The organism is Haemophilus sp. SZY H8, from assembly GCF_018829755.1.
Taxonomy (GTDB): Bacteria; Pseudomonadota; Gammaproteobacteria; order Enterobacterales; family Pasteurellaceae; genus Haemophilus; species Haemophilus haemolyticus_K.
Genome location: NZ_JAHKJY010000006.1, coordinates 1 through 57,671, shown reverse-complemented (window position 1 = coordinate 57,671; position 57,671 = coordinate 1). Strand labels below are relative to the sequence as shown.

Annotated in this window: 54 protein-coding genes, 2 tRNA genes and 2 rRNA genes (1 of these 58 running past the window's edge); 29 read left to right on the top strand and 29 right to left on the bottom strand. The window is 39.1% G+C overall.

Annotation, left to right across the window (positions count from 1 at the left end):
- The 9 genes from KKW16_RS08430 to ilvA all read left to right on the top strand — a co-directional run.
- Positions 1-294, top strand: the final stretch of a protein-coding gene (locus KKW16_RS08430) for a methionine ABC transporter permease (RefSeq protein WP_005629721.1). Its footprint begins 396 nt before the window's first position; 294 of the gene's 690 nt are visible here — the last part of the coding sequence; its start codon lies beyond the left edge, outside the window; its stop codon occupies positions 292-294.
- Between the two features lie 38 nt (positions 295-332).
- On the top strand, positions 333-1,154 hold the full coding sequence (locus tag KKW16_RS08425) for a MetQ/NlpA family lipoprotein (RefSeq protein ID WP_048953077.1): 822 nt from the start codon (positions 333-335) through the stop codon (positions 1,152-1,154).
- Positions 1,155-1,230: 76 nt separating this feature from the next.
- The gene (locus KKW16_RS08420; protein WP_048953078.1) at positions 1,231-1,686 is read left to right on the top strand and encodes a DUF3290 family protein; all 456 of its coding nucleotides are present in this window, start codon (positions 1,231-1,233) and stop codon (positions 1,684-1,686) included.
- Positions 1,686-2,321: a DUF421 domain-containing protein gene (locus KKW16_RS08415; RefSeq protein WP_140523532.1), complete on the top strand. Its 636-nt coding sequence runs from the start codon at positions 1,686-1,688 to the stop codon at positions 2,319-2,321. Before KKW16_RS08420 ends, KKW16_RS08415 begins: the two co-directional genes overlap by 1 nt.
- A gap of 161 nt (positions 2,322-2,482) precedes the next feature.
- Complete coding sequence (ilvG, locus tag KKW16_RS08410) at positions 2,483-4,141, top strand: acetolactate synthase 2 catalytic subunit (protein ID WP_215768187.1); 1,659 nt, start codon at positions 2,483-2,485, stop codon at positions 4,139-4,141.
- Complete coding sequence (gene ilvM / locus KKW16_RS08405) at positions 4,141-4,359, top strand: acetolactate synthase 2 small subunit (protein WP_215768186.1); 219 nt, start codon at positions 4,141-4,143, stop codon at positions 4,357-4,359. Before ilvG ends, ilvM begins: the two co-directional genes overlap by 1 nt.
- A complete protein-coding gene (locus tag KKW16_RS08400) occupies positions 4,359-4,994 on the top strand; it encodes a hypothetical protein (protein ID WP_046943106.1) in 636 nt (211 codons plus the stop codon). The genes ilvM and KKW16_RS08400 overlap by 1 nt, the downstream gene beginning before the upstream one ends.
- Positions 4,995-5,029: 35 nt before the next feature.
- Positions 5,030-6,868, top strand: a complete 1,839-nt coding sequence (gene ilvD, locus KKW16_RS08395; protein ID WP_215768185.1) for a dihydroxy-acid dehydratase — start codon at positions 5,030-5,032, stop codon at positions 6,866-6,868.
- A gap of 80 nt (positions 6,869-6,948) precedes the next feature.
- On the top strand, positions 6,949-8,490 hold the full coding sequence (gene ilvA, locus KKW16_RS08390; RefSeq protein WP_215768184.1) for a threonine ammonia-lyase, biosynthetic: 1,542 nt from the start codon (positions 6,949-6,951) through the stop codon (positions 8,488-8,490).
- Between the two features lie 38 nt (positions 8,491-8,528).
- On the opposite strand, the gene dnaE is transcribed toward ilvA, so the two are convergent.
- Positions 8,529-12,008 carry a DNA polymerase III subunit alpha gene (dnaE, locus tag KKW16_RS08385; RefSeq protein ID WP_215768183.1) on the bottom strand — a complete coding sequence of 1,160 codons (3,480 nt, stop codon included), beginning with the start codon at positions 12,006-12,008 and terminating at the stop codon, positions 8,529-8,531.
- 235 nt (positions 12,009-12,243) lie between these two features.
- Between dnaE and KKW16_RS08380 the strand changes: the two genes are divergently transcribed.
- A complete protein-coding gene (locus tag KKW16_RS08380; protein ID WP_215768182.1) occupies positions 12,244-13,896 on the top strand; it encodes a phospho-sugar mutase in 1,653 nt (550 codons plus the stop codon).
- Positions 13,897-14,497: 601 nt separating this feature from the next.
- Here KKW16_RS08380 and ispF read toward each other — a convergent pair.
- Genes ispF through ftsB form a run of 3 tightly spaced genes read right to left on the bottom strand, consistent with a single transcriptional unit; the run spans position 14,498 to position 15,923 of the window.
- A complete protein-coding gene (ispF, locus tag KKW16_RS08375) occupies positions 14,498-14,971 on the bottom strand; it encodes a 2-C-methyl-D-erythritol 2,4-cyclodiphosphate synthase (RefSeq protein ID WP_140450077.1) in 474 nt (157 codons plus the stop codon).
- Complete coding sequence (gene ispD, locus KKW16_RS08370; RefSeq protein WP_140450076.1) at positions 14,968-15,645, bottom strand: 2-C-methyl-D-erythritol 4-phosphate cytidylyltransferase; 678 nt, start codon at positions 15,643-15,645, stop codon at positions 14,968-14,970. Before ispD ends, ispF begins: the two co-directional genes overlap by 4 nt.
- A complete protein-coding gene (gene ftsB, locus KKW16_RS08365; protein ID WP_048953088.1) occupies positions 15,645-15,923 on the bottom strand; it encodes a cell division protein FtsB in 279 nt (92 codons plus the stop codon). Before ftsB ends, ispD begins: the two co-directional genes overlap by 1 nt.
- A gap of 223 nt (positions 15,924-16,146) precedes the next feature.
- On the opposite strand from ftsB, the gene KKW16_RS08360 reads away from it, so the two are divergent.
- Positions 16,147-16,971, top strand: coding sequence for a 5'-nucleotidase, lipoprotein e(P4) family (locus tag KKW16_RS08360; RefSeq protein ID WP_215768181.1), 825 nt, complete (start codon positions 16,147-16,149; stop codon positions 16,969-16,971).
- A gap of 64 nt (positions 16,972-17,035) precedes the next feature.
- On the opposite strand, the gene KKW16_RS08355 is transcribed toward KKW16_RS08360, so the two are convergent.
- The 6 genes from KKW16_RS08355 to glpA form a co-directional block, all read right to left on the bottom strand.
- Complete coding sequence (locus KKW16_RS08355) at positions 17,036-17,851, bottom strand: shikimate 5-dehydrogenase (RefSeq protein ID WP_215768180.1); 816 nt, start codon at positions 17,849-17,851, stop codon at positions 17,036-17,038.
- A 9-nt stretch (positions 17,852-17,860) separates the two neighbouring features.
- Entirely contained in the window at positions 17,861-18,664 is an 804-nt protein-coding gene (gene cysE / locus KKW16_RS08350; RefSeq protein ID WP_048953091.1) for a serine O-acetyltransferase, read from the bottom strand.
- An 84-nt stretch (positions 18,665-18,748) separates the two neighbouring features.
- Positions 18,749-21,277 carry a class I adenylate cyclase gene (locus tag KKW16_RS08345; protein WP_215768179.1) on the bottom strand — a complete coding sequence of 843 codons (2,529 nt, stop codon included), beginning with the start codon at positions 21,275-21,277 and terminating at the stop codon, positions 18,749-18,751.
- Positions 21,278-21,437: 160 nt separating this feature from the next.
- Complete coding sequence (gene glpC / locus KKW16_RS08340; RefSeq protein ID WP_005632254.1) at positions 21,438-22,718, bottom strand: anaerobic glycerol-3-phosphate dehydrogenase subunit GlpC; 1,281 nt, start codon at positions 22,716-22,718, stop codon at positions 21,438-21,440.
- 10 nt (positions 22,719-22,728) lie between these two features.
- Positions 22,729-24,027: a glycerol-3-phosphate dehydrogenase subunit GlpB gene (glpB, locus tag KKW16_RS08335; RefSeq protein ID WP_106013831.1), complete on the bottom strand. Its 1,299-nt coding sequence runs from the start codon at positions 24,025-24,027 to the stop codon at positions 22,729-22,731.
- Entirely contained in the window at positions 24,017-25,708 is a 1,692-nt protein-coding gene (gene glpA, locus KKW16_RS08330; protein ID WP_133498102.1) for an anaerobic glycerol-3-phosphate dehydrogenase subunit A, read from the bottom strand. Before glpA ends, glpB begins: the two co-directional genes overlap by 11 nt.
- A 293-nt stretch (positions 25,709-26,001) precedes the next feature.
- On the opposite strand from glpA, the gene glpT reads away from it, so the two are divergent.
- The 6 genes from glpT (at position 26,002) to KKW16_RS08300 (ending at position 32,698) form a co-directional block, all read left to right on the top strand.
- Positions 26,002-27,444: a glycerol-3-phosphate transporter gene (gene glpT / locus KKW16_RS08325; protein WP_046939923.1), complete on the top strand. Its 1,443-nt coding sequence runs from the start codon at positions 26,002-26,004 to the stop codon at positions 27,442-27,444.
- 103 nt (positions 27,445-27,547) lie between these two features.
- On the top strand, positions 27,548-28,642 hold the full coding sequence (glpQ, locus tag KKW16_RS08320; RefSeq protein ID WP_118777512.1) for a glycerophosphodiester phosphodiesterase: 1,095 nt from the start codon (positions 27,548-27,550) through the stop codon (positions 28,640-28,642).
- Between the two features lie 231 nt (positions 28,643-28,873).
- Positions 28,874-29,668 (top strand): MIP/aquaporin family protein, encoded by a 795-nt coding sequence (locus KKW16_RS08315; protein WP_048953098.1) that lies wholly within the window; start codon positions 28,874-28,876, stop codon positions 29,666-29,668.
- 20 nt (positions 29,669-29,688) lie between these two features.
- A complete protein-coding gene (gene glpK, locus KKW16_RS08310; RefSeq protein ID WP_005635293.1) occupies positions 29,689-31,200 on the top strand; it encodes a glycerol kinase GlpK in 1,512 nt (503 codons plus the stop codon).
- Between the two features lie 124 nt (positions 31,201-31,324).
- Positions 31,325-32,002 (top strand): ribulose-phosphate 3-epimerase, encoded by a 678-nt coding sequence (gene rpe / locus KKW16_RS08305; RefSeq protein WP_048953099.1) that lies wholly within the window; start codon positions 31,325-31,327, stop codon positions 32,000-32,002.
- A gap of 21 nt (positions 32,003-32,023) precedes the next feature.
- Positions 32,024-32,698, top strand: coding sequence for a phosphoglycolate phosphatase (locus tag KKW16_RS08300; protein ID WP_048953100.1), 675 nt, complete (start codon positions 32,024-32,026; stop codon positions 32,696-32,698).
- 43 nt (positions 32,699-32,741) lie between these two features.
- On the opposite strand, the gene KKW16_RS08295 is transcribed toward KKW16_RS08300, so the two are convergent.
- Complete coding sequence (locus tag KKW16_RS08295; protein WP_048953123.1) at positions 32,742-34,664, bottom strand: ABC transporter ATP-binding protein; 1,923 nt, start codon at positions 34,662-34,664, stop codon at positions 32,742-32,744.
- A gap of 172 nt (positions 34,665-34,836) precedes the next feature.
- On the opposite strand from KKW16_RS08295, the gene KKW16_RS08290 reads away from it, so the two are divergent.
- The 3 genes from KKW16_RS08290 to htpX all read left to right on the top strand — a co-directional run bounded on the left by KKW16_RS08290 (position 34,837) and on the right by htpX (position 37,022).
- The gene (locus tag KKW16_RS08290; RefSeq protein WP_048953101.1) at positions 34,837-35,580 is read left to right on the top strand and encodes an MlaA family lipoprotein; all 744 of its coding nucleotides are present in this window, start codon (positions 34,837-34,839) and stop codon (positions 35,578-35,580) included.
- Between the two features lie 50 nt (positions 35,581-35,630).
- On the top strand, positions 35,631-36,020 hold the full coding sequence (locus tag KKW16_RS08285) for a RidA family protein (protein WP_048953102.1): 390 nt from the start codon (positions 35,631-35,633) through the stop codon (positions 36,018-36,020).
- 147 nt (positions 36,021-36,167) lie between these two features.
- Complete coding sequence (htpX, locus tag KKW16_RS08280) at positions 36,168-37,022, top strand: protease HtpX (RefSeq protein WP_164994248.1); 855 nt, start codon at positions 36,168-36,170, stop codon at positions 37,020-37,022.
- Positions 37,023-37,067: 45 nt separating this feature from the next.
- Here the strand turns inward: htpX and tusA are convergent, their stop codons facing one another.
- The 6 genes from tusA to truD all read right to left on the bottom strand — a co-directional run bounded on the left by tusA (position 37,068) and on the right by truD (position 41,283).
- On the bottom strand, positions 37,068-37,307 hold the full coding sequence (gene tusA, locus KKW16_RS08275) for a sulfurtransferase TusA (protein ID WP_048953104.1): 240 nt from the start codon (positions 37,305-37,307) through the stop codon (positions 37,068-37,070).
- 67 nt (positions 37,308-37,374) lie between these two features.
- Positions 37,375-38,688 (bottom strand): murein hydrolase activator NlpD, encoded by a 1,314-nt coding sequence (gene nlpD / locus KKW16_RS08270; RefSeq protein ID WP_048953105.1) that lies wholly within the window; start codon positions 38,686-38,688, stop codon positions 37,375-37,377.
- 23 nt (positions 38,689-38,711) lie between these two features.
- Positions 38,712-38,897 (bottom strand): hypothetical protein, encoded by a 186-nt coding sequence (locus KKW16_RS08265; protein WP_048953106.1) that lies wholly within the window; start codon positions 38,895-38,897, stop codon positions 38,712-38,714.
- A gap of 8 nt (positions 38,898-38,905) precedes the next feature.
- Positions 38,906-39,484, bottom strand: a complete 579-nt coding sequence (locus KKW16_RS08260; RefSeq protein WP_048953107.1) for a YqaA family protein — start codon at positions 39,482-39,484, stop codon at positions 38,906-38,908.
- A gap of 29 nt (positions 39,485-39,513) precedes the next feature.
- Positions 39,514-40,254 carry a 5'/3'-nucleotidase SurE gene (surE, locus tag KKW16_RS08255; RefSeq protein WP_048953108.1) on the bottom strand — a complete coding sequence of 247 codons (741 nt, stop codon included), beginning with the start codon at positions 40,252-40,254 and terminating at the stop codon, positions 39,514-39,516.
- Between the two features lie 9 nt (positions 40,255-40,263).
- Positions 40,264-41,283, bottom strand: a complete 1,020-nt coding sequence (gene truD / locus KKW16_RS08250) for a tRNA pseudouridine(13) synthase TruD (protein WP_048953109.1) — start codon at positions 41,281-41,283, stop codon at positions 40,264-40,266.
- 107 nt (positions 41,284-41,390) lie between these two features.
- On the opposite strand from truD, the gene rraB reads away from it, so the two are divergent.
- Genes rraB through slyD form a run of 3 tightly spaced genes read left to right on the top strand, consistent with a single transcriptional unit; the run spans position 41,391 to position 43,265 of the window.
- Positions 41,391-41,813 (top strand): ribonuclease E inhibitor RraB, encoded by a 423-nt coding sequence (rraB, locus tag KKW16_RS08245; RefSeq protein ID WP_005638439.1) that lies wholly within the window; start codon positions 41,391-41,393, stop codon positions 41,811-41,813.
- A 54-nt stretch (positions 41,814-41,867) separates the two neighbouring features.
- Entirely contained in the window at positions 41,868-42,590 is a 723-nt protein-coding gene (locus tag KKW16_RS08240) for an SIMPL domain-containing protein (RefSeq protein ID WP_048953110.1), read from the top strand.
- A 54-nt stretch (positions 42,591-42,644) separates the two neighbouring features.
- On the top strand, positions 42,645-43,265 hold the full coding sequence (gene slyD / locus KKW16_RS08235) for a peptidylprolyl isomerase (RefSeq protein ID WP_215768178.1): 621 nt from the start codon (positions 42,645-42,647) through the stop codon (positions 43,263-43,265).
- Between the two features lie 117 nt (positions 43,266-43,382).
- On the opposite strand, the gene asnA is transcribed toward slyD, so the two are convergent.
- The gene (gene asnA / locus KKW16_RS08230) at positions 43,383-44,375 is read right to left on the bottom strand and encodes an aspartate--ammonia ligase (RefSeq protein WP_048953111.1); all 993 of its coding nucleotides are present in this window, start codon (positions 44,373-44,375) and stop codon (positions 43,383-43,385) included.
- A 153-nt stretch (positions 44,376-44,528) separates the two neighbouring features.
- Between asnA and asnC the strand changes: the two genes are divergently transcribed.
- Positions 44,529-44,981, top strand: coding sequence for a transcriptional regulator AsnC (gene asnC, locus KKW16_RS08225; RefSeq protein ID WP_065265182.1), 453 nt, complete (start codon positions 44,529-44,531; stop codon positions 44,979-44,981).
- A 47-nt stretch (positions 44,982-45,028) separates the two neighbouring features.
- On the opposite strand, the gene proS is transcribed toward asnC, so the two are convergent.
- From proS to cyaY, 3 genes are all read right to left on the bottom strand, one after another.
- Positions 45,029-46,744 (bottom strand): proline--tRNA ligase, encoded by a 1,716-nt coding sequence (gene proS / locus KKW16_RS08220; protein WP_215768177.1) that lies wholly within the window; start codon positions 46,742-46,744, stop codon positions 45,029-45,031.
- A gap of 84 nt (positions 46,745-46,828) precedes the next feature.
- The gene (recQ, locus tag KKW16_RS08215; protein WP_215768176.1) at positions 46,829-48,688 is read right to left on the bottom strand and encodes a DNA helicase RecQ; all 1,860 of its coding nucleotides are present in this window, start codon (positions 48,686-48,688) and stop codon (positions 46,829-46,831) included.
- A gap of 1 nt (position 48,689) precedes the next feature.
- On the bottom strand, positions 48,690-48,995 hold the full coding sequence (gene cyaY, locus KKW16_RS08210) for an iron donor protein CyaY (RefSeq protein WP_140450067.1): 306 nt from the start codon (positions 48,993-48,995) through the stop codon (positions 48,690-48,692).
- A 97-nt stretch (positions 48,996-49,092) separates the two neighbouring features.
- Here cyaY and lptM point away from each other — a divergent pair, with 97 nt between their 5' ends.
- From lptM to KKW16_RS08200, 3 genes are all read left to right on the top strand, one after another.
- Positions 49,093-49,209 (top strand): LPS translocon maturation chaperone LptM, encoded by a 117-nt coding sequence (lptM, locus tag KKW16_RS09020; protein ID WP_005639040.1) that lies wholly within the window; start codon positions 49,093-49,095, stop codon positions 49,207-49,209.
- A 45-nt stretch (positions 49,210-49,254) separates the two neighbouring features.
- Positions 49,255-50,502, top strand: coding sequence for a diaminopimelate decarboxylase (lysA, locus tag KKW16_RS08205; protein WP_140523516.1), 1,248 nt, complete (start codon positions 49,255-49,257; stop codon positions 50,500-50,502).
- 164 nt (positions 50,503-50,666) lie between these two features.
- A complete protein-coding gene (locus KKW16_RS08200; RefSeq protein WP_048953116.1) occupies positions 50,667-51,296 on the top strand; it encodes a response regulator in 630 nt (209 codons plus the stop codon).
- Positions 51,297-51,337: 41 nt separating this feature from the next.
- On the opposite strand, the gene KKW16_RS08195 is transcribed toward KKW16_RS08200, so the two are convergent.
- Together KKW16_RS08195 and KKW16_RS08190 are read right to left on the bottom strand one after the other, a co-directional pair.
- Positions 51,338-51,934, bottom strand: a complete 597-nt coding sequence (locus tag KKW16_RS08195) for a hypothetical protein (protein WP_140450065.1) — start codon at positions 51,932-51,934, stop codon at positions 51,338-51,340.
- 77 nt (positions 51,935-52,011) lie between these two features.
- Positions 52,012-52,695: a 2,3-diphosphoglycerate-dependent phosphoglycerate mutase gene (locus KKW16_RS08190; protein ID WP_005625827.1), complete on the bottom strand. Its 684-nt coding sequence runs from the start codon at positions 52,693-52,695 to the stop codon at positions 52,012-52,014.
- Positions 52,696-52,870: 175 nt separating this feature from the next.
- On the opposite strand from KKW16_RS08190, the gene envC reads away from it, so the two are divergent.
- Positions 52,871-54,103, top strand: coding sequence for a murein hydrolase activator EnvC (gene envC, locus KKW16_RS08185; protein ID WP_140524265.1), 1,233 nt, complete (start codon positions 52,871-52,873; stop codon positions 54,101-54,103).
- Complete coding sequence (locus KKW16_RS08180; RefSeq protein WP_048953120.1) at positions 54,103-54,945, top strand: divergent polysaccharide deacetylase family protein; 843 nt, start codon at positions 54,103-54,105, stop codon at positions 54,943-54,945. Before envC ends, KKW16_RS08180 begins: the two co-directional genes overlap by 1 nt.
- Positions 54,946-54,974: 29 nt before the next feature.
- On the opposite strand, the gene murQ is transcribed toward KKW16_RS08180, so the two are convergent.
- The 6 genes from murQ to rrf (KKW16_RS08150) all read right to left on the bottom strand — a co-directional run bounded on the left by murQ (position 54,975) and on the right by rrf (KKW16_RS08150) (position 57,629).
- Entirely contained in the window at positions 54,975-55,886 is a 912-nt protein-coding gene (murQ, locus tag KKW16_RS08175) for an N-acetylmuramic acid 6-phosphate etherase (RefSeq protein WP_048953121.1), read from the bottom strand.
- Positions 55,887-55,895: 9 nt separating this feature from the next.
- Positions 55,896-57,035 carry an anhydro-N-acetylmuramic acid kinase gene (locus KKW16_RS08170; RefSeq protein WP_048953122.1) on the bottom strand — a complete coding sequence of 380 codons (1,140 nt, stop codon included), beginning with the start codon at positions 57,033-57,035 and terminating at the stop codon, positions 55,896-55,898.
- A gap of 134 nt (positions 57,036-57,169) precedes the next feature.
- Positions 57,170-57,245 (bottom strand) — tRNA-Trp (locus KKW16_RS08165).
- Between the two features lie 16 nt (positions 57,246-57,261).
- Positions 57,262-57,338 (bottom strand) — tRNA-Asp (locus KKW16_RS08160).
- A 12-nt stretch (positions 57,339-57,350) separates the two neighbouring features.
- Positions 57,351-57,466 (bottom strand): 5S ribosomal RNA (gene rrf / locus KKW16_RS08155).
- Between the two features lie 47 nt (positions 57,467-57,513).
- A 5S ribosomal RNA gene (gene rrf, locus KKW16_RS08150) occupies positions 57,514-57,629 on the bottom strand.
- Between the last annotated feature and the right edge of the window lie 42 nt (positions 57,630-57,671).

Below are 57,671 nucleotides of genomic sequence, written 5' to 3'. Positions count from 1 at the left end.
GAAGCCGCTCAAGCAATGGGCGCGACTAAATGGCAAATTGTACGTAAATTCTATTTGCCAGAAGCACTACCGACACTAATTAATGGCATCACGCTCACGCTAGTCACTTTAGTTGGTTATTCTGCAATGGCGGGGACGCAAGGCGGCGGTGGTTTAGGTAGCCTCGCTATCAACTACGGCGTATATCGCAATATGCCTTATGTCACCTGGGTGGCCACCATTATTATTGTGCTATTCGTTATGATTAGCCAAAAACTCGGCGATACACTGGCTAAAAAAGTGGATCATCGTTAATTAAACACAACTCTTAACTTAAACAGGAAGGAAATCCTATGAAATTAAAACAACTTTTTGCAATCACTGCAATCGCATCAGCTCTCGTTTTAACAGGCTGTAAAGAAGATAAAAAACCTGAAGCTGCAGCTGAACCACTTAAAATCAAAGTCGGCGTGATGTCTGGCCCTGAGCACCAAGTTGCAGAAATTGCCGCAAAAGTCGCTAAAGAAAAATATGGTTTAGACGTTCAATTCGTTGAATTCAATGACTACGCATTACCAAATGAAGCGGTATCTAAAGGTGATTTAGATGCAAACGCAATGCAACATAAACCTTATTTAGATGAAGATGCAAAAGCGAAAAATTTAAATAACTTAGTCATCGTGGGTAATACTTTCGTCTATCCATTAGCGGGTTATTCTAAAAAAATCAAAAATGTGAATGAATTACAAGAAGGTGCTAAAGTTGTTGTTCCTAACGATCCAACAAACCGTGGCCGTGCATTAATTCTTCTTGAAAAACAAGGTTTAATCAAATTAAAAGATGCAAATAACCTTCTTTCAACTGTATTAGATATTGTTGAAAATCCGAAAAAATTAAACATCACTGAAGTAGATACTTCCGTTGCGGCACGCGCATTAGACGATGTTGATTTAGCTGTAGTAAACAATACTTATGCGGGTCAAGTAGGCTTAAATGCTCAAGATAACGGTGTATTTGTAGAAGATAAAGATTCTCCATATGTGAACATTATCGTTTCTCGTACCGATAACAAAGACAGCAAAGCTGTTCAAGACTTCGTAAAATCTTACCAAACAGAAGAAGTTTACCAAGAAGCTAAAAAACACTTTAAAGATGGTGTTGTAAAAGGTTGGTAATTTCTACCGCACTTTAACGCATTACTAAATCCCTTGCTCTGCAAGGGATTTTCTTATCTAAGCTTGGGATATTTTTATGTCTTTTTTTACTTATTTCTATTTAGAAAACCGTATGTATTTTCAAGATTATTTTAAATACATCGCAATTTTTACTTCACTTGGTGCGCTTCTGTTAGTAACAAGTTTATATCTTCGCCATCGTTTAGAAACCAAATACCGAGATCTCAGTATTATTTTTCTGCTCTTAATTATTCTCTTACTTGGTATTCAATATAATCAATATGAACAAAATCAAGTATATGCAAATGATACTTCTCGCATTGTTACATTTTTGAACTCAGTAAAAACATCACAAAATTTACAATTTGAGGATCTACGAGTAAATAACCAGAAAATTACAAATGGTATGATCTTAAATATTAAGGATAAATACTATCAGGTAAATTTTAATAATGATTTTACTGCTTATACACTCTCTGAAATCAATTTAGTCAACCCGAATATCAATATTATTGATAAGGAAAATAAATAATGGAAAGTTATTCATTTCTTGCTATAAAACTTACAATGGGCATTATTGGTCTTGTTTTACAGATTAATTTAATGGGTAAGGGAAACCTTGCTCCAACATCAGCCATGGATCAAGTACAAAATTATGTACTGGGCGGCATTATTGGCGCTGTCATTTATAATGACAATATTGGCATACTACAATTTTCCCTTGTTCTCATTTTATGGACATTATTAATTTTTACACTACGTTTTATCAAAAATCATAACCGATTTGTGAAAAATATTATCGATGGGAGCCCAGTTTGGGTAATTTTAGATGGCAAAGTACAAACTAGTGAATGTATGAAAAATGGTATCTCAGCCCATGATTTAATGTTTAAACTCCGTGCAGCAGGCATATATGAAATCTCTACTGTAAAGCGAGCTGTACTTGAACAAAATGGGCAACTCTCAATCATTCAATACGGAGATGAAGATTTACGCTATCCATTAATTATTGATGGCCAAATTGATTACGATATTCTTGATATTATCAACCGAGATGAAAATTGGGTTCATGCTGAATTAGATACTAATAAACTCACTGTAAATCAGGTATATATTGGTGAATATTTGAATGGTCAATTAATTACACACCTTTATGACCCAACCTAATCCACTGATGAAAGTCACGACCAATAATTTAAGTTATTGGTCTTTTTTTAAATTTCTGTCTCAATATTTGACTTTTTTTCAGGCTAGCCCTACCAATGCTATAAAATTTCGTTACAATGAAAGCTTAGACAAAAATAATAAAAGACCCGGAAACAAACACAATGACAGGTGCACAACTCATCATGGAGTGCCTGAAAGCACACCATGTCACGACTCTTTTTGGCTATCCAGGTGGCGCAATCATGCCAACCTACGATGCCCTTTATGATGCAGGCTTAGATCACTTACTTTGTCGTAATGAACAAGGAGCTGCCATCGCGGCGATCGGTTATGCTCGCTCCACAGGAAAAGTGGGCGTCTGTATTGCAACATCAGGCCCAGGCGCCACCAATTTAGTCACTGGATTAGGCGATGCCATGATGGACTCCATTCCAGTTGTAGCCATTACCGGTCAAGTTTCCTCTCCATTAATCGGCACGGATGCGTTCCAAGAAGCTGATGTTCTAGGACTATCCCTTGCTTGCACTAAACACAGTTTTATCGTGCAAAGTACGGATGAATTAGCCGATGTTTTTGCGGAAGCCTTTGAAATTGCCCAAAGCGGACGCCCCGGCCCAGTTCTTATTGATGTGCCTCGCGATATTCAAATTGGTGAAGTGCCTGAGAATGTAAAAGCCTATGTTAAAACACCAGAAAAACCAACCGCACTTTCAGTAGATAAACTCGCTGAAGCAAAAGAATTATTAAAAAATGCTAAAAAACCGGTGCTTTATGTGGGTGGCGGTGTTGGTATGGCGAAAGCTGTTCCTGCCTTACGCGAATTTTTAGCTCAAACCCAAATGCCATCAGTCTCCACTTTAAAAGGTTTAGGTGCAATTCATCCAAACAATGATGTGTATATGGGAATGATTGGTATGCATGGCACAAAAGCTGCTAATTTTGCCGTGCAAGAAAGTGATTTATTACTTGTATGCGGTGCTCGTTTTGACGATCGCGTAACTGGTAAACTCGATACTTTTGCGCCTCATGCCAAAGTGATTCATTGTGATATTGATGCGGCAGAAATCCATAAATTACGCCGTGCAGATGTTGCATTACAAGGGGATTTAATCCAAGCACTTAATGCACTCAAACAAGATCTTGATATTGAACCTTGGCGTGAACAAATCAGAAATTTCAAAGCAAAATTAGATTTCACTTATGTTAAAAATCAAGGCAACCGTCCGATTGATCCTTGGGCATTACTCAACACCCTATCTAATCGCAAACCAAATAATGCGGTAATTTGTACCGATGTAGGGCAGCATCAAATGTGGTCAGCGCAACACATGAAGCATTTTGCGCCAGAGAATTACATTACATCAGCAGGTTTCGGCACAATGGGATTTGGTCTGCCAGCCGCAGTGGGTGCAAAAAAAGCACGTCCGCAAGATGAAGTCATTTTGGTTACGGGTGATGGCTCACTCATGATGAATATCCAAGAATTGGGTTCTATCAAACGTGGCAATTTACCGGTAAAAATTTTGCTATTGGATAACCAACGCTTAGGTATGGTTCGTCAATGGCAGGATTTATTCTGGAATAAACGTCGCAGTGAAACTATTTTAGACGACAACCCAGATTTTGTGATGCTCGCTAATGCGTTCGGTATTCCTGCAGAACGTATTGAGTCAGCAGATGATGTGGATGCAGCACTCAACCGATTATTAAACAGCAAGACAGCCTACTTATTACAAGTATGTATTCCACCGGATGAATGTGTATGGCCACTTGTGCCACCAGGTGCATGTAACGCGGATATGGTAGAGGAGATGAACTAATGAATGAATATAAATTGGAACTCGTCGCTCGCCATCGTCCTGAAGTACTAGAACGCATTTTACGCGTAACACGCCACCGCGGGTTTACCGTTACAACGATGGAAATGACACTAATTGAAACCCAAGTGCGGTTAAAAATCACTGTAAAATCTGACCGCACTTTAGAGCTATTAGTGAATCAGTTGGCGAAATTGCCAGATGTGCTGGAGATAAAATAATGAAAAATATACGTTTGTTATTGGAGTTACTTATTACTTTCGTACTATTTGGATGCACTTCATTACAAGATAAAGAACTATCTTCTCAAAAAGAAGTAATACACTCTTTCTTTATAGCAGAAGACAACATTTATGCTATAGGGCAACTTAATAGTTATCACTTTGCCGGTTCAAAATATAGTGAAACTGGAGATTTAATTCGTATCTTACGATCACCTTATGTAAAAAACATATCATCTGTGAAAATTCATTCTATCGCTAAAGATGTTGAAAAAAACAAAGTGAAAGCTACATTAACACTATATTTTAATGATAAAGAGCTTACCCAAAAGCAATCTAATGAGCTCTATGGACAAAATTATTACAATATGCAGGAGCATAATATATTTTTTAGAATGGAAGATGGTGAAATTGTTGATATTAAAAATAAAAATGAGATTTTAAAAAAAGCCAAATTGATTAAACCTTTGGAAACTAAGTACTTAGAATATCGTCAAGAAAAAAGATTCAGTGCTGAAGCAACAGAGGATAACATTACAGTAGCTGGACGAGCATCAGCGGCAATGATTATTTTTGTACCATTAGCAATTATCTCATTACCTTTTTATGCAATTCAGTCTTTATCTGGAAAATAAAAACAAACCCTAAAATTTACTCGGAGAGATTATTTATGCCAAAACTACGTTCAGCGACTAGTACACAAGGTCGTAATATGGCAGGCGCACGTGCCTTATGGCGTGCAACAGGGATGAAAGAAAATGACTTTGGTAAACCGATTATTGCAGTGGTGAACTCTTTCACCCAATTTGTGCCAGGGCATGTGCATTTAAAAGATATGGGTCAGCTTGTTGCCGCAGAAATTGAAAAAGCAGGCGGCGTAGCAAAAGAATTTAATACCATTGCGGTGGATGATGGTATCGCGATGGGACACGGCGGGATGCTTTATTCTTTACCAAGCCGTGATTTAATCGCTGATAGCGTAGAATATATGGTCAATGCGCACTGTGCTGATGCGATGGTATGTATTTCCAACTGTGACAAAATCACCCCGGGAATGTTAATGGCAGCAATGCGTTTAAATATTCCAACTATCTTCGTTTCAGGCGGCCCAATGGAAGCGGGCAAAACTAAACTTTCTGATCAATTAATCCGCTTAGATTTGGTTGATGCGATGATTGAGGCAGCCGATCCGAATGTGTCAGATGAACGTATTGATGCCATCGAACGTAGCGCTTGCCCAACTTGTGGTTCTTGCTCAGGCATGTTTACCGCTAACTCTATGAACTGCTTAACTGAAGCCTTAGGTTTATCTTTACCAGGTAATGGTTCTATGTTGGCGACCCATGCTGACCGCAAAGAATTATTCTTAAAAGCAGGTCGTCAAATTGTCGAGCTTTGCAAACGTTATTACGAACAAGATGATGCAAGCGTATTACCTCGTTCAATTGGTACTTTTGATGCCTTTGAAAATGCAATGAGCCTCGATATCGCAATGGGTGGTTCAAGCAATACAGTTTTACACTTGTTAGCAGCAGCACAAGAAGCTGGCGTAGATTTTAAAATGGAAGATATTGACCGTTTATCGCGCAAAGTACCTTGTTTAAGCAAAATTGCGCCAAACACCAATAAATACCATATGGAAGACGTACACCGTGCAGGCGGTATTATGGGATTGTTAGGTGAATTAGATCGCGCTGGATTAATTCATAAAAATACACACACCGTGCTTGGAATGAGCATGGGAGAACAACTAGACCAATACGATATTATTCGCAATCAAGATGAAGAATTACATAAATTCTTCCGTGCAGGCCCTGCAGGCATCCGAACAACTCAAGCATTCTCACAAGATTGCCGTTGGGATACCGTCGATAATGATCGTGTAAACGGTTGTATTCGCAATAAAGAAAATGCGATCTCGCAAGAAGGTGGCTTAGCCGTATTATTCGGTAATCTCGCTGAAGACGGATGTATCGTTAAAACCGCGGGCGTAGATGAATCTATTTGGAAATTCACCGGTACTGCAATCGTATTTGAAAGCCAAGAAGATGCGGTTGCAGGCATTTTGGGTGGCAAAGTCAAAGAAGGTCATGTCGTTGTTATCCGTTACGAAGGGCCTAAAGGCGGACCTGGTATGCAAGAAATGTTATACCCAACCAGTTACTTAAAATCGATGGGCTTGGGCAAAAAATGTGCTTTATTAACGGATGGTCGTTTCTCTGGTGGTACATCAGGCTTGTCTATTGGACATGCTTCACCAGAAGCTGCTTCTGGCGGTGCAATTGGCTTAGTACGCGATGGCGATATTATCAATATTGATATTCCAAATCGTGCAATTAACTTAGAAATCAGTAATGAAGAACTCGCAGTACGTAGAGCCGAACAAGATCAAAAAGGTTGGCAGCCAGCTCACCGTGAACGTGAAGTATCTTTCGCATTGAAAGTATTCGGTCACTTCGCCACCTCTGCGGATAAAGGTGCGGTACGCGATAAAACATTATTAAAATAATTTAACGGTTCCCCCTCCTTCATAAGAGGGGGATAAAACAAAGGAAAAGCTAACCGCACTTCATCATCAAAACAAACAATATGAAAAACCTACTCACCAATTCTCAACCTTCTCAATCAGATTATATCAATGCCATTGTTAAACTTGGTTCGCGCGTATATGAGGCTGCGCAAGTGACCCCTTTACAAAAAATGGGAAAACTTTCTGAACGACTGAACAATAATATCTGGATTAAACGAGAAGACCGTCAGCCAGTAAATAGTTTTAAACTACGCGGTGCTTACGCAATGATTTCTAGCCTTTCAGCAGAACAAAAAGCAGCAGGTGTAATAGCGGCATCTGCGGGTAACCATGCGCAAGGCGTGGCATTATCAGCGAAACAATTAGGCTTAAAAGCATTGATCGTCATGCCACAAAATACCCCAAGCATTAAAGTGGATGCAGTGCGTGGATTTGGTGGCGAGGTGTTATTGCACGGTGCTAATTTCGATGAAGCCAAAGCAAAAGCGATTGAGCTTTCAAAAGAAAAAAATATGACATTTATTCCACCATTCGATCATCCATTAGTGATCGCAGGACAAGGCACGTTAGCGATGGAAATGTTACAACAAGTGGCTGATTTGGATTATGTGTTTGTACAAGTCGGTGGGGGGGGCTTAGCTGCTGGCGTGGCAATTTTGCTTAAGCAATTTATGCCAGAAATCAAAATCATCGGTGTAGAATCAAAGGATTCTGCATGCTTAAAAGCCGCTCTCGACAAAGGCGAACCCACAGATTTAACCCATGTTGGATTATTTGCGGATGGTGTTGCCGTAAAACGCATTGGTGACGAAACATTCCGTCTATGCCAACAATATCTTGATGATATGGTATTGGTCGATAGTGATGAAGTGTGCGCGGCAATGAAAGATTTGTTTGAGAACGTTCGTGCTGTTGCAGAACCATCAGGTGCGTTAGGTTTAGCCGGTTTGAAAAAATATGCCAAACAAAACCATATTGAAGGCAAAAATATGGCGGCAATTTTGTCTGGTGCAAACTTGAATTTCCACACCTTACGTTATGTATCTGAACGTTGTGAAATTGGTGAAAACCGAGAGGCTTTATTAGCCGTGACCATGCCTGAACAACCCGGTAGTTTCTTAAAATTTGCTTATGTATTAGGTAACCGAGCTGTAACCGAATTCAGTTACCGTTATGCAGATGATAAACGTGCTTGTGTGTTTGTTGGGGTAAGAACTACAAATGAGCAAGAAAAAGCAGATATTATTGCAGACCTCACAAAAAATGGTTTTGATGTTGAGGATATGTCTGATGACGATATTGCGAAAACGCATGTTCGCTATTTAATGGGTGGTCGTTCAGCCAATAATAATGAACGCTTATATACGTTCGAATTCCCAGAGCAAAAAGGTGCGTTATTGAAATTCTTGGAAACATTACAAAATCGTTGGAATATTTCATTATTCCACTATCGTGCCCACGGCGCGGACTATGGAAATATCCTTGCTGGTTTCCAAATTGAAGAACACGAACAAACAGAATTTGAACAGACTCTTGCCCAACTCAATTATGTTTTTGAAGATGTAACAGAAAGCAAATCTTATCGTTATTTCTTACGTTAACCTTATAAAAAAGGCGTGATATTTTTCACGCCTTTGTATTATTCAAACTCTAATTCCACCGCACTTTCGCCAAGTAAATTCACTAATTCCGTTAGAATTTCATCTGTTGGAATGATCGACCATTGCACGCCCAAACGTAACAACGCACGACCTTTCGGACTTTGGTAATACACGTTAATCGGCAACGTTCCACCACTCACCGGCTCAAGTAATACTTTAAGTTGTTTAATGAAACTTGGTGTAATTTGATGCTCAGAAAGGCTGATAGCTAAGGATTTGACATAACGGGAACGAGCCTCATCTAAGGTCATTAACTCTCGCACCGTCATTTTTAAGCCACCGGAGAAATCATCAACACTGACCTGTCCAGAAGCAATCACTACAGTATCTTTTTGTAACTTTTCACCAAATTGCTCTAAACTTTCACCAAATAAAGTTAAATCTAAACGACCAGAACGATCATCTAATGTTGCAATACCGAGTCGATTACCTTTTTTAGTCATTGCTATACGAGATGAAACTAACAATCCTGCGGCAGTACTTATTTGCCCACGACGATTTGGTGTCAAATCTTTTAAACGTATTGATGTGTAATGAGATAATTCTTTTAAATATCGGCTTACAGGATGACTACTTAAATAAAGCCCTAGTGTTTCACGCTCACCATCAAGAATTTGTTTTTCTGAGTAAGGAGGGGTATTAGCATAGGCATTCTCGACTTCTTCGTGGGTTTCAGTCAGTACCCCAAACATATCCGTTTGTCCCATAGCTTCATCTTTAGCATGTTGATCAGATGCTTTAAGGGCATCTTCTAAATTCTTAGAAAGTGCGGCGCGATGTGGACCTAATTTATCAAAGGCACCGGACATAATTAGGCTTTCAAAAGTCCGGCGGTTAATTTTCTTCAAATCTACTCGAGCACATAAATCAAATAAGTCTTTGAAAATTCCCCCTTCATTTCTAGCGGTCACAAGTGCCTCAATCGGGCCTTCCCCCACACCTTTAATTGCGCCAATACCATATACAATTTCACCTTGGTCATTAACACTAAAATGATGCTTACCCACGTTAATATCTGGTGGAGCAACCTTTAATCCCATACGTAAACATTCATCATATAAACCCACAATTTTATCCGTGTTATCCATTTCAGATGTCATCACCGCAGCCATAAACTCTGCAGGGAAATGGGTTTTGAGCCAAAGCGTTTGGTAAGACACCAAGGCATAAGCAGCGGAGTGAGATTTATTAAAACCATAGCCAGCAAATTTTTCCACCAAGTCGAAAATCTTCATGGAAAGCTCACCATCAACACCGTTTTTTACCGCCCCCTCTTTAAACACAGAACGCTGCTTTGCCATTTCCTCTGGCTTCTTTTTCCCCATCGCTCGACGCAATAAGTCTGCTCCACCCAACGTATAACCAGCCAACACTTGCGCAATCTGCATCACTTGCTCTTGATACAAAATAATACCGTAAGTTGGCTCAAGAATAGGCTTCAAGCTTTCATGTTGATATTCTGCATCAGGGTAGGATACTTCTTCTCGTCCATGTTTACGATCAATAAAATTATCCACCATTCCTGACTGCAAAGGACCAGGACGGAACAATGCTACCAACGCGATAATATCTTCAAAACAGTCAGGTTGAAGGCGTTTGATCAAATCTTTCATACCACGAGATTCTAGCTGGAATACAGCTGTAGTTTCAGAACGTTTAAGCAGTTCAAAAGATTCATGATCATCTAGAGGGATCGCTGCAATATCAACAAGTGGCTTACCTTCTCGAGCCATGCGAGCATTAATCATATCTAATGCCCACTTAATGATAGTCAGAGTACGTAATCCTAAGAAATCAAACTTCACAAGCCCTGCATATTCCACATCGCTTTTATCAAAATGGGTAACAGGGTGAAGCCCTTCATTATCGCAATAAAGCGGCGCAAAATCCGTAATTAAAGTTGGAGAAATTACTACGCCTCCCGCATGTTTACCCGCATTACGGGTTACACCTTCCAACTTACGCGCCATATCTATTAAGGCTTGCACCTCTTCATCACTGTCATACGCCACTTGCAATTGTGGCTCAACTTCAAACGCTTTTGCGAGCGTCATTCCTGGATCTGGAGGAATCAATTTCGAAATACGATCAACGAAACCATAAGGATGTCCCAATACGCGCCCTACATCGCGAATCACCGCTTTTGCCGCCATGGTACCAAAGGTGATAATTTGTGATACTGCACCGCGTCCGTAAGTTTCAGCAACATGCTCAATAACACGATCTCGACCATCCATACAAAAATCCACGTCAAAGTCAGGCATAGATACCCGTTCTGGATTTAAAAAACGCTCAAACAGCAAATCAAACTCAAGCGGATCTAAATCGGTAATTTTCAATGCATAGGCAACTAAAGAACCAGCCCCCGAACCTCGTCCTGGTCCCACTGGAATATCATTATCTTTTGACCACTGAATAAATTCCATCACAATCAAGAAATAACCAGGGAATCCCATTTGGTTGATAACACCTAATTCCACTTCTAAACGTTCATCATATTCTGCCCGTCTTTCGGCCCTAATTTTCTCATCCGGAAATAGAAATACTAAACGCTCCTCTAGTCCTTCTCTGGCTTTTTTTATTAAGAAATCCTCCGTGCTCAATTCACCCGTTGGAAATTTTGGTAAAAAATATTGACCAAGACGAAGCGTTACACTACAACGCTGAGCAATTAAAAGCGTATTTTCTAAAGCTGAGGGAATATCTGCAAATAACTCACACATTTCCTCTTCTGAACGGAAATATTGTTCGGAGGTATAACGTTTTGGGCGTTTAGGATCATCTAAAGTATAACCATCTCTAATCGCCACACGAATTTCGTGGGCTTCAAAATCATCTTGCTTGAGGAATACCACATCATTTGTAGCAACTAACGGTAAATGGTAACGTTCAGCTAATTTTAGTGCTGCGTGGATATAACTTTCTTCATCCGCTCTTCCTGTGCGGCTAAGAGCAAGATAAAAATGCTCGGGAAAAAATTCTTGATAAAATGCGACCGTACTTTCAATCTCATCAGCATTATCTTTTAATAATTTCTTTCCCACATCTCCCTGTATACCACCAGATAAGATAATCACCCCTTCTCGATAATCAATAAGCCAATCTTGATCAATATAAGGTAAGTCGTTATAACCTCGCTGGTAAGCTTTTGATAACAATAAAGTAATATTTTTATAGCCTTCATTATTTTTAGCCAACAAAGTCAGATCAAAGTATTCATCGCCACATAATGTACTTTTGACTTTTACATCTGCCCCGATAATTGGCTTCATCCCTAAAGAAAGCATCTCGCCATAAAAGCGCACCACACCGCAAAAATTTGTAAAATCCGTTAGTGCCATTGCAACCATTTCATTAGCAGCACAGGCTTTTACTAGCGGTTTCACTTTGACGATACTGTCAATCATCGAAAAATCTGTGTGCGTGCGAAGATGGACGAAACGAGGCTGGGATGACATTGAAAATCCTTAAAGTGCGGTTAAATTTTGCCGTAAATATTGAGGCGGTATTATAGCGAATTTTTCAAACAAATGCCTATGCAACAAACGGCTTTCCTAATTAGCTCGGATAACCGATTGCGTGAACAAAAAATGTTAAGTAGATCAAAATTTTGATAATTATCCGTTCCCATTTTGGGTGATTTCGGCTAGTCTAGCAGCGATTTATTTATTTCAAGAGAATAAGGATGATCCTATGACAACTCTTTTTCATGTAGCGCAAAATTGGTTAAACCAAGATCCTGACGCAGAAACTCATGCAGAATTAACCGCACTTTTAGATGCGGCAAAAGGCGGAGATAAAGCAGCAGAAGCAGAATTACATGCGCGTTTTGATGGTCGTTTACAATTTGGTACGGCAGGTTTACGTGGCTGTTTACAAGCTGGCTCAATGGGGATGAACCGAGTGTTAGTTTCTCAAGCTGCTGGCGGTTTAGCGGAATATTTAAAAGATTACGATAAAGAACCATCTATCGTAATTGGTTACGACGGCCGTAAAAACTCTGATGTTTTTGCCCGTGACACGGCTGAAATTATGGCGGGTGCAGGCGTAAAAGCTTATTTATTACCACGTAAATTACCTACGCCAGTATTGGCTTATGCTATCCAATATTTTGATACCACTGCAGGTGTAATGGTGACAGCAAGCCATAATCCACCGGAAGATAACGGTTATAAAGTGTATTTAGGTAAAGCAAATGGCGGCGGTCAAATCGTTTCACCAGCAGATAAAGACATCGCAGCATTAATTGATAAAGTTTCGGCAGGCAATATCCAAGATTTACCACGTAGTGATAATTATGTGGTGTTAAATGATGAAGTGGTAGATGCGTACATTGCAAAAACTGCATCATTAGCTAAAGAGCCAGCTTGCGACATTAACTATGTTTATACCGCTATGCACGGTGTTGGCTATGAAGTTTTAAGTAAGACGCTGGCAAAAGCAGGCTTACCACAACCACACGTAGTCGCAGATCAAGTTTGGCCAGATGGCACATTCCCAACCGTGAACTTTCCAAATCCAGAAGAAAAAGGCGCATTAGATTTAGCAATTAAAGTGGCAAAAGAAAAGAATGCTGAATTTATCATTGCTAATGACCCAGATGCAGACCGTTTAGCGGTTGCTGTGCCTGATGCACAAGGCAACTGGAAATCACTACACGGCAACGTGGTAGGCTGTTTCTTAGGTTGGTACTTAGCAAAACAATATCAAGGCAAACAAGGCACATTGGCTTGCTCACTTGTTTCTTCTCCTGCGCTCGCTGAAATTGCGAAAAAATACGGTTTCCAATCAGAAGAAACCTTAACTGGTTTCAAATATATCGGTAAAGTATCTGGCTTATTGTTTGGTTTTGAAGAAGCATTGGGTTATTTAGTTGACCCAGACAAGGTACGCGATAAAGACGGTATTTCTGCAGCAATCGTGTTCTTAGATCTTGTGCGTAACTTGAAAAAACAAGGCAAAACTTTAGCGGATTATGCTGATGAATTTACCAAAGAATTTGGTGCTTATGTGAGTGGACAAATCTCTATTCGAGTCAGTGATCTTTCAGAAATCGGAAAATTAATGACCGCACTTCGTAACAATCCACTAGCAGAAATCGCTGGCGTGAAAGTGGCACAATTTATCGACCATACTAAAACAGATCGTCAAAGCGATATCCTTGTATTCAACTTGGAAAATGGCGGACGCTTAATTGCTCGTCCTTCAGGTACTGAACCAAAAATTAAATTCTACTTGGATGCGCGCGGTAAAGATCCAAAAGATGCAGATCGCGTATTAGCAGAATTTGATGAAGGTGTTCGTCACATTCTTCGCCAAGATGCTTATGGCAAACAAGCCTGCTAATTAATCGTTTCTAAAAATAAAACGCACTTTGTAGAAAGTGCGTTTTTTTATATCTGAAACCCAATAAATATCAGCAGATAAAATTAGAATTACAAGGATGACTAATAGATTAATAAAAATTAGAATTTGAGATAGTTTGACTAATGGAATGGTTACATCATTACACCCCATATAAGCATTCCATTAGCCAACAACAACTAACAATATCGCACCTAACAACAAGGTTGGTGGACAAAGAAGCGGACTGAAGCCCTCCATTTGCCCCACATCCAGCTATGGATGTTGTCCTATCATCAATGGCCACTTCATAATAAAGGTGAGCGACTCACTCGTTATCATTTCACTGATTAGGATATCGTTCGGGAATGTCAGACAACAGTCCGCCAAACCCAATAGGCAAGATGCACAGCTCTATGCCAAATGGCACAAACGTCCATTCTTGCGCCTAAATCTTGATTTATAGCTTGCATCATTGACAACAAACTTACTGTGCAGATATATGGTATGACTTTTCACTTTTAGAAACTGTGATCTAGATCACAAAATTTGAAATACGATAAAATTCTTTTAGGCACGCTATCGCACTTACGATATATCACTATCAATATACTAACAATGCAACGGCCTCACAGGCGATGCCTTCACTTCGCCCTGTAAAACCTAATTTTTCCGTGGTTGTGGCCTTTACATTGACTTGCTCAATATCACATTGTAAATCCTCAGCAATTTTTACACGCATTGCATCAATATATGGGCGCATTTTGGGTGACTGAGCAATAATAGTTACATCAACATTCCCAATTTTATATCCCTTTTCTTGAACCTGACGAAAAGCTTCACGTAATAAACCACGACTATCTGCATTTTTATATTGCATATCTGTATCAGGGAAAAGTTTGCCAATATCACCTAGTGCTGCCGCGCCTAAAATTGCATCAGTCAAGGCATGTAAAGCCACATCGCCATCCGAATGTGCTACAAAACCAGTGTGATATGGTACTTCTACACCACCGATAATTAATGGGCGATTCTCTCCAAAAGCATGAACATCAAACCCGTGTCCAATTCTCATCATAATTTATTCCTTGTTAAATAAAATTCAGCTAATGCCAAATCCTCGGGACGCGTGACTTTCAAATTATCACTACGACCAGCTACCAAGTGCGGTCGAAAACCCGCATGCTCCATTGCAGAAGCCTCATCCGTAATTTGAAGCCCTTGCTGTAGGGCTGTAGAAAGTGCTTTTTTCAAGCATTCCACTTGAAAAAATTGTGGTGTTTGAGCCTGCCAAAGCTGACTACGATCTTCAGTCACAACTATACGTTGTTGATTGTCTGAACGCTTAATTGTGTCTGTTACGGGAATTGCTAAAATTGCCCCCTGTTCATCATCAATGGTTAATAATTTATCAATATCAGTATGCTGTAAACAAGGACGAGCCGCATCATGTACTAGTACCCAAGCATTTTTATCACAAATTGCATTCAAACCATTTAACACTGATTCAGCCCTTGTTTCACCACCTTCTACCAATTGAATTTTAGGTGAAAGTGATAAATTGGCTATATAAGGATCATCTTTACTCACGACTAATATAATCTTAGAAATCGCTGTATGAGTTAGCATGATATCAAGCGTATGTTCTAACAACGTTTTACCTAACAACGCTAGGTATTGTTTTGGTTTATCCGCTTGCATACGCGAGCCTACTCCAGCTGCAGGTAATACAACAACAATTGGACGCTCCATTATTTATTCTCTTTCACAATGTGATAAAACACTTCATTTTCTTTTACCATACCATGCTGCATCCTTGCTCGTTCTTCAATCGATTCAAACCCCTTTGTTAATCCTTGAATTTCCGCATTAATGCGTTGATTACGCTGGGAAAGTTTTTCATTTTCAGCATGATTTTCTACAATTTTTACCGCGGTTTCACGATAATCCCAAAATCCATTGCGTCCAAACCATAAATCATATTGAAACAGTGCCAATATGGCGAAAAGAATAAGAATCAAAAGTCGCATAATCTTTATGTTATACAAGAAAAATGCTGATAGTTTACCGTGAAAAAAGAGGAAAGGCGATAGCATAAAAAAATGCTGTACATATTCGTCACAAAATGAAAAGAAAAAATGTGATCAATGTCACAAACTAAAGAGATATTCAGAGAAGATGAGGTAAAAAACCAAAAGACTTGATATACTCCCCCACAGTATTCAACTGCCTTAATATGGAGAATAATTTAACATGAAAACAACCTTAAAAATGACCGCACTTGCTGCAATTTCTGCTTTTGTTCTCGCTGGATGTAGTACTCATTCAATGGATTCAAAGGAACATGCTAATGCACAATTGCAACAACAAGCTGTTCTTGGATTAAACTGGATGCAAGATTCGGGTGAATACCAAGCATTAGCTTATCAAGCATACAATGCAGCAAAAGTTGCCTTTGATCACGCAAAAGTTACTAAAGGAAAGAAAAAAGCGGTTGTTGTTGATTTAGATGAAACCATGTTAGATAACAGCCTTTATGCTGGTTGGCAAGTAAAAAACAATAAACCATTTGATGGAAAAGATTGGACGCGTTGGGTTGAAGCTCGCCAATCCCGAGCTATCCCTGGCGCAGTAGAATTTAATAATTATGTAAATTCACATAACGGTAAAATGTTTTACGTGACTAACCGTAAAGATAGCACAGAAAAAACCGGTACCATTGACGATATGAAACGTCTTGGCTTTAAAGGCTTAGATGATTCATCCTTTTACTTTAAAAAAGATAAATCTGCTAAAGCTGCGCGTTTTGCCGAGATTGAAAAACAAGGCTATGAGATTGTTCTTTACGCTGGCGATAACCTAGACGATTTCGGTGATACAGTCTACGGAAAAAGCAACAATGAACGTCGTTCATTTGTACAACAAAATCAGGCTAAATTTGGTAAAACCTTTATTGTATTACCAAATGCAAATTACGGTGGCTGGGAAGGTGGATTAGCTGACGGTTACTTTAAAAAAGATACCCAAGGCAAAATTAAAGCACGTCTAGATGCCGTACAAGCATGGGATGGTAAATAGTCTGCTATTATTAATAGTAGTTGATAGAAAATCTCCATTAAATGTTATTTAATGGAGATTTTATTTAACTTCTTGTTCTTGCAAATGCTGCCGCTTCTTCTATTAATTCATTACTTGGACGCTGATGCGTGTAAAGTTCGAATTGTTCAACCGCTTGTAAAACAATAACCTCAGCACCTGAAATAACCATTTTCCCTTTAGATTCCGCATAACGGATAAAGGGGGTTTCAGCCGGAATAGCAACAACATCAAAAGCGATATTTGCAGAATTAATCATAGATTGTGGAAAAGCCAACTCAGTTTCTTCTTTTCCACCTTTCATGCCTATCGGGGTGACATTTACCAAAATTTCTGCACACTGATTTACCAACGAATCAATATATTCATAACCATAAAGTGCGGCTAAATATCGCCCTGTTTTTACATTGCGAGCATAAATTTTAACCTTATCAAAGCCCCTATTTTTAAATGCAGCAACAACGGCCTTCGCCATCCCGCCACTGCCTTGTACAATCACGGAAGCATAATTATTCAGTTGATATTTCTCAATTAATTTTACAATAGCAATATAATCTGTGTTATAAGCACGTAAGAAACCATCATCATTCACAATAGTATTTACTGATTCTATCGCTTTTGCTGAAGAATGGATTTCATCTAAAAAAGGTATACAACTTTCTTTAAACGGCATAGAAACAGCACAACCACGAATACCTAATGCTCGTACACCTTTCACTGCATGTTCAATATCTTGTGTCGTAAAGGCTTTATAAATGAAATTTAATCCTAACTTTTTATATAAATAATTATGAAATGTGGTTCCAAAATTACCAGGTCGTCCTGACAACGACATACAGAGTTGAGTATCTTTATTTATCATTTTACTTTTCTAAATATTTAAATTCATACCATCATCAAGTCCAATAAAATATTGGTTCATATCAAATGCAGGTTTTGCAGCTTTATCTTGCCCAACAATTCGCGCAGGTACCCCAGCAGCTGTCGCGTATTCTGGTACAGGATGAAGCACAACTGAATTAGCTCCAATTTTGGCATATTTTCCTACTTCAATATTACCTAAAATTTTAGCTCCAGCACCAATCATCACGCCCTCGCGTACTTTTGGATGACGATCACCAGATTCTTTACCTGTTCCGCCAAGTGTTACGCCTTGCAAAATAGACACATCATTCTCAATTATAGAGGTTTCCCCTACGACAATTCCTGTGGCATGATCAAACATGATGCCATGGCCAATTTTAGCTGCAGGATGAATATCTACATCAAAGGCTACTGAAATCTGATTTTGCAGATAAAGCGCAAGCGCTTTTCGATTCTGATTCCACAAATAATGTGTAATCCGATAACTCTGAATAGCATGGAAACCTTTTAAATAAAGTAATGGCGTAGTCCACAATTCCACCGCTGGATCGCGCTGACGCACAGCTTTAATATCACTTGCTGCACAATCAATAATTGAAGGATTAGCTTGATAGGCTTCTTCAATGATTTCTCGTAAAGAGATCGCTGGCATAATAGGATTCGCTAATTTATTAGCAAGCAAATAACTCAATGCACTACCAAGATTTTGATGTTTCAAAATAGTAGAGTGAAAGAAACTTGCTAACATAGGCTCATGCTCTGCGAGCATTTTGGCCTCTTGACGGATGTACTGCCATACCTCTAATGTCATATTATATCCCCTTTCTCCGCCCATTTTATTGGCAAGCCTGGCCATATCTTAATTTATTCAACAAAAATTATAACGCAATATCAACTAAACATTAGCTAAACGAAATTGAAAAGGCACTATCACCCTTCCTTTTTCACCATTTTGTAATTGATAAAATTGCGGATAATTAAAATTACGCAAAATGATATTATAAGGATTATTATCTCCCTCATGCTTAGCATTTTGGTAAAGTTGATTAATCTCACGCACTTTATCATCCTTTTCACCATCACATCGGCGATAAATTTCAAGACGATTAGCTTCATCTAAAATATAAACATTGAAACTGTGATCTGGATTATCTTCAAAGAAAAACTGTAAGAAACCTTCTCGAGCAAACGCATCCATTTCTGCTGGATAACAACGGCTCTCTTGGCTCATTTCGCTATCCTTAATAGGATTTTGTAAAACTTCATCAAAATCTACCGCACTTTTTATATCATCAAGCGAAGAATCATTCTGGATTTCTTGTAAAGTGATACCACGCTCTTCAAAGAGGAATTGCCAATTTTTACCTGCAACACGTAAACGAGAAGAATGACTTAATGACGTCTCTCCAACCTGAATACTCACACAACGATTAACTAACCCGCTAACAAGCTGGCATAAATCTTGTCTATAACGTTTGCTATAACAATATACTTGAATCGAATCAGGTCGATTCACTCCACGATAAATTTTGTTAGAAAGCACTTTTAGAGCAAGCAAAATCGCATTTTGACCTTCAAAATGAAGGGTACGAATTTCATTCCAAATATTACGATAAGTAAAATCAATACTTCCTACAAGGCTTTGCTCCATTGCACCAAAACTAAATAAATCTCTTGATGAAATATCTGTTAATACTTCTTCTACATTAGCTGTTGGATCTACCGTTAGATTAATTGCAATAAACAAACTACGAATTTCACACTGATTTAATAAATCGCTATTACTTGGTTGAGGCGTGACAGTACTTGGAAATGCCACTCGAAGATTATTTACAAAACGATGTAATGTTGCTGAACTCACTTTTTTACTGAAAATAGATAAGTGCGTCTTCTCAGTTAAAAGACGATTAAAATATGCCCATGCGACGAGTTTATTTAAGCTCTCACCATATTCAATCACTCGCTCTTTAGAAAACATAATATGATTTGGCGACTGATTAATAAGATACCAGCCATCTTTAAAATGCTTATTTCCTCGTACTTCTAAGAAGGTAATATGATCTTCCGACAAATTATGGGAAATTTGCGTGTTGAGTAAAGTGACCTTACCCGGAATTGCTTCAAAGGCAGTATAAAGTTTACGTGAAAGAATATTAATATCTTGTGGTACAACACTTGAGTGAATTCGATGTTTTCGAGCAAACTCAACTAAGTTACGGTAACTCAACATCAAAAACTTCACCACATTATCATGATTTTCTTTTACTGCTTTGATTTTCCAGAGTGGGCGACAATTAAGGAATTGTACAGTTTCATCAGACCATCCCCATTCCCGTGCCAAAATTTCCATATAACGGATACGCCAATTATCTGCTTGGTAAAGCGCAAGATCCTTCGTTGCTTTCACATAAAAACAACGACGTACAAAATCAAGGCGCTTAAATTCAGAAAGTGCGGTTAAATATTGAGTAACTTTTGAAAGGATAGCAATATAAGGATCAAAATGGTGATCTGGATTAGCACAACCTGAAAGTAAATCGCGCTTAAAGGTGCGTGCAATTAAACAGGTATTAGGATACTCTTTAGAATAAGCTTCTAGTAGTAAAATTTTGAGTACTGATTTATAAGGAGAATCAATTCCTTTATAAAGCTGCCATAAGCTAGCCCCAAAATATTCACTCGCCGAGAATTGACCTAAACCGCCAAAATCAACCCAATCATTTGGATCGAGTTCCCCAGATTCAATCAGTCGTTCAACTTCCTTTTCATAATCCTTTTCGTTTTCAACCCATAAATGTAGCCATAACAAAGGTTTACCCGCTAAACGAACTGCTGACCGATAAAATTCATCCAACAGCAACATATACTGTGCGGATCCACTATTTTCAGCGGTGAGTGAATCAGCATAATGTTCATGGCGAAAGCGTTGCTGATCTACTAAATAGAAATTAATTTCTACATTAAACTGAGTCGCCCATTCAGAAATACGTTTAGCTTTTTTGGTGAGAAGCGCACATTCATCTGAACTAAGGCCATCACGGACACAAATCCAAGTATCTAAATCAGAAGATGAAGTTTGGCTAATAGAACCAAAACTCCCCATCACATACACACCTAAAATAGGAGGCAAAACAGCTCGAAAATTTACCGCACTTTGATGATTTATATATTTACAATCGGCATAATTAATACCGTATTCATTAACAAGCCATCGCTTTTGATAATCAGAAATATGGAAACCGGAAACCCCTGATGGAGCATGAATGACATAGCCAGGAAGCTGTGGGTGATTACTCTGTAAAAGTAAAGGAACTATTGATAACACATGTTGAAACGCATCGCCAGAACCCAGTAACGCTCGTTCAAAACGACGTTTATCTAAAGCCTTTACCCATTGTTTGGCTCGTTCAAGATTATATTCCAAGCGGCGTCCTTACCAGAACAGCAAAATTTACCAGGTAATTTACCACTTGAGGTGTAGGAAAGCAAAAGAATTAAACGAAATAGCGCGGTACTATTCTATCATTCGATTTATTACACCTTAATCCCAGAATATGGGGGATTAAGGTGTAACATTTTCTTAACTAAGCATCCATCGACATACAGAGTAAGGTTAATGGGTGAATACAGGTTACGTTGGATGACATATCAATTTGCCATTTACAAGTTTGGCATTCAGATATGACGTAATCAAACCCACCTTCGTTAATATTATCGAATAGGTTCTTACCAATAGATTGTGAAACTTCATAGTTTTCCGATTTAAAACCGTAAGTCCCAGCAATACCACAGCATTGGCTAGGTAACATAATGATTTCTAAACCAGGAATTTTTTTCAACACTTCCAAAGTATAAGGTGCCCAGCCTGCTTTATCTACGTGACAAGCGGTGTGATAAGCCACTCGAAGTTTAAGTGGTTTCAACGGTAATGTTTTACCTTCTTTGAAAAGCTGGTATAAGAATGGCGTCACCATATGAATATGCGGACGGACTTTAGCATTGTCGATGCCTAAAATATGATGGTATTCATCACGCAGATTAAGTGAACAACTTGATGCTTCACTGATCACATCTAGTCCATTTTCATCTACCATTTTTCCAATGTAATCGGTATTGAACTGTGCAATATTACGTGCGCGTTCTGGGAAACCATTCACCATTAATGGTAAACCACAGCATTTTTCTTTTTCTAGTAACATCACTCCAATGTTCATCGCGTTGAACACTTTAAGGAATTCTTTACCAAGCTGTGGATTATTATAGTTCACATAACAACCATGATAATACGCGACTTTACGCTCAAATTTTTGTTGGTCTTGTAACGCATTTTTCATATACCAGCTACGGAACGTGCCAAACGCATATTTAGGTAAAGTACGTTCTTTACTAATTTTAAGCGTTTTTTCCAACATAAATTTGGTAGCTTTTAGGCTTGTGATAGTGTTTACAATCGGCGCTAATGGCGTATTGATTTTCCCCATGACATCCGTGTTACTTAAAATCGCATCACGCAATTTATTCATTAACGGTTTTTTAGATTGTGCTAAGTGGTTATTACGTGCACGCACAATTAAATCACCGATTTTCACATCAGACGGACAAGCCACTTCACAACGTTTACAGTTGGTACAATATTTAAGTGCTTCATCGTAAAGTTCAGCAGATTTTAAGCGTAAACGCTCACCATCTGGGCCAGATTGTTTTGGACCAGGATAAAGCGGGTTGTTGCGTGAAACCGGACAAACAGCAGTACAAGCCGTACATTTAATACAGCTTTCAAAACTTTCGTCGATATATTTATGACTTTCAGGTGAATTAAGGGATTGTTTTGCACTATCAATGAGTCGTTGAATATTATTATCCATATTATTCCCCCTATTTCGCCAAGATTTCATCAGCAACCGCCAAGGCAGTTACAACTGCGACACCCGAACCACAACCAAGCTCAAGCGCATTAAAACCACCAATCACATTACCGACGGCATATAAATTCGTTAAATATTGACTGCTCTTTTGCACTTGGCATTGAGCATTAATTGCTACACCGGCAGATTGATAAGGTTGTGGATGAGCAAAACGATGAGCAGTCCAAGTGAAACGATCTTTATCGTTAAACCCTTCAACACCGATAATATCGGATTCAAAAACCGGCTCATAAATTTTATCGAATTCAGAAATGAGTCCTTTACTGAAGAAACTTCCTGAAGCTAGTACGAAATTATGTGCGGTAATTTCTTCATCTTCGAGCAAGCGAGTGTTGATACAACGGACTTGATTTCCTTCAAATGTTGCACTCAATGCACTATCACCGTTAATCATTAAACCGCCAAGGGATTCAAATTTACGGCGTAATTGAATACGTTGACGCATACCGAGTAATGATGGTGGCAACGTTGGCAATTCAAATAATGCGAGCTTAGTTGCATCACGAAGTGCGGTCATAAATTCTTGGTTTTCTAAACCAAAACAAGCCGGTAAAAATACTGCTTCTGCGCCTTGCGCTGATTCAATAATTTCTTTAACAAGATCATTGAATGCAAGTTTGTGCTCTAAAAGTTGAGAGATGTTTACGCTACGGAACTCACGAGCATTTTTGCGAAGTTCATCTAATTGCGGAATATTTAAGAAACCACTTGTTACTTCACAATGTTCAAATTGTGGATTTAACACCAAATTTGCCGATAAAAGTTGTGGCTGAAAATCGTGATAACCTTCGATACCAAGCACCGCAATACGTTTATGCGGAAAACTTTCATTGCCTTGTACAGTTGGCACACTATTTGGTGAAAGCCACGCACCACGCAAACTGCCTAAGCCAGTTACACGCCAATGGTTCTTTTCCGTTGAACCAATTAAATCAAGATTTAATTCATTAGCTAAACGTTCAAAATCTTGTGCTTTAGCAAGCACTTTCTCTGCGCCCAATAAACTATAAGGGTGAGCAGGTAATTCATTGCGAAGTACGGTGATATCTTCTTTTAAATTTTCTACCGCGCGACCTTCTCCATTTGGCGTTGATGGCATACGGCTTAATAAATCTAAAGAGCCGGATGCAAAATCAATGGCTGCTTGACCGTTGTTGATAATCACGCAACGTTTGCCGCGTTGTTGAAGGGCGATGCCACAGGTTAAACCCGCCAAACCACCGCCAATAATGGCTACATCAAAATTCATTGCTATCCGTCCCTTGTTGTGCTTGTTCATCAAGCGGTTTCACATCATTTAAACCTAATACGCTACCATACATCCAAGATGTAAATTCAGCTTCTCGAATAGCTTCCCCCCAAGCAATCGGCTCAATACCTCTCCAGCGTTCTTCCATAAAGGCAGAAAGTTGAGTAGTTGATTGAGTTGGTGTTGCCACTTCAAAACGGTTCATTAAGCCTGCAGCACGACATGCACAAAGCTCAGCTTGGCAAGTACCCATACCAACACGAGTACGGCGACGTAAATCCACAATGTTATTTACGCCTAGTTCATCAATCGCGTAGCGCACTTCGCCCGCCGTCACCGCTTCACATTCGCAAACCATTGAACGATCTAAACGTTCTTTTTCAAGCAAACGAGTAGCACGTGAACCATGACGATACACGGCGGAATAACGAATGGTACTTGGTAATGAAATGACTTTTTGATTGGTCTCTTGACGACTTTCAGTAGAACCTGGCAAAGGTTGCTCCGCAGTGACACAACGAGCCGTTTTATTGAGTTTTTTACAAACAAGGTCGGTCGCCCATTCAGCCATTAAACGATAAGTCATTAACTTACCGCCAGTGATAGTAATAAAGCCATCTAAGCCATCTCGTTCTGCGTGGTCAAGTAGCACAATACCACGGCTCACATTACGACCTGATGGATCATCATCACTCGCAACCAATGGACGCACCCCAGCATAAGCACGTAATACGCGAGTATGACGCAAGCTCGGTGCGAGTTTTTCACCTTCACGGAAAAGAATATCCACTTCTTCTGGCGTCACTTGCATGTTATCGATTTGATCATAAGGAACACGACTTGACGTTGTACCAATAACACAAATTGTATCGCCTGGAACTAGAATATCCGCATCAGCAGGTTTACGGCAGCGGTTAATTACAAGTTTATTAATACGATGGCCCATTACGAGCAATGCACCTTTCGCTGGGAACATTTTGATTTTGAGATCGGCATATTCCGCAATCCCTTGTCCCCAAATACCACCAGCATTCACAACAAGCGGTGCAAAAAATTGGCGTTCTCTACGATTTTTGTGATCGAACACATTCACACCAATCACTTTTCCACCTTCACGAATCAAATTTTTTACTTCGCAATAAGTGAACATTTTTGCGCCGTTTTCTGTTGCATCCATCATATTAGAGGCAGTTAAACGGAATGGGTCAATCGAACCATCTGGCACAACAACAGCGCCCACTAAATCTGGATTTACAGAAGGCTCCATAATTTTAGCTAAGTCAGGATCAATGGCTTGCGCATCAATTCCAGATTTTGCACAACTATCAAGGAAGGTTTTTTGATAGTCGAGAGAATCTTCAGGCAAAGTAATAAATAAGCCTTCCGTTTCATCTACGCAATGACGCGCAATTTTGCGCAAAATGCGGTTTTCTTTAATACATTCTTCAGCAGATTCTTGGTCGTTCACGGCATAACGTGCACCACTGTGTAATAATCCGTGGTTGCGTCCTGTCGCACCGGTCGCAATATCGCGGCGTTCCAATAAAATACAATCAATACCACGAAGTGCACAGTCACGCGCAATACCAGCACCCGTTGCGCCACCACCGATAATAATGACATCAGTACTGAGTGGCGAAAAATCTCCAACATCTTTGTACATGCTAGGCGATAATCCCATGTTTACCCCCAATTCCCAAAATTTAACAAAAAAGTAATATAAAAATCACAGGCATTGTAGAGAAGTGCGGCCAAATTAACAACATTTTGAGCACAAAAGAAAACAATTTTGTGATACCGATCACGATAATTTTCGCATTCGCTCAAATGGTGTAAAAATTTTGTGAAACACTTCACATTTTTTACTTTTTTTACTTCCTTATTTTTTATTTTCTTTTATCATGCGCCCATCCCTTACTGTCTAATAAAGGGTGAATAAAACTTACACATAATTAAAAGTTGGAGAAAAAAATTATGTTTGGACCATTCAAACCCGCTCCGCATATTGCGGAACTTCCAGCGGAAAAAATTGATTCCACGTATAAACGCTTACGTTGGCAAGTATTCGCAGGGATCTTCTTTGGTTATGCCGCATACTATTTCGTGCGTGCAAACTTTGACTTAGCACAACCTGGTTTAATTCAAGCTGGTCTTTATACAAAAGCTGAGCTTGGTGTAATCGGTTCTGCAGCTGGCCTTGCTTACGGTTTATCAAAATTCGTAATGGCTGGTATGTCTGACCGTTCTAACCCACGTGTATTCCTACCATTTGGTTTATTACTATCTGGTTTATGTATGACCTTAATGGGTCTATTCCCATGGGCAACCTCTGGCATCGCTATCATGTGGGCGATGATCTTCTTAAATGGTTGGTTCCAAGGTATGGGATGGCCTCCATGTGGTCGTACTATGGTGCACTGGTGGTCTAAATCTGAACGCGGTACTATCGTGTCAATTTGGAATACTGCGCACAATATTGGTGGTATGATGCCAGGTGCAATGGTGTTATTAGCAAGTGCCGTATTCTTCAGCACTCACGGCATTGAAGCACAAGCAAAAGACATTTGGCAACAATCCCTCTACTATCCGGGTATTGCAGCAATGATCTGTGCAATTCCTGTTTACTTCGTGATGCGTGATACTCCACAATCTTGCGGGTTACCATCAATCGAAAAATGGCGTAATGACTACCCTGATGACTATAACGAAAAAACTTACGAAAATGATTTAAGCACAAAAGAAATCTTCGTAACTTATGTGTTAAAAAATAAATTGTTATGGTACATCGCACTTGCTAACGTGTTCGTATATTTAATCCGCTACGGCGTATTAAAATGGTCTCCGGTTTACTTGAGTGAAGTAAAACACTTCAACATCAAAGGTACCGCATGGGCATACACAATCTATGAATTAGCAGCTGTTCCAGGTACATTATTATGTGGTTGGGTATCAGATAAAGTATTCAAAGGTAAACGTGGTTTAACTGGTTTCATCTTCATGATCTTAACCACTGCAGCGGTTGTTGCGTACTGGATGAACCCAGCTACACCAGAAGCTGAATTAGCAAACTACAGCGCATGGTATCAAAACCCATACCAATTAACTGACTTCATTTTAATGACTTTAATCGGTTTCTTAATCTATGGTCCTGTAATGTTAATCGGTTTACATGCTCTTGAGTTAGCACCAAAAAAAGCAGCAGGTACTGCAGCAGGTTTCACCGGTTTATTCGGTTACTTAGGTGGTACAGTTTCTGCATCTGCAGTTATCGGTTGGGCTGCTCAACATTACGGATGGGACGGTGGTTTCTACGTAATGATCGGCGGTGGCGTATTAGCGGTGTTATTACTCTTAATCGTAATGGTTGAAGAAGGAAAACATAAGGCTAAATTAGGCGATACTTACGGTACTAAATAATTAGCTTAAAAAAGGCGACAGGCAAATTGCTTAGTCGCCTTTTTTGTAACTAAAATCTAAAAAACCCATAAAAATTTACCGCACTCTTAAGGAGAAAATACTTATGAAACTTAAAACTTTAGCGCTTTCTTTATTAGCAGCTGGCGTGCTAGCAGGTTGTAGCAGCCATTCATCAAGCATGGCAAACACCCAAATGAAATCAGACAAAATCATTATTGCTCACCGTGGTGCTAGCGGTTATTTACCAGAGCATACTTTAGAATCTAAAGCACTTGCGTTTGCACAACATGCTGATTATTTAGAGCAAGATTTAGCAATGACTAAAGATGGTCGTTTAGTGGTTATTCACGATCACTTTTTAGATGGCTTGACTGATGTAGCGAAAAAATTCCCACATCGTCACCGTAAAGATGGTCGTTACTATGTCATCGACTTTACCTTAAAAGAAATTCAAAGTTTAGAAATGACAGAAAACTTTGAAACCAAAGATGGTAAACAAGCACAAGTTTATCCTGGTCGTTTCCCACTTTGGAAATCACACTTCAGAATTCATACTTTTGAAGATGAAATTGAATTTATCCAAGGCTTAGAAAAATCGACTGGTAAAAAAGTAGGGATTTATCCAGAAATCAAGGCACCTTGGTTCCACCATCAAAATGGTAAAGATATTGCCACTGAAACGCTCAAAGTGTTGAAAAAATATGGCTATGATAAGAAAACTGATATGGTTTACTTACAAACTTTCGACTTTAATGAGTTAAAACGTATCAAAACAGAATTACTTCCAAAAATGGGCATGGATTTGAAATTAGTTCAATTAGTGGCTTATACAGATTGGAAAGAAACGCAAGAAAAAGATGCGAAAGGTAAATGGGTAAACTACGATTACAACTGGATGTTTAAACCAGGTGCAATGGCAGAAGTGGTGAAATATGCTGATGGTGTTGGTCCAGGTTGGTATATGTTAGTAGATAAAGAACAATCTAAACCAGGCAACATTGTATACACACCATTAGTAAAAGAGCTTGCTCAATACAAAGTTGAACTTCATCCATATACAGTGCGTAAAGACGCATTACCAGAATTCTTCACAGACGTAAATCAAATGTACGATGCATTATTGAATAAATCAGGTGCAACAGGCGTATTTACTGATTTCCCAGATACTGGCGTGGAGTTCTTAAAAGGGAAAAAATAATATCCCTCATAACCGTGGGTAAAGATACCCACGGTTAAATAGGTTTCTATATCGTAGAAACCAAAAATCTACTCTAACAGAGTAACATCATACTCAATCTAGGTGTTCTAACCTAGAATTCAAATAAGGAGGCTATTTCAAAACACTCCGTATTCTTTTTTAATAGATTATTCTTCCCTTTTATTTAGGGAAAACACCCTTCATTTCAACCGCACTTCTAAGGAGTGATCTATGGATAAATCATTAAAAGCGAACTGTATCGGCGAGTTTTTAGGTACAGCCTTATTGATTTTCTTTGGTGTGGGCTGCGTTGCAGCACTAAAAGTAGCAGGCGCTAGTTTTGGCTTGTGGGAAATCAGCATTATGTGGGGGATGGGCGTTGCACTTGCAGTATATGCAACAGCTGGTTTATCTGGCGCACATTTAAACCCAGCAGTAACCATTGCCCTTTGGAAATTTGCTTGCTTTGACGGCAAAAAAGTAATTCCTTACATCATCTCACAAATGCTCGGCGCATTCTTTGCTGCAGCGTTAGTTTATGCCTTATACCGCAATGTTTTTATCGATTATGAAACAGCCCACAACATTGTTCGTGGTACGCAAGAAAGTTTGAGCCTTGCGGGGACATTCTCCACTTATCCTCATCCAAGTTTAAGCGTTGGTGGCGCCTTTGCTGTGGAATTTGTGATTACTGCAATTCTTATGGCATTAATTATGGCATTAACTGACGATGGTAACGGTGTACCTCGTGGTCCACTTGCCCCATTATTAATTGGTGTATTAATCGCGGTTCTCGGCGGTGCTATGGGCCCATTAACAGGTTTTGCCATGAATCCAGCACGTGACTTCGGACCAAAATTCTTTGCTTATCTCGCTGGCTGGGGCGAACTCGCTTTAACTGGCGGACGCGAAATCCCTTATTTTATCGTTCCAATGGTTGCACCCGTTTTAGGCGCATTAGCTGGTGCATGGTTATACAAAAAAGCAATTGGCGGCAATTTACCTTGTAATTGCGGCTGCGAATAATTATTTGAAGGAGTAATACTATGACAGACAAAAAATACATCATTGCATTAGACCAAGGCACAACAAGCTCTCGCGCAGTATTATTAGATCATAATGCGAATGTGGTTGAAATTGCACAACGTGAATTTACCCAAATCTACCCTCGAGCAGGCTGGGTAGAACATAACCCTATGGAAATTTGGGCAACTCAAAGCTCAACCTTAAACGAAGTCGTTGCCAAAGCGGGCATTACATCTGATGAAATTGCTGCTATCGGTATCACCAACCAACGTGAAACCACCATTGTATGGGAAAAAGCAACTGGTACGCCTGTTTATAACGCTATCGTATGGCAATGTCGCCGTACTGCAGACATTACCGATAAATTAAAAGCCGATGGTCATGAAGAATACATTCGCAATACCACAGGCTTAGTGGTTGACCCTTACTTCTCTGGTACAAAAGTGAAATGGATTTTGGATAATGTTGAAGGTGCTCGAGAAAAAGCAGAACGAGGCGAATTATTATTTGGTACCGTTGATACTTGGCTTGTATGGAAACTGACTCAAGGCCGAGTGCACGTAACCGATTACACCAATGCATCTCGTACCATGTTATTCAACATTCATACCAAACAATGGGACGACAAGATGCTTGAAATCTTGAATATTCCACGTTCAATGTTACCTGAAGTACGCAACTCTTCTGAAATTTACGGCCAAACCAATATCGGTGGTAAAGGCGGTGTTCGTATTCCTGTTGCAGGGATTGCAGGTGACCAACAAGCTGCACTTTACGGACATCTTTGCGTACATGCAGGCCAAGCCAAAAACACTTACGGCACAGGTTGCTTTATGTTGCTCCACACAGGTAACAAAGCTATTACATCCAAAAATGGACTTCTCACAACCATTGCTTGTAATGCAAAAGGCGAACCAGAATATGCCTTAGAAGGTTCAGTATTTATCGCGGGTGCATCAATCCAATGGCTCCGTGATGAACTCAAAATTGTTCACGATAGTTTTGACTCTGAATACTTTGCACAAAAAGTAACTGATAGTAATGGCGTATATGTTGTTCCAGCTTTCACTGGGTTAGGTGCACCATATTGGGATCCATATGCGCGCGGTGCAATTTTTGGCCTTTCTCGCGGTGCAAACCGTAATCATATTGTTCGTGCAACATTAGAATCTATTGCTTACCAAACCCGCGATGTCTTAGAGGCTATGCAATCAGATTCAGGTGAACGCTTACAATACCTCCGTGTAGATGGTGGCGCGACCAACAATAACTTCTTAATGCAATTCCAAGCTGATATTTTAGATGTAAATGTTGAGCGCCCAGTTGTAAAAGAAGTGACTGCGCTAGGCGCCGCTTACCTTGCAGGTTTAGCAACAGGCTTCTGGAAAGATTTAGACGAGCTTCGTGATAAAGCCCGTGTAGAACGCACTTTCAGCCCAGACAGCGACAATGAAAAACGCGAACGTCGCTACAAAGGCTGGAAAAAAGCCGTTAAACGCTCATTAGAATGGGCAAAAGAGGATGAAGAATAATTTTTTATTGCCTATTTTCAAATGTTCATTACTTCAAAACGATCGTAAGTGCGGTCGTTTTTTATTGGTTTTTTTATCTCAAATCAGTAAACTAAAGATATTATTTTCTCAATGGAGAATCATCATGAAACCTTATCTCATTGCCCCCTCTATTCTGTCTGCCGATCTTGCTCGACTTGGAGATGATGTACAACGTGTGCTTAATGCTGGCGCAGATGTCATTCATTTCGATGTGATGGATAACCATTATGTGCCTAATCTCACTTTTGGCCCCGCAGTATGCCAGTCCTTACGGGATTATGGGATTACCGCGCCAATTGATGTACATTTAATGGTAAAACCTGTGGATAGAATTATTCCTGACTTTGCCAAAGCTGGGGCAAACTATATTACATTTCATCCAGAATCTAGCGAACATATTGACCGCACTTTACAACTCATTCGTGATCACGGTTGTAAATCTGGTTTAGTTTTTAACCCCGCAACACCACTAAGTTATTTAGATTATGTGTTAGACAAAATTGACATTGTATTATTAATGTCAGTAAACCCAGGTTTTGGTGGTCAATCCTTTATTCCTGCAACCTTACAAAAACTTCAACAAGCACGTAAAATTATTGATAACAGTGGCTATGATATTCGTCTCGAAGTTGATGGTGGTGTTAAAGTCGATAATATTGCAGAAATTGCTGCTGCAGGTGCTGATATGTTTGTGGCGGGCTCAGCCATTTTTGGAAAATCCGATTATAGACAAGTAATAGATCAAATGCGTACACAATTATCAAATATGAAAGCCCAATAATATTTTTAGAAGAGATAACAAATGAATACACAATTTAAACTTATTGGATTTGATTTAGACGGAACCTTAGTAAATAGCCTGCCAGATTTAGCCTTATCAGTAAACTCTGCATTAACTGAATTTAGCTTACCTCAAGCATCCGAAGAATTAGTACTCACTTGGATTGGCAACGGTGCACCTGTCTTAATTGCCCGAGCATTAGATTGGGCTTGTGCTCAAAGCGGTCGAGAATTAACAGTGTCTGAGATTGAAAAAGTAAAAGCGCGGTTTAATTTTTACTACGGTGAAAATTTATGCAATATCAGCCGTTTATATCCCAATGTGAAGGAAACTTTAGAAAATTTAAAAGAAAAAGGCTATACGCTTGCAGTCGTAACAAATAAGCCAACACGTCATGTTCAACCTGTGTTGTCCGCATTTAGTATTGATCATTTATTTAGCGAAATGCTTGGTGGACAATCACTACCTGCAATCAAACCCCATCCAGGGCCACTTTATTATTTATGTGGGAAATTCGGTGTTGAACCACGCCAAATACTTTTTGTTGGTGATTCTAAAAATGATATTCTTGCTGCACACGCAGCAGGTTGCCCCGCTGTCGGATTAACCTATGGGTATAACTATAATATGCCTATTAGCGATTCCAACCCAGATTGGGTATTCGATGATTTTTCTCAGTTACTAACAATTTTGTAAGATATCTTTAAAATAGGGCGGCAGTTTTCCGCCCTAACTCAATCTAAAGATTCAACATTCCTTCCAACGTTTCCTGCGCAATCATCCAATCTGCTTCCACTATTTCTAACGACTTTTTCACTGTCACTTGTTCATTCAAAAGTGCGGTTAATTTTTCTTTATTTTCTGCATTATAAAGCTCTGAATCCGACAGCTGATTTTCGATCTCTACAAGTTGTTGAGAGTACTTATCCATTTTGTCTTCCAACTGAACAATTTTTTTACGAAATGGTGCGGTTTGTTGACGTAATTCCGCCTCACGGCGTTTTTGTTCTTTACGATTTTGGTTAGAAGTAGCATTTTCTGTAGCTTCAATTTCATCATTAGATTTGGATATCAATTGACTATTTTGTTCGGTTAACCATTTCTGATAATCGTCTAAGTCCCCCTTAAATTCTTCCACTTGTTTATCATGTACTAAATAAAATTCTTCTACCGTATTACGTAGTAAATGACGATCGTGAGAGACAACAACTAGCGAACCTTCGTAATCAACCAAGGCTTCTGTTAAAGCTTGGCGCATATCTAAATCCAAGTGGTTAGTTGGCTCATCCAATAACAGCAAATTTGGGCGTTGCCATACAATTAATGCTAAAACTAATCTCGCTTTTTCACCACCGGAAAAGGACTTCACCGCTTGATTCACTTTATCTCCGTGAAAAGCAAAACTACCAAGATAATCACGTACCTGTTGTTCAGTTTGTTCTGGTGCGATTTTTTGCATATGCCAAAGCGCAGATTCTTCCGCACGAAGCGTATCCAACTGATGTTGAGCAAAATAACCAAGCTGTACACCTTTAGCAAGTTGAACATTGCCTGAAAGTGCGGTCAGCTCTCCAGCTAAAAGTTTAATCAAAGTTGATTTACCTGCACCATTTTTCCCCAATAAACCAATGCGTGAACCTGGCACAAGATTAAGTTTAATTTTACTCAAAATTTCAACCACACTTTCCCCTTCTCCATAACCCGCACTAGCTTGTTCAATCATCACTAAAGGGCTTGGCAAAGTAGCAGGGGAACGAAATGCAAAGGTGAAGGGATTATCTGCATAAGCTGGTGCAATAAGTTCCATTCGTTCTAACGCTTTCACTCGACTTTGCGCCTGTTTTGCCTTAGTCGCTTTTGCCTTAAAGCGATCAATATAGTTTTGTAAATGAGCAATTTTTTGTTGTTGCTGTCGATACATCGCAACCTGTTGTGCAAGTTTAGTCGCGCGCTGCACCTCAAAAGACGAATAATCACCGGTGTATTCATTCAGTTTTTGATGTTCAATATGCAAAATTTTATTCACGATCGGATCAAGAAAATCACGGTCGTGAGAAATCAGCACCAATGTACCTTGATAATTCACTAACCAACGTTCCAACCAAATCACTGCCTCCAAATCTAAGTGGTTCGTCGGCTCATCAAGTAACAATAAATCTGACGGGCAAAGCAACGCCTGTGCTAAATTCAATCTCATTCGCCAACCACCGGAGAAGGATTTCACAGCATGACTGGTTTCTACCTGAGTAAAGCCCAAACCATGTAAAAGTGTTTCCGCACGAGAGCGAATTGTCCACGCATTAATAGCATCAAGTCTATCGTGAATACGTGCAATCGCATTACCATCGTTTTGTTCATTCGCCCAAGCTAATTCTTGCTGTAAGCGGCAATATTCTCGATCACCTTGAATTACATAATCAATTGCAGAAACATCCAGTGCAGGCGTTTCTTGATTCACCCAAGATACCGCCCAATTTGATGGATAAGTCACATCTCCGCCTTCTGGCTGAAGTTCTTTTTTTAACAACGCCAAAAGAGAGGATTTACCACAACCATTTTTACCCACTAAACCAACTTTTTGTTTAGGGGTAATCGTAGCTACCGCATTGTCGAGTAATTCCGTTTGTCCACGCTTTAAGGAAATATTATTAAATACAATCATTTTTCTAAAACACATCTTAATTTTTGCTTATTTTGCAACATTATGTTCAATATGCAAAACTTATTACAAAATCAATTTCAATCAGTAAGAAATAACTACTTACGGCAGATTTATTTTGTTGTTACTAGGCAAATTAGGTAGAATAAGCCAAATTTTATACTGGAGATTATGAATGAAAAAACAAGCAATTTTAGCCGCACTTTTAGGTACATTCTTACTAACAGGATGTGCAAATAAACCTGATGGAGAACGTAATGACTCCCTTGAAGGGTTCAATAGAACAATGTGGAAGTTTAACTATAATGTGATGGATCGTTATGTTCTTGAACCTGTAGCTAAGGGCTGGAATAATTACGTCCCTAAGCGCGTTTCTTCAGGCCTTACAAGTATGGCGAACAATCTTGATGAGCCTGTAAGCTTTGTAAACCGATTAATTGAAGGTGAACCGAAAAAAGCCTTTGTACATTTTAACCGTTTTTGGATCAACACTATATTTGGTTTAGGTGGTTTTGTTGATTTTGCGAGTGCAAGTAAAGAATTACGCATTGATCACCAACGCGGATTTGGTGAAACACTTGGAAGCTATGGCGTTGATGCTGGCACATATATTGTTTTACCTATCTATAATGCCACTACACCGCGCCAATTAACTGGTGCCGTAGTAGATGCCGCTTATATGTATCCTTTCTGGGAATGGATAGGCGGGCCATGGTCCCTCGTTAAATATGGTGTTCAAGCTGTAGATACCCGTGCTAAAAATCTCGATAACGCAGAGCTATTACGTCAAGCCCAAGATCCATACGTAACATTTCGCGAGGCTTATTACCAAAATCTTCAATTCAAGGTCAGTAATGGAAAATCTGAAGATCATCAAGAGACACTTCCTGATGATGTGCTAAAAGAAATTGATCAATAAACAAAAGTGCGGTAATTTTCTCCGCACTTTCATCAATCAAGGAGAAAACCATGACAACAATTATTCATACCGAGCATGCCCCTGCAGCAATTGGCCCTTATGTTCAAGCCATTGATTTAGGCAATTTAGTACTTACATCGGGTCAAATTCCTGTCAATCCAACAACAGGAGATATACCAACAGATATCGTAGCGCAAGCACGCCAATCCTTAGAAAATATAAAAGCAATCATTGAACAAGCAGGTTTAACTGTAGCAGATATTGTCAAAACAACAGTTTTTGTAAAAGATCTCAATGACTTCGCAGCAGTAAATGCTGAATATGAACGTTTTTTCAAAGAAAATCATCATCCTCACTTTCCCGCACGCTCTTGCGTAGAAGTAGCGCGATTACCAAAAGATGTAGGGTTAGAAATTGAAGCCATTGCAATACGAAAATAATAACTTCTGCAACCAATTATCAAAAATGCGGTCATAAACTTGCGTGTTTCTGACCGCATTTTTATATAAATATTTCTATTCTACCTTGAATTTTAATAACCCTTCCCCACTAAAAGAGGAAGATTAATCCTAACTTAGAGAGAACATATTATGATGCGTATTCTTCTTTTCCTTGCTACCAATATGGCCGTTATGTTGGTGTTGGGAATTATTTTAAGTGTCACAGGTATAGCTGGAAACAGTACCAGTGGTATTTTAATTATGGCCTTACTATTTGGTTTTGCCGGATCTTTGATTTCTTTATTTCTGTCAAAAACAATGGCATTGCGTTCAGTTGATGGCGAAGTTATTACTCAACCTCGTAACCAAACAGAACATTGGTTAATGGACACCGTTGCTCGACAAGCACAACTTGCGGGGATTCCAATGCCAGAAGTAGCAATTTACCATTCACCAGATGTCAACGCTTTTGCAACAGGTGCAACAAAAAGTAATTCATTAGTCGCAGTGAGTACTGGCTTATTGAATAACATGACAGAAGCCGAAGCGGAAGCCGTACTTGCTCATGAGATTTCTCATATAGCAAATGGTGATATGGTAACTATGGCTTTATTACAAGGTGTGTTAAATACTTTTGTAATTTTCTTATCACGTATTATTGCAACAGCAGTCGCAAGCTCACGTAATAATAACGGTGAGGAAACGCGTAGTTCTAGCTTATATTTTTTAGTGTCAATGGTGTTAGAGATGGTATTTGGCGTACTTGCCAGCATTATTGCAATGTGGTTCTCACGTTATCGTGAATTTCGAGCCGATGCGGGTTCTGCAAGCCTTGTCGGCAAAGAAAAAATGATTATGGCATTACAGCGTTTACAACAATTACATGAACCACAAAACCTTGAAGGCTCACTCAATGCTTTCATGATTAACGGTAAACGTAGTGAACTCTTTATGAGTCATCCACCGCTTGAAAAACGCATTGAAGCATTACGTAATCTTTAAAAAATAGATAAAAAATCGGTCACCCTTTCATGATGACCGATTTTTTTATTTTCCTTTCTTCACCCAATATTTGAATGGCGGTGCTCCTACTTCACTTTGCAACAACGTATGATCCATAAATTGACAAAAACTAGGAATATCACGTGTTGTGGCCGGATCATCAGCAATAATAAGTAATACCTCTCCCTCATTTAAATGACGAATATTTTTACGTACAAGCATGACCGGTTCTGGGCAACGAAGCCCCATAGTATCAAGAGTTTGAGTAATAATAATTTCAGACATTTTCTTTTTTATCATTAAAAATGTGCGGTAAAAACCACAGTATTTTTACCGCCCTATATAACTTAGCTTAACGTCTTGGTAAATAACGAATAGGATCAACTGATTTACCTTTATAACGAATCTCAAAATGAAGTTTCACAGTATTTGTACCGGAGCTACCCATTTTTGCGATTTCTTGACCAGCTTTGACTTCTTGTTGATCGGTTACAAGAATTTTGTCGTTATGCGCATAAGCACTTAAGAAATCATCATTATGTTTGATGATGATTAAATTACCGTAACCACGTAAAGCATTGCCAGCATACACAACGCGACCTGATGCAGCTGCTTTTACAGACTGTCCACGAGAACCACTAATATCAATTCCTTTATTTCCACCATCAGTATCTGAGAAACCTTGGATAATATTACCTGAAGTCGGCCATTGCCATGCAACATTCGATGCGATTGGCGCAACAACATTGGCATTAATCGGTGTACTATTGGTGTTATCTACTGGCGTAGTTGGTACTGATGGCGTTGTTGCAGGAGCAACTGGTGTTGTCGCAACCGGTACCATTGCTGGTGCGCTATTCGCTACACCTGCACCAGATTTAATTGGGCCAATGATTGTTCCATCTGATCCTATTTGCGTACCGTTTGCGCCTGGCGTATAGGTGACTACCGATTCTGCTGGTGCTGTCGGTACAGCCGCAGTAGTTGTTGTCGTTGCTGCCGCAGGTTGTTTTACAGGAACCGTTGTTGTCACGGTTTTTGTACCACAATTAGAGATTTTTAAAGTTTGTCCTAGACTCAAACTATAAGGCTCAGTCATGTTGTTCAATGCAGCTAATTCTTTTACATCAATCCCCGCCAAGTAGGCTATTAAGAACATGGTATCGCCTTTGTTCACTTTATAGGTATTGCCTTTGTAAGAGCCTTTTTCAATTTGGCTATAATCTGGTGCATTGGTATTTGGATTGCGTGGAACATTAATATGTTGCGAACCTACGCAATCAGAAACAGTTTTAGTGATGGTTTTTGTTTGCACAGCTGGCGCTGGAGCTGGTGTTGGCGCTACTGGTTTTTGAGCTGGCTGAAACGCTGGCTGTGCAGGTTTAAATGCCGGCTGAGCAGGCGTCGCTGGCATAGTAGGCTGTTGATAGGTTGGTTGGAAATTTGGCTGTGGAGTTTGCATGCCTGTTGGTACGCCACCCATCGCGGGTACCGTGTTTTTTTGAATTTCAGGTTGCCAAGAACCACCCGCACTTTCACCATTTACGGGTTGCATGATACCAGGTGAAAGATTGCCATCAGCATTGCTGATTGGAGCGGGAGAATTAGAGGTACAAGCCGATAATACAACAAGACTCAAAGGGAGTAAGAGAAATGATTTTTTCATAGTAATTCCTTATTGTTCCTCTATTATTTCGTTTGCGCTGGCATTGTGTTTTTTTGAATTTCTGGCATAAAGCTACCGCCAGCAACAGCACCTGTGCCTTCTACTGGTTGCATGATGCCGTTTGGCAACGCGTCTGGATCTTTTACTTGTTCTGATGCACATCCAGCTAATACTAATCCAGTCATTAAAATAAGACCTAATTTATTCATTTTTTATCCTAGTTTTTCAATATAAAGTAAGTAATGACAGCCAGCACAACGACTGACCAACCAATAATTTCAATAGATCTTCGCAATTTTGCTGCGAATTTTTCACCGCCCCACGCGGCTAATTTTGCCACCAGCAAGAAACGCGCTAAACGTGAAACAAATGCCGTGATGGCAAAAGGGAAAAATGCCATTTGCATTACGCCAGAGCAGAGAGTAAACACCTTATAAGGAATTGGGCTAAACCCAGCCACAAACACAACTAATACGCCCCATTGCTCAAACCAATTTATGGCTTTTGCCCAATGCGCACTATATCCCCATTGTTGTACAATGTTTTCCACCCAGTCCGTTGCATAATAACCAATTGCATAACCGATAACCCCACCGATGACAGAAGAAATTGCCGTATAAAATGCAAATTTCACCGCACTTTTTGGCTTTGACATAGACATTGGGATCAACATCACATCAGGCGGAATAGGAAAAAATATCGCCTCGATAAAACTAACAAAAGAGAGCCAGAAAGTCGCAAAACGGTGCGTTGACCATTGCATGGTTTTATCGTACATCGTGCCGAAAATTTTCATATTTCTTCTCTATTTGGTAAAACGCGCCATTATTCCTGCTCTAACCAATCTTGTAAAGCTGAAAGTGAATGATGTGCAGTAAGATCTACCTGAATTGGCGTGATAGACACATAACCATTTTTCACCGCATGGAAATCTGTTCCCTCGCTTTCATCTTCGGGTAATGCTGAAGGGCCAATCCAATAAATGGTTTCATCTCTAGGATCCCTTTGTTTGATGACTTCTGCAGACGACGCACGGTAACCCAAGCGACATACCTTGTAACCCTTTAATTCTTCAAAAGGTAAATCCGGCACATTAATATTAATAATTTCACGAGGATTTAATAATTGATGATGTAATTTTGGAATGAGATCACACACCACTCGTGCTGCTGTTTCATAATGTTGACGACCATCTAACGAAACCGCAATAGCAGGCAAGCCTAAATGACGCCCTTCAAGAGCTGCTGCTAATGTGCCTGAATAAATCGTATCATCGCCCATATTACAACCCGCATTAATGCCCGATACCACTAAATCCACTTTGCCAGATAAAAATCCGTTTAATGCTAAATGTACACAATCTGCTGGCGTACCATTCACACAATAATCGCCATTGTCTAAATGGCGTGGGCGAAGTGGCTCCACTAATGTAAGCGAGCTTGATGCTGCACTTCGATTACGATCAGGTGCAACAACAATAACTTCTGCAATTTTTCTTAATTCAGTTGCTAAAACTTGAATGCCTTCCGCGTGAAAACCGTCATCATTACTGACTAAAATTCGCATTGTACTTCCTTATGCTTCTGTATAATTTACTAACTCACGAACTAATGCCGTGGCATAACTGCCCGCAGGCAAATAAAATTTCAAACGCAATCCTTCAGGCTCAAATGCCCAAGAAAACGCTTTTGCCTTCATTAATAATGGGCGACGCGCTGCCTTCATTCTCTCTTGTTTCATTAAAGGATCGAAAACTGAATGTTGATTTACGATTTCATTTTCAATATCACTTGCGGCCAACACATCTTCGCCAATTAAAGGGGCGGTGAGTAAAATATCTTGATTTTCTAACCGCACTTGCAAGGCATTTAAGTCTTCTTTTTCATCCGCTTTGAACCAACTGTGCGAACCGGATAATTGCACAATATCATTTGGCAAAACTTGATTTGTTGCGCTCTTTTCAATACGAGCTGCCACAACTAAATTAAAAATTTCACTGCGCGCGGCGGAAAGATAAAAACTACGTTTTTTGCGATCTTTTACCTTGATTTCCCCTTGCGCCCAACGCAATGCTTGCGTGAGGTTATGACCATCTCGACCAAAACGTTGTTCCGTAAAATAATTGGGGAAACCAAAATTTGCCACAAAATCTAACCGAGCTTTAAGCTCATCTGATTCTTCCGCACCGCGCAATAAAATATCGAAATAATTTCCCTCAAGGCTACCCGTGCGAATTTTTCGGTTATGTCGAGTAACCGTTAAAATCTCTACGCCATCTAATTCAAATTGACTGAAATCGGGCGTTTCCATTCCTGGCATTTGCAAACAAAACCATTGTTCTGTCACCGCTCGACGATCTTTCAACCCCGCATATCCCATATTGCGTTCAGAAACACCGGCAAATTTAGCTAATTTTTCGCCAACAAATAAGGTGTTGCAATCTGTTTTACGTACATACAACGCAACAAACTCACCTTCGCCTGACATTTCATAGCCTAAATGCTCTTTTACAATAAAATCCACACATTCAGCCTTTAAAAGTGCGGTGGTTTTTGGCGGTGTTTTTAATGCCAAATAAGGGAGTTGTTCGAGCATGGTTAGGGTTCTTTTTTATAGAAAACAATTGCACGAAATTTTATGCGACTTTTAGTGATTTATCCACTAAAATAACCGCACTTTTGTTCTTGTTGAAGGATTTTATTATGTCAAAATTGGCTGAATTACAAGCAGAAACCCGTGAAATTATCGCTGATTTACTTAACGATGGTAGTGACCCGGATGCGCTTTACATTATTGAGCATCACATTGCTCATCACGATTTTGATTTATTAGAAAAAATCGCCGTAGATGCTTTTAAAGCCGGTTATGAAGTTTCCGAAGCAGAAGAATTTGAAGATGATGATGGCAAACCAATTTTTTGTTTTGACATTATCAGTGAAGTAGAATTAAAAGCGGAAATTATTGATGCGCAACAAAAAGAAATTCTTCCGTTATTAGAAAAACATAAAGGCATTTATGATGGTTGGGGCACCTATTTTGAAGACCCGAATGCTGATGACGATGAATACGGTGATGATGGGGAATTTTTTGATGACGAGGATGTCGAAGAGCCTCGTGTGCATTAATCATTCTTTTTAACCGCACTTGATAAGTGCGGTTATTTTTTTAGGAGTTTCAATATGAAATTAAAATCTCTTTCCTTGGCATTATTGGCATTGCCTCTTGCTTTGCCTGCATTGGCAGATAATTCTCAAAGTGCGGTGCAAAATAATATTGTTTCTTTTAATGCTGAAGTCGAAAAAGAAGTTTCACGAGATTTGTTACAAGTTACGCTTTTTTATCAGGCAGAAGGCACATCACTTTCAACCCTAAATAAAACAATCAATGAGAAATTAAGCAAAGCGCTTTCTATCGCGAAAAACGAAAGTGCCGTAGAAATCAAAGATCATTTTCGTCATACCAGTGTGCGTTATAACAATCAAGGCAAGCAATCTGGCTGGATTGATCGTGTGGAACTTGTATTAGAAAGCAAAGATTTCCAAGCTATCTCCAAAGTGATTAGCGAGCTTGATGGTGTTATGGCGGTGGAAAGTACGAATACACTTATTTCATCAGAAAAATTAATGAGTTTAGAAAATGAATTAACTCAAGCCGCATTGGATAAATTTAAAAACAAAGCTACATTAATTCAAAATTCATTGAATATGAAAGGCTATCAAATTTTAGATTTAGATGTGTCTTCCGTGAATGAACAAACCATGAGCCCACGACCTTATATGATGGCGATGGCAAAATCTGCCGATATAAGTGCGGTGGATCCTTCTAGCGATGCTTATCTTGAAAATAGTAAAGAGAAAATAAAAGCACGCATTAGTGCGCGAATTGCATTGCGTGCGGAATAATTTTCGCTACAATGGTACGACTTTTTTAACCGATTTTTTTATAAGGAAAACATAATGAAAGTAGCAAAAAATGTAGTGGTGAGCATTGCTTACCAAGTTCGCACACAAGATGGCGTATTGGTAGATGAAGCTCCAGCGAATCAACCACTAGAATATTTACAGGGCCACAATAATTTAGTGATCGGTCTTGAAAAAGCGCTTGAAGGTAAAAAAGTAGGCGACAAATTTGAAGTACGTGTACAACCTGAAGAAGGTTACGGCGCATACAGCGAAAATATGGTTCAACGTGTACCAAAAGATGTATTCCAAGGTGTTGATGAGCTTGAAGTCGGCATGCGTTTCTTAGCAGATACTGACATTGGTCCAGTTCCAGTGGTGATTACTGAAATCGATGGCGATGAAGTTGTGGTTGATGGAAATCACATGTTAGCGGGTCAAGAATTACACTTCACCGTTGAAGTTGTCGCAACTCGTGAAGCAACGTTAGAAGAAATCGCACACGGCCACGTTCACGGTGCGCATAGCCACCACCACGATGATGACGAAGAGGGTCACGGTTGTGGCTGTGGTGGTCATCACCACCATCACGATCATGATCACGAGCACAGCGGATGCTGCGGCGGTGGTCACGGGCATGGACACGGTCACGGCAGCTGTGGCTGCGGCGGTCATTAATTAAAAACAGCCGAAAACATTACCGCACTTTAGTAATGAAGTCTGCTATTGCTTTCTGAAATAAAAAACACGATGAGAAATCATCGTGTTTTTTGTATCTTTGTATTAATACCTATCTTATAAAATATGGGCAAACTCTTCTAACATTTCTTTTGGCCATACGCTTGATTGCACTTCACCGATATGTTTTTTACGAAGTAAAAGCATCGCTAAGCGAGATTGACCGATACCACCGCCGATAGTTAATGGTAATTTTCCGTTTAATAAATCTTGGTGCCAATCCATTTTTAAACGGTCTTCATCACCCGTTATACCAACTTGTAAACGTAATGCACTTTCATCTACGCGGATACCCATTGAGGAAAGTTCAAATGCTTTGCCTAATTGATCATTCCATACCAAAATATCACCGTTTAATCCTTTGTAGCCGTTTTCAGATTCAGTTGTCCAGTCATCATAGTCTGGTGCTCGACCATCATGAGGTTTGCCATCTGAAAGTTTGCCGCCAATCCCGATCAAGAATACTGCACCGTATTCTTTACAAATTGCGTTTTCACGCTCTTTACTGCTTAAATCTGGATAGCGTTTTACTAAATCTTCGCTATGCACAAAGGTAATGTGTTTTGGAAGAATTGAAGGGATATCAAAGCGTGCTTCTACGGCTAATTCCGTTAAGCGAATAGCACGATAAATAGAATTTACCGTTTCTTTTAAATATTCAAAATTGCGACGACCTTCAGGAATCACTTTTTCCCAGTCCCATTGATCCACATAAACAGAGTGAGTTGGATCAAGAGAGTCTTCATCTGGACGTAATGCTTTCATATGAACAAACAAGCCTTCGCCTTCTTTAAAATTGAAGCGAGCAAGGGTATGGCGTTTCCATTTTGCTAGGGAATGCACCACTTCAAATACTGCATTTGGAATACATTTCACGTTAACCTGAACGGCTTTTTCAATACCAGATAAGTTATCTTGCATTCCGTTACCCACTTGGCTCAAGATCGGACCTTGTACTTCAATAATGCCAAGTTGTTCAATAAGGTTTTGGGTGAAGGTATTCTTCACAAAGCTGATTTCTTGTTGTTGTAAAATAAATGTCTTTTTCATTTTTATAACCTTTTTAATCTGTTGTTTTATTCTTTACGTATTATTTAATAAAATCGAGCATTATTTCAAGTATTTTATTTACTTTCTTTTATAAGTTAAATATTATCTAATCTAAGGTATAAAAATTAAATAAAATCTAAAGGAGATGATTTTATGCACAACATTGATAATTTAGATCAGCAAATCTTACGTGTACTAACCAAAGATGCGAGAACTCCCTATGCCGAAATGGCTAAAAACTTTGGTGTAAGCCCAGGAACAATACATGTACGTGTAGAAAAAATGCGCCAATCGGGTATTATTGAAGGCACGAAGGTGATTATTGATGAGCGTAAATTAGGTTATGACGTATGCTGTTTTATCGGCATTATTCTAAAAAGCGCAAAAGATTATGAGAAAGTGATCAAAAAGCTAGAAAGTTTCGATGAAGTAGTGGAAGCCTATTATACAACGGGCAATTACTCGATTTTCTTAAAGGTGATGACACACACAATTGCAGAATTACATTCTGTTTTGGCGACCAAGATTCAGTTAATAGATGAAATTCAGTCCACTGAAACCTTGATTTCAATGCAAAATCCAATTTTAAGAGATATTAAGCCATAAAATAAAAGTGCGGTGAACGTTCACCACACTTTTGCTTGATAAGAAAATTATGCCTTCACATTCTCTTCTAAAAATGCCAATAGCTCATCTTTAGCAATCATTTTCTTTTCACCGGTACGACGGTTCTTATATTCAATTTCACCGTTGTCTAGGTTTTTCTCACCGATTACCACCATATGTGGCACGCCAATCAATTCCATATCGGCGAACATCACGCCTGGGCGTTCTTTACGATCATCAAAAATCACATCTACGCCTTGTGATTGTAAAGTGCGGTAAAGTTCTTCAGCGTATTTTTGCACGGCTTCAGATTTGTGCATGTTCATTGGCACAATCGCTACAGTAAATGGTGCAATTTCATCTGAAGGCCAAATAATACCGCGATCATCATGATGCTGTTCAATCGCTGAAGCCACCACGCGAGTTACGCCGATACCGTAGCAACCCATTGTCATCACAAGAGGTTTACCATCTTCACCTTGAACGGTCGCTTTCATTGCTTCGGAGTATTTTTTGCCCAGTTGGAAAATATGGCCCACTTCAATACCACGTTTGATTTGAAGAGTGCCTTTACCATCTGGACTTGGATCACCTTCCACTACATTACGTAAATCAAATACTTCAGGCATTGCTACATCGCGTTCCCAATTTACATTGAAATAATGTTTTCCATCGATATTCGCGCCACAACTAAAATCAGACATTAACGCCACTGAACGGTCAATAATTGCAGGAATATTTAAATTCACGGGACCTAATGAACCCACGCCCGCACCAATTTTCGCTTTAATGTCTGCTTCATCGGCAAACTCAAGAGGATCTGCCACTAATGGATGTTTTTGTGCTTTGATTTCATTTAATTCATGGTCACCACGAATAATCAACGCAACAAGCGGTTGGTTTTCATCGGCACCTTTTACAATCAACGTTTTCACCGTTTTAGTGATTGGTTGCTTAAATTGTTCTACAAGTTCATTAATAGTTTTCGCATTTGGTGTATCAACCAGTGTCATTTCTGCGGTTGGCTCTTGAAGCTCACCAATAGCTACCGCTTCAGCAAGCTCAATATTCGCGGCAAAATCCGATTCTGTTGAGAATACAACATCATCTTCACCACTTGAAGCTAACACTTGGAACTCATGGGAAGCTGAACCACCAATAGACCCTGTATCCGCTTGTACCGCACGGAAATCTAAACCAAGACGGGTGAAAATGTTGCTGTATACTTGGTACATCACATCATAAGTTTCTTGCAAACTTTCTTGTGTCGTGTGAAATGAGTACGCATCTTTCATAATAAATTCACGCGAACGCATTACACCAAAACGAGGGCGCACTTCATCACGGAATTTAGTTTGAATTTGGTATAAATTAAGTGGAAGTTGTTTGTATGAAGAAACCTCTCGACGCACTAAATCAGTAATCACTTCTTCGTGAGTTGGACCAAGTACAAAGTTACGGTTTCCGCGGTCTTCGAAACGAAGGAGCTCTGGACCATATTGCTCCCAACGACCAGACTCTTCCCATAATTCTGCCGGTTGCACCACAGGCATTAATACCTCGATTGCACCACCTTTGTTCATCTCTTCACGAATAATCTTTTCTACTTTTTTCAATACGCGAATACCAGTCGGCAACCAGTTATATAAACCAGATGCCATTGGGCGAATCATACCTGCACGCAACATTAATTGGTGGCTCACTACCTGAGCATCATTTGGCGTTTCTTTAAGAGTGGAGAATAAATATTGACTTGTACGCATTGTTTAACCTTAGATTCAAAGAACTGAAAAAATTGGCGCAAGTATAACAAAAAGTGCGGTGATTTTTAACCGCACTTTCGATACTTACTGATTATTTTGCGCTTTCGCCAAAATTGCTTTATGTTCCTGAATCAATGCCATAAACGGCTGGCCAAACCGCTCTAATTTGATTGAGCCCACGCCATTAATTTGCAACATTTCAATATTGCTTGTTGGCATATATTGTGCCATTTCTTGCAAAGTCGCATCATTAAAGACAATGTACGGAGGAATATTTTCTTTATCAGCAATTTGTTTGCGTAAGAAACGCAGGCGTGCAAATAAATCCTTATCGTAATTTGCAACACCTTGACGTTGTGGATTATGGGCAATCTTACTAATTGCAGAAATACGAGGCATTGCCAGTTCCAATGGTTCCTCACCTTTCAGAATCGCTTTTGCACTTTCAGTAAGTTGTAACGTTGTATTTAATTCGCTAATGACCTGTTGCACAAAACCCAAATGGATAAGCTGACGAATGACAGACTGCCAATACTCTTTGCTTTTATCTTTTCCAATGCCATATACTGAAAGTTTATCATGTTGGCGTTCAATAATTTTTTGATTGTGCATGCCACGCAGCACTGCAATCACATAATGTGCACCGAAACATTGTCCCACTCGATAAATAGTAGACATTACTTTTTGTGCATCGACTAAACCATCATATTTTTTAGGAGGATCAAGGCATATATCACAGTTATTGCATGGTGTTTGTCGATGTTCACCAAAATAATTGAGAAGCACTAAACGACGACAGGTCTGGCTTTCTGCAAATTCACCAATAGCTTCTAATTTATGTTGATCAATCTGACGCTGTGGCGTTTCTGGTTTTTCTAAAAGAATTTTTTGTAACCAAGCGTAATCCGCTGGCTCATAAAACAAAACGGCCTCAGCAGGTAAATCATCACGTCCTGCTCGCCCTGTTTCCTGATAGTAAGATTCAATGCTGCGAGGTAAATCAAAATGGGCAACAAACCGCACATTGGATTTATTAATCCCCATTCCAAAAGCAATGGTTGCGACGACTACTTGAACATTATCACGCTGAAAATCCTGTTGCACGCGCTCACGCAGTGCCGTTTCCATTCCCGCGTGGTAAGCAGCAGCAGAGACGCCTTTATTACGTAAACTTTCCGCAATTCGCTCAACCTTGTTTCGGCTGTTGCAATAAATAATCCCACTCTTGCCCTTTTGAGCTAACACAAAACGTGTCAGTTGCTCCATTGGTTTATATTTTTCTTCCAAGGTATAACGAATGTTTGGTCGATCAAAACTACCAATATATTTATGCGGATTTTCCAGGTTGAGGTGAGTCAAAATATCTTGACGAGTCGCATAATCTGCTGTCGCGGTGAGCGCCATAATTGGCGCATGAGAGAAACTAGCTTTTAAACCGCCAAGCTGGGTATACTCAGGGCGAAAATCATGCCCCCATTGAGAAATACAGTGTGCTTCATCAATCGCAATAAAGCTGACTTTACTATAAGAAATAAGTTGAAAGAAACTGTTCGTCATCACTTTTTCTGGCGATACATAAAGCAGTTTAAGTTGCCCAGAAATAAGCTTATTTTGTACTTGTTGCTGCTGTTCTAAAGTCTGACTAGAATTAAGAAAATCAGCCTCAATTCCATTGGCTTGAAGCTGATCTACTTGATCTTTCATCAAGGAAATCAGCGGGGAAATCACTAAAGTTAGACCCTCAAAACAAAGTGCGGGAATTTGGTAACAAAGTGATTTGCCATTCCCTGTTGCCATTACCACCAAAGCATCTTGTCCGTTTAATGCGGCATTGATGACTTCTTCCTGTCCTTTACGGAAAGATTGATAACCGAAAACCGATTTCAAAACAGAAAGTGCGGTCGGCTTTTCTATTATTTTTGATGATAAAGGAGAATCAAGCATCTTAGAACTGCACGTTCTCGCCATGTGCAGCACAGGCTTCTACTAAACAATCCCAAAAACGTTTTCCATCGTTAGAAACCCAGTCGCCATTTTTAAAAGCAAAATGAAAACCACCTAATTTACTCGCAATCCAAAGCTCAAGTAATGGTTCTTGCTTGTTAATCACTATTTGTGTGCGATTATCAAAGGTGATGGTAAATACTGAACCTTGCGTTTCACAATCTATATCCGCACCTTGCTCTTCTAATTTTTCTTCAATTTTTTGCCAAACTTGTTCAATATTTTGGTGAAATTCTGCAATATTCATAAAATGTTCCTGTTTAAATCTGATAGAATGCAGCAAATTATAAAGCCTTTCTTAAGCTTGTGAAAGGCGGATTTACCGATAAGTAAGAGAGAGAAAAATGAAAAAACTACTATCAATTTTAGTGCTTAGTGCAATTTGCATTGTAGCAACAGGATGCGGCGTAAAAGGTCCTTTATATTTCCCAGAAAAAGAACAAGCACAACAAACCAAATAAGCGATTATCCAGTTACAATCCCAAAATAAAAAACAGGAACACAACATGAATTTCTTCCAATATAAAAATAATAAGCTTTATGCTGAAGATATTTCGGTTCAACAGCTTGCTGAACAATTCGGTACACCTCTTTATGTATATTCTCGCGCAACACTTGAACGCCATTGGCATGCTTTTGACTCAGCCTTCGGTAAGCATCCTCACTTAATTTGCTTTGCCGTAAAATCTTGCTCGAATATCGGCGTATTAAATATCATGGCAAAACTAGGTTCAGGTTTTGATATTGTTTCGCAAGGCGAACTTGAGCGTGTACTTGCAGCGGGTGGCGATGCATCAAAAGTAGTCTTTTCGGGCGTTGCTAAATCCCGAGAAGAAATTATACGGGCACTAGAAGTTGGAATTCGTTGCTTTAATGTAGAATCAGTTTCTGAACTCAAACACATTAACCAGATCGCAGGCGAGATGGGGAGAATTGCGCCAATATCTTTACGAGTGAATCCAGATGTTGATGCGCATACACACCCTTATATATCAACAGGGTTAAAAGAAAATAAATTTGGTGTAAGCGTAAATGAAGCTCGAGAGGTATATAAATTAGCCTCAACATTGCCAAATATAAAAATAACAGGGATGGATTGCCATATAGGATCACAGCTCACTGAATTACAACCATTTTTAGATGCAACGGATCGCTTAATTGTCCTAATGGAACAATTAAAAGAAGATGGAATAAAATTAAAACATCTCGATCTGGGCGGTGGTTTAGGCGTGACTTATACGGATGAAACACCACCGCATCCAAGTGATTACGCGAATGCATTGTTAGAAAAACTACAAAATTATCCTGAACTTGAAATTATTCTTGAACCTGGCAGAGCAATTTCTGCAAATGCGGGAATTTTAGTGGCCAAAGTGCAATACCTAAAAAATAATGAAAGTCGTAATTTCGCGATTACCGACACTGGAATGAACGATATGATCCGCCCTGCGTTGTATGAGGCTTATATGAATATCGTAGAAATTGACCGCACTTTAACAAGAGAAAAAGCCATTTATGATGTTGTGGGGCCAGTTTGCGAAACGTCTGATTTCTTGGGTAAACAACGGGAACTTTCTATTGCTGAAGGTGATTATATTGCTCAATGCTCAGCTGGCGCCTATGGAGCAAGCATGTCATCAAACTATAACTCAAGACCTCGTACTGCAGAAGTTTTAGTAGATGGCGATAAATCTTATTTAATTCGTCGTCGAGAAACCTTACAGGAACTTTGGGCATTAGAGTCAACCATTTAATCACCTTTTGATTAAGTTTTAATCTAACCATATAATTTATTCACTTATAATATACCTAAAAAACAGTAACTTTATGCGTAAAATCAAATTTCTATCGGTTCATCATTGGAACTAATAGAAATTATTTATAAAATGGCACGTTTATCGTCACTAAGGGGGAATTTATGCAAGAAAAACTAAGCGTTTTATTAATTGACGATCATCCATTAATGCGTCGTGGCATTAAACAACTTATAGAATTAGACGATAACTTTGAGGTGGTGGCTGACGTAGGCAGCGGTACAGAAGGGATTTCTGTGGCATTACAAACATCACCTGATGTGATCATTTTAGATCTCAACATGAAAGGACTTTCAGGGTTAGATACGCTCAAAGGATTACGAGCAGAAGGCGTTGATGCGCGAATCTTAATTTTAACTGTCTCTGATGCTAAAAATGATATTTATACGTTAATTGACGCCGGTGCTGATGGCTATTTGCTAAAGGATACAGAACCCGAAACCTTACTAGAACAAATTAAGCAAATAGCGCAAGGTGAAGTGATCTTAAGTGATTCTATTAAAGATTTATTACTTGAACGAAGACATGAGCAAAATCCATTAGATAGCTTAACAGATCGTGAAATGGATGTACTTCGTCAAATTGCGACAGGATTATCAAACAAACAAATTGCAGCCCAACTTTTTATTTCAGAAGAAACCGTGAAAGTACATATTCGTAATTTATTACGTAAACTCAATGTGCACTCTCGTGTAGCCGCAACTGTACTCTTTTTTGAACAAAACAATAAATAGTTTACAAAAATGCGCAAGGTTAAAAAACCAAGCGCATTTTTCTACTGAGCATTTTCTACTTGGATAAAGAATCCTTTATCATTCAAAATAATGCTGTAATCTGTTTGATAACTTTTGCTCTCAGTCACCACTAAAGCATGGCAACTTCTAATACCTTTTTGTGGATAAAATTGCGTTTCTCTTGCTTGGAAAATTTGTTTCACCATCATGCTGGTTTTCGTTGCATCTCCTTGTTGCTTAAATGCATCAGATAGCACTTTTGACACAGAAAAATCATTACATTGTGGCACGATCACTGGCTTATACACTGATTTCTCTTTTGCTGTTTTTTCATGTTTTGTTGAAACAACTGTTGCCGGTTTTTTATCAATAGATGTCTTAGGTTTCGAGCTAATTTCCTTTACCAAAGCTTTAGGCTTTTTGTCTGTCAATTTCTCAACTTGTTTTTTATTTTTAGTACTAGTTTTCTTGGTTAGTACTAATTTCATTTCTTTCGTTTTTTTAGTTTGTTGTTTTTTATCTAAAGATTTGATTACTACAATTTTTTTATTTGTTTGATTTTTATGTACTGGTGCTGCAATAACTGATGTTGTAAAAAATGGCAACAATACCAAAATGAACGTTATCAATTTTCTCATTCATGTCTCCTTAAACATAAAGTGCGGTTAAAATTAACCGCACTTAGAATGTTAAATTAAAAAAGTAAAGCGATAAATTAAAGGTAGTAGTGTTCTACGTAATTTAATTTATCATCAAGTTTTAACACTAAAGGTTGACCTGTTGGAATTTCAAAATCCATAATTTCAGCATCAGAAATACCGATAATATGTTTTGCCAACGCACGGAGTGAGTTACCGTGAGCAACAACTAAAACACGTTTACCAGAAAGCATTGCTGGTGCAATTTGATCTTCCCAGAATGGAAGTGCACGCTCTAAAGTAATTTTTAAGTTTTCTGCATTCGGCACTACGTCAGATGGAATATTTGCGTAACGACGGTCATTGTGTGCAGAATTTGGATCTTGTGGATCTAAATCTGGTGGAGAAATGTCATAAGAACGACGCCAAATATGAACTTGTTCGTCACCGTATTGTTCCGCTGTCGCTTTTTTATCTAAACCTTGTAAAGCACCATAATGACGTTCATTTAAACGCCAGTTTTTCACTTGAGGAATCCATAATTGATGGGATTCTTCTAACACGATGTTACAAGTTTTGATTGCGCGAGTTAGCACAGATGTAAATGCGATATCAAACTCATAGCCAGCATCTAATAATTTTTTGCCCGCAGCTTTCGCTTCTTCTACGCCGCGTTCTGTTAAATTTACATCACGCCAGCCAGTGAACAAATTTTTCGCATTCCATTCACTAAAACCATGACGGATAAATACTAATTCCATAAGAATCTCCTAAAATTTAAGTAAAAGATAACTCGCACTTTATAGCAAAAATTGAGTATGTTTAAAAGCAAAAAGGCGAGTTTTCCTGATCTTTAGCAAAAAATAGGGGCTAAACTTTTTCGCCTTTTAACAAATATGATAAGATTTGTGCGATTTTAAGAATTTAGGAAAAATTATGCTGTATTCGGGATTAAACAAAAAAATATCGCCATTTTTCACCGCACTTTTTAGCTGCGGTTTGTTGATTTTTTCCCCAATAAGCCATGCGTCCGATCTTAACCAGATTCAAAAGCAAATTAAGCAACAAGAATCTAAAATTGCTGAACAAAAACGCGAGCAAGCTAAGTTACAAGCTAATTTGAAAAACCATGAAAGTAAAATTAATGCTGTCGTGGGGGAGTTACATGAAACAGAAATGAGCTTGAAAGAAATTCGTAAGCAAATTTCTGATTCAGATAAACAACTCAAACAATTGGAAAAACAAGAATCTGAACAAAAATCACGCTTAGCGAAACAAATGGATATGATTTATCGCTCAGGTTTAAATCCTTCCGTCATTGAAAGAATGTTTTCTAAAAATGCGGAAAAAGCAGAACGTATGAAAGTTTACTATCAACATTTAAACCAAGTTCGAATAGAAATAATTGATAGTTTAAAAGCAACACAAGCTCAAATTGTATCCCAAAAAGAATCAATTTTAGGTCAGCAAAAAAATCATCGAGATCAACTTTTAACGCAAAAAAAACAGCAACAAGAATTACAAAAATCACAACAAGAACGCCAATCTACGCTAAATGAACTTAATAAAAATTTAGCGAGAGATCAAAATAAATTGGATAGCCTAAAGGCTAATGAACAAGCGCTCCGTCAAGAAATTCAACGTGCGGAAAAAGTGGCCTTAGAACAAGAAAAAAGAGAGCGTGAAGCGCTTTCACAACGACAAAAAGCTGAAGAAAAAAGAACTTCAAAACCTTATCAACCGACAGCACAAGAACGTCAATTGCTTAACAGTACAAGTGGTTTAGGGATTGCCAAAAAACAATATTCAGCACCAGTTTCAGGGCCAACTTTACATAATTTTGGAACGATTCAGGCAGGTGAAGTTCGTTGGAAAGGCATGGTTATTGGTGCCTCCGCAGGAACTGCAGTCAAAGCCATTGCAGCTGGACGTGTAATTTTAGCTGGGTATTTGAATGGCTACGGTTATATGGTCATCGTTAAACATGGAGAAACCGACTTAAGTTTGTATGGTTTCAATCAAGCCGTATTGGTAAAAGTTGGTCAACTTGTTTCTGCTGGACAAACTATTGCTCAAGTAGGTAATACTGGTGAAATCTCTCGTTCCGCACTCTATTTTGGAATTAGCCGAAAAGGCACACCAGTGAATCCAGCTGGATGGATCCGTTAATGAAACTTCTCATAAAAAGTGCGGTGAAAAATTTCATCGTTTTTTCTACCGCACTTTATACTTCTATCTCCCTTGCGCAAAATAAACTTGCTATTGTTATTGATGATGTAGGCTATCATCTCAAAGAAGATGCGGCTATTTTTGCAATGCCGCGTGAAATTTCTGTAGCAATTATTCCTGCTGCGCCTAATGCTCGAGCACGAAATCAAGAAGCAAAATCTCAAGGTCGAGACATTTTAATTCATATGCCAATGCAACCAGTAAGTGCGGTGAAAATAGAAGATGGAGGACTACATTTAGGAATGTCTTCAGCGCAGGTCAATGATCGGGTAAATACAGCCAAAAATATCGTGAATTATGCCATTGGCATGAATAATCACATGGGTAGTGCAGCTACAGCGGATCCCCAATTAATGACTTATTTAATGACCGCACTTCAAGAAAAACATTTATTCTTTTTAGATAGTCGAACAATAGGAAAATCTGTAGCAGGAAAAATAGCAAAAGAACAAGGCGTTCGTTTCTTAGATCGTCATATATTTTTAGATGACAGTAACGAACTAGCTGACGTTCAACATCAATTTCAAGCTGCAATTCAATATGCAAGGAAACATGGTACAGCGATTGCGATAGGACATCCTCGCCCAAATACAATAGCAGTGTTACAAGCAGGAATTAACAATTTACCTGAAGATATCCAACTTGTTGGAATGGGCAACTTATGGCGTAATGAAAAAGTAACCCCGCCTAAACCATTTATTTTATTATTTACAGAAATGCCTGCACCAACCTCAATGGGACCTTTTGAACCCGTAGGATTACTACGTGGAATTCCAAAATAAAAACCTGATTTTAAAATCAGGTTTTCGTCTTATTTAGAAAGTGCATTTCTTAATTTACCTCGATGTCTTTCTAATAATGCCTTCGCCTCTAATTTTGATAAATTACTTAAAATCATCATAATTGCAAGCTTGGCATTTTGATCTGTTTCAATTAATGTCTGCTCAGCGAGCACTTTATCACAATCCGTTGCTTGCATCACAATGCGTACAGCGCGTGCTTTAAGCTTTTCATTACTGGCTTGTACATCGACCATCAAATTTTCGTAACATTTACCCAATAAAATCATACTTGCCGTAGTCAGCATATTCAGTACCATTTTTTGTGCGGTGCCAGATTTTAAGCGGCTAGAACCCGTCAATATTTCAGGGCCAACAATAGTCTCAATCACAATATCGGCTATCTCAGCCATCGCAGATTTTGGATTACTCGCAATACAAATTGTCAAAGCACCAAGAGATTTAGCGTACTGAAGACCTGCAATAACATAAGGTGTGCGGCCACTTGCAGCGATACCAACTAATACATCATTTTTTGAAAAATGAATACGCTGTAGATCATCAAGTACTGTTTTAGTATTATCTTCCGCACCTTCAACAGGATGACGAATAGCACGTTCCCCCCCCGCAATAATACCTTTGACCATTTCCGAAGATACACCAAATGTAGGAGGACATTCTGATGCATCCAATACGCCGAGACGACCGCTAGTCCCAGCCCCAATATATACTAGACGACCGCCCTGTTGAAAAGCATAAACGATTTTATCTACCGCTAACGAAATCTCAGGCAAACATGCTTCAATAGCTAAAGGAACTTGTTTATCTTCCTTATTCATTAATCGAACAATATCTAAAGCACTTTGACGATCAATATCAACTGAATTCGGATTTCGTTGTTCAGTAATTAATGTGGATAAATTTTTTAATATAATGTCATTCATATTTTGGCCTTAGTCTTTAGGAAAAATAGCCCCCAAACTAACCGCACTTTTTGCGCCAGTTACGCTAGGCAGGTTTGCTGGTAAATTGTTCATTCGGCAATAAGCCAACCAAGCAAAGGCAGCAGCTTCTACATAATCAATATCAAAACCTTGCTCTATCGTTGTACCAACCTGCCAATCGAGTAAATTATCATGCAATCCACGCATAATTAAGCTATTCTTTGCGCCGCCGCCACATACTAATAAACGTTTTGGTAAATCTGTTTGGAGTTGATTTAGTGCATTGACAATGCTTGTTACCGTCAATTCAACAAGCGTCGCTTGCACGTCTTCTGGGGATAATGTGATTTTGGAGCAAAGCGCGGTAAGTTTTTCAGATGTTTTTTCTACTTTGCCAATTAACCAATCAAGATTAAATAATTCTCTCCCTGTACTTTTTGGAGCAGGTAAAGAGAAAAAAGGTTCATTTAATAATTCATCAAGCAGAACTTGATTCATGTTGCCTTTTGAAGCCCAGTCACCATTTTTGTCATAGCGAAGGCCTTGGTGTTTTTCTATCCATTGATCTAATAATGTATTACCTGGACCTATATCAAACCCAATTACAGGTTGATTAGGCAACAATATCGAAACATTACTAATCCCACCAATATTTAAAACAACTGTAGCAAAATTAGCATTTGAGAATACAGCTTTATGGAAAGCGGGTACAAGAGGAGCCCCTTGTCCGCCTAAAGCCATATCTTTACGACGAAAATCACCAATAACCGATATTCTCGTCTTAGCTGCCAATAAATTCATATCGCCTAGTTGCATCGTGAAAGGAAATGCAGAAGCAGGAGAATGCCATACTGTCTGTCCATGACAACCAATAGCTTCAATTTGACTTGGAATAAGATTATATTTTTGTAGAAAGCTATGTACACAATCACAATACAGTAAAGCAAGCTCATGATCGAGTTCGCCTAAATTTTGTAGAGTTGTTTCACCAATTTGAATGAGTTTGGTTAATTTCTGACATAAATTTTCTGGCATAGGAAAAAAATCAGATAAGATAAGTCGAGGCTCTAGAGAAAAATCAACGAGAGCAACATCCACTCCATCTAGACTAGTTCCAGACATCATGCCAAGATAATATTGAGGTTTCATACTAATTATTTTTATATTTAAAACTTGATAATTATATATCTAATTCAAAAAGAAAAATAAAAAGAATTATTAAATAATATAAAAAAGGTATGAGTATAAATATATTTTATGATCAATTGAAAAGAATATTTTAATGGCAGGGGCGGAGAGGCTCGAACTCCCAACACCCGGTTTTGGAGACCGGTGCTCTACCAATTGAACTACGCCCCTATTGGTATGAATAAATTGGCGGAATGGACGGGACTCGAACCCGCGACCCCCTGCGTGACAGGCAGGTATTCTAACCAGCTGAACTACCACTCCGCTAAGTATGGTAATTGGCAGTGCCTTACTCTCACATGGGGATACCCCACACTACCATCAGCGTTACAACATTTCACTTCTGAGTTCGGTATGGTATCAGGTGGATCTATTGCACTATCTCTGCCAAAAATTTTTTATTTTTTTAATTTACTCAAGGAATAAACTAAAAAAATAAACCTGGCGGTGCCCTACTCTCACATGGGGAAGCCCCACACTACCATCGGCATTACAGCGTTTCACTTCTGAGTTCGGTATGGTGTCAGGTGGTTCCACCGCACTATCGCCGCCAGGATAATTCTTTGATAACTTTTATTCTAACTTCTATCTATGTTC

Bases quoted from the DNA above. Each gene is read 5' to 3' on its own strand.
- KKW16_RS08425 (WP_048953077.1), top strand. From the start codon at position 333: ATGAAATTAAAACAACTTTTTGCAATCACTGCAATCGCATCAGCTCTC.
- KKW16_RS08420 (WP_048953078.1), top strand. From the start codon at position 1,231: ATGTCTTTTTTTACTTATTTCTATTTAGAAAACCGTATGTATTTTCAA.
- KKW16_RS08415 (WP_140523532.1), top strand. From the start codon at position 1,686: ATGGAAAGTTATTCATTTCTTGCTATAAAACTTACAATGGGCATTATT.
- ilvG (WP_215768187.1), top strand. From the start codon at position 2,483: ATGACAGGTGCACAACTCATCATGGAGTGCCTGAAAGCACACCATGTC.
- ilvM (WP_215768186.1), top strand. From the start codon at position 4,141: ATGAATGAATATAAATTGGAACTCGTCGCTCGCCATCGTCCTGAAGTA.
- KKW16_RS08400 (WP_046943106.1), top strand. From the start codon at position 4,359: ATGAAAAATATACGTTTGTTATTGGAGTTACTTATTACTTTCGTACTA.
- ilvD (WP_215768185.1), top strand. From the start codon at position 5,030: ATGCCAAAACTACGTTCAGCGACTAGTACACAAGGTCGTAATATGGCA.
- ilvA (WP_215768184.1), top strand. From the start codon at position 6,949: ATGAAAAACCTACTCACCAATTCTCAACCTTCTCAATCAGATTATATC.
- dnaE (WP_215768183.1), bottom strand. From the start codon at position 12,008: ATGTCATCCCAGCCTCGTTTCGTCCATCTTCGCACGCACACAGATTTT.
- KKW16_RS08380 (WP_215768182.1), top strand. From the start codon at position 12,244: ATGACAACTCTTTTTCATGTAGCGCAAAATTGGTTAAACCAAGATCCT.
- ispF (WP_140450077.1), bottom strand. From the start codon at position 14,971: ATGATGAGAATTGGACACGGGTTTGATGTTCATGCTTTTGGAGAGAAT.
- ispD (WP_140450076.1), bottom strand. From the start codon at position 15,645: ATGGAGCGTCCAATTGTTGTTGTATTACCTGCAGCTGGAGTAGGCTCG.
- ftsB (WP_048953088.1), bottom strand. From the start codon at position 15,923: ATGCGACTTTTGATTCTTATTCTTTTCGCCATATTGGCACTGTTTCAA.
- KKW16_RS08360 (WP_215768181.1), top strand. From the start codon at position 16,147: ATGAAAACAACCTTAAAAATGACCGCACTTGCTGCAATTTCTGCTTTT.
- KKW16_RS08355 (WP_215768180.1), bottom strand. From the start codon at position 17,851: ATGATAAATAAAGATACTCAACTCTGTATGTCGTTGTCAGGACGACCT.
- cysE (WP_048953091.1), bottom strand. From the start codon at position 18,664: ATGACATTAGAGGTATGGCAGTACATCCGTCAAGAGGCCAAAATGCTC.
- glpC (WP_005632254.1), bottom strand. From the start codon at position 22,718: ATGGATAATAATATTCAACGACTCATTGATAGTGCAAAACAATCCCTT.
- glpB (WP_106013831.1), bottom strand. From the start codon at position 24,027: ATGAATTTTGATGTAGCCATTATTGGCGGTGGTTTGGCGGGTTTAACC.
- glpA (WP_133498102.1), bottom strand. From the start codon at position 25,708: ATGGGATTATCGCCTAGCATGTACAAAGATGTTGGAGATTTTTCGCCA.
- glpT (WP_046939923.1), top strand. From the start codon at position 26,002: ATGTTTGGACCATTCAAACCCGCTCCGCATATTGCGGAACTTCCAGCG.
- glpQ (WP_118777512.1), top strand. From the start codon at position 27,548: ATGAAACTTAAAACTTTAGCGCTTTCTTTATTAGCAGCTGGCGTGCTA.
- KKW16_RS08315 (WP_048953098.1), top strand. From the start codon at position 28,874: ATGGATAAATCATTAAAAGCGAACTGTATCGGCGAGTTTTTAGGTACA.
- glpK (WP_005635293.1), top strand. From the start codon at position 29,689: ATGACAGACAAAAAATACATCATTGCATTAGACCAAGGCACAACAAGC.
- rpe (WP_048953099.1), top strand. From the start codon at position 31,325: ATGAAACCTTATCTCATTGCCCCCTCTATTCTGTCTGCCGATCTTGCT.
- KKW16_RS08300 (WP_048953100.1), top strand. From the start codon at position 32,024: ATGAATACACAATTTAAACTTATTGGATTTGATTTAGACGGAACCTTA.
- KKW16_RS08295 (WP_048953123.1), bottom strand. From the start codon at position 34,664: ATGATTGTATTTAATAATATTTCCTTAAAGCGTGGACAAACGGAATTA.
- KKW16_RS08290 (WP_048953101.1), top strand. From the start codon at position 34,837: ATGAAAAAACAAGCAATTTTAGCCGCACTTTTAGGTACATTCTTACTA.
- KKW16_RS08285 (WP_048953102.1), top strand. From the start codon at position 35,631: ATGACAACAATTATTCATACCGAGCATGCCCCTGCAGCAATTGGCCCT.
- tusA (WP_048953104.1), bottom strand. From the start codon at position 37,307: ATGTCTGAAATTATTATTACTCAAACTCTTGATACTATGGGGCTTCGT.
- nlpD (WP_048953105.1), bottom strand. From the start codon at position 38,688: ATGAAAAAATCATTTCTCTTACTCCCTTTGAGTCTTGTTGTATTATCG.
- KKW16_RS08265 (WP_048953106.1), bottom strand. From the start codon at position 38,897: ATGAATAAATTAGGTCTTATTTTAATGACTGGATTAGTATTAGCTGGA.
- KKW16_RS08260 (WP_048953107.1), bottom strand. From the start codon at position 39,484: ATGAAAATTTTCGGCACGATGTACGATAAAACCATGCAATGGTCAACG.
- surE (WP_048953108.1), bottom strand. From the start codon at position 40,254: ATGCGAATTTTAGTCAGTAATGATGACGGTTTTCACGCGGAAGGCATT.
- truD (WP_048953109.1), bottom strand. From the start codon at position 41,283: ATGCTCGAACAACTCCCTTATTTGGCATTAAAAACACCGCCAAAAACC.
- rraB (WP_005638439.1), top strand. From the start codon at position 41,391: ATGTCAAAATTGGCTGAATTACAAGCAGAAACCCGTGAAATTATCGCT.
- KKW16_RS08240 (WP_048953110.1), top strand. From the start codon at position 41,868: ATGAAATTAAAATCTCTTTCCTTGGCATTATTGGCATTGCCTCTTGCT.
- slyD (WP_215768178.1), top strand. From the start codon at position 42,645: ATGAAAGTAGCAAAAAATGTAGTGGTGAGCATTGCTTACCAAGTTCGC.
- asnA (WP_048953111.1), bottom strand. From the start codon at position 44,375: ATGAAAAAGACATTTATTTTACAACAACAAGAAATCAGCTTTGTGAAG.
- asnC (WP_065265182.1), top strand. From the start codon at position 44,529: ATGCACAACATTGATAATTTAGATCAGCAAATCTTACGTGTACTAACC.
- proS (WP_215768177.1), bottom strand. From the start codon at position 46,744: ATGCGTACAAGTCAATATTTATTCTCCACTCTTAAAGAAACGCCAAAT.
- recQ (WP_215768176.1), bottom strand. From the start codon at position 48,688: ATGCTTGATTCTCCTTTATCATCAAAAATAATAGAAAAGCCGACCGCA.
- cyaY (WP_140450067.1), bottom strand. From the start codon at position 48,995: ATGAATATTGCAGAATTTCACCAAAATATTGAACAAGTTTGGCAAAAA.
- lptM (WP_005639040.1), top strand. From the start codon at position 49,093: ATGAAAAAACTACTATCAATTTTAGTGCTTAGTGCAATTTGCATTGTA.
- lysA (WP_140523516.1), top strand. From the start codon at position 49,255: ATGAATTTCTTCCAATATAAAAATAATAAGCTTTATGCTGAAGATATT.
- KKW16_RS08200 (WP_048953116.1), top strand. From the start codon at position 50,667: ATGCAAGAAAAACTAAGCGTTTTATTAATTGACGATCATCCATTAATG.
- KKW16_RS08195 (WP_140450065.1), bottom strand. From the start codon at position 51,934: ATGAGAAAATTGATAACGTTCATTTTGGTATTGTTGCCATTTTTTACA.
- KKW16_RS08190 (WP_005625827.1), bottom strand. From the start codon at position 52,695: ATGGAATTAGTATTTATCCGTCATGGTTTTAGTGAATGGAATGCGAAA.
- envC (WP_140524265.1), top strand. From the start codon at position 52,871: ATGCTGTATTCGGGATTAAACAAAAAAATATCGCCATTTTTCACCGCA.
- KKW16_RS08180 (WP_048953120.1), top strand. From the start codon at position 54,103: ATGAAACTTCTCATAAAAAGTGCGGTGAAAAATTTCATCGTTTTTTCT.
- murQ (WP_048953121.1), bottom strand. From the start codon at position 55,886: ATGAATGACATTATATTAAAAAATTTATCCACATTAATTACTGAACAA.
- KKW16_RS08170 (WP_048953122.1), bottom strand. From the start codon at position 57,035: ATGAAACCTCAATATTATCTTGGCATGATGTCTGGAACTAGTCTAGAT.